Source organism: Sporosarcina sp. HYO08 (assembly GCF_001563475.1).
Taxonomy (GTDB): domain Bacteria; phylum Bacillota; class Bacilli; order Bacillales_A; family Planococcaceae; genus Sporosarcina.
This window is the reverse complement of record NZ_LPUT01000001.1, coordinates 1-57,671: the sequence shown is the minus strand read 5'-3', so window position 1 is coordinate 57,671 and position 57,671 is coordinate 1. Positions and strand designations below refer to the sequence as shown.

Annotated in this window: 56 protein-coding genes (1 of these 56 running past the window's edge); 12 read left to right on the top strand and 44 right to left on the bottom strand. The window is 41.2% G+C overall.

The features are described from left to right. The 6 genes from AU377_RS00260 to argC all read right to left on the bottom strand — a co-directional run. On the bottom strand, window positions 1-696 hold the beginning of the coding sequence (locus tag AU377_RS00260) for an AAA family ATPase (RefSeq protein WP_253724357.1). The gene continues 960 nt to the left of window position 1, outside the view; the window shows 696 of its 1,656 coding nt (coding positions 1-696); it begins with the start codon at window positions 694-696; the stop codon falls past the left edge of the window. A gap of 264 nt (window positions 697-960) precedes the next feature. Continuing rightward, window positions 961-2,502 (bottom strand): NlpC/P60 family protein, encoded by a 1,542-nt coding sequence (locus AU377_RS15170; protein ID WP_172793999.1) that lies wholly within the window; start codon window positions 2,500-2,502, stop codon window positions 961-963. A gap of 479 nt (window positions 2,503-2,981) precedes the next feature. After that, window positions 2,982-4,130: an acetylornithine transaminase gene (locus AU377_RS00250; protein ID WP_067402354.1), complete on the bottom strand. Its 1,149-nt coding sequence runs from the start codon at window positions 4,128-4,130 to the stop codon at window positions 2,982-2,984. Continuing rightward, on the bottom strand, window positions 4,127-4,906 hold the full coding sequence (gene argB / locus AU377_RS00245; protein ID WP_067402350.1) for an acetylglutamate kinase: 780 nt from the start codon (window positions 4,904-4,906) through the stop codon (window positions 4,127-4,129). Before argB ends, AU377_RS00250 begins: the two co-directional genes overlap by 4 nt. Continuing rightward, complete coding sequence (argJ, locus tag AU377_RS00240) at window positions 4,869-6,098, bottom strand: bifunctional ornithine acetyltransferase/N-acetylglutamate synthase (RefSeq protein ID WP_067402347.1); 1,230 nt, start codon at window positions 6,096-6,098, stop codon at window positions 4,869-4,871. The genes argB and argJ overlap by 38 nt, the downstream gene beginning before the upstream one ends. A 13-nt stretch (window positions 6,099-6,111) precedes the next feature. Further along, entirely contained in the window at window positions 6,112-7,146 is a 1,035-nt protein-coding gene (gene argC / locus AU377_RS00235; protein WP_067402345.1) for an N-acetyl-gamma-glutamyl-phosphate reductase, read from the bottom strand. Window positions 7,147-7,361: 215 nt separating this feature from the next. Between argC and AU377_RS00230 the strand changes: the two genes are divergently transcribed. Continuing rightward, window positions 7,362-8,141: an enoyl-ACP reductase gene (locus AU377_RS00230; RefSeq protein WP_067402343.1), complete on the top strand. Its 780-nt coding sequence runs from the start codon at window positions 7,362-7,364 to the stop codon at window positions 8,139-8,141. 45 nt (window positions 8,142-8,186) lie between these two features. Here AU377_RS00230 and argH read toward each other — a convergent pair whose 3' ends face one another. Beyond that, on the bottom strand, window positions 8,187-9,509 hold the full coding sequence (gene argH, locus AU377_RS00225) for an argininosuccinate lyase (protein ID WP_067402335.1): 1,323 nt from the start codon (window positions 9,507-9,509) through the stop codon (window positions 8,187-8,189). Window positions 9,510-9,794: 285 nt separating this feature from the next. Here argH and AU377_RS00220 point away from each other — a divergent pair, with 285 nt between their 5' ends. Next, window positions 9,795-10,694 carry a cation diffusion facilitator family transporter gene (locus tag AU377_RS00220; protein ID WP_067402332.1) on the top strand — a complete coding sequence of 300 codons (900 nt, stop codon included), beginning with the start codon at window positions 9,795-9,797 and terminating at the stop codon, window positions 10,692-10,694. Between the two features lie 83 nt (window positions 10,695-10,777). Here AU377_RS00220 and ytaF read toward each other — a convergent pair whose 3' ends face one another. Beyond that, window positions 10,778-11,401 (bottom strand): sporulation membrane protein YtaF, encoded by a 624-nt coding sequence (ytaF, locus tag AU377_RS00215; RefSeq protein ID WP_216635638.1) that lies wholly within the window; start codon window positions 11,399-11,401, stop codon window positions 10,778-10,780. Between the two features lie 134 nt (window positions 11,402-11,535). On the opposite strand from ytaF, the gene AU377_RS00210 reads away from it, so the two are divergent. Together AU377_RS00210 and AU377_RS00205 are read left to right on the top strand one after the other, a co-directional pair. Continuing rightward, entirely contained in the window at window positions 11,536-11,970 is a 435-nt protein-coding gene (locus AU377_RS00210; RefSeq protein WP_067402328.1) for a hypothetical protein, read from the top strand. 16 nt (window positions 11,971-11,986) lie between these two features. Further along, complete coding sequence (locus AU377_RS00205) at window positions 11,987-12,928, top strand: TRM11 family methyltransferase (RefSeq protein WP_067402324.1); 942 nt, start codon at window positions 11,987-11,989, stop codon at window positions 12,926-12,928. A gap of 71 nt (window positions 12,929-12,999) precedes the next feature. Here the strand turns inward: AU377_RS00205 and AU377_RS00200 are convergent, their stop codons facing one another. From AU377_RS00200 to AU377_RS00180, 5 genes are all read right to left on the bottom strand, one after another. Beyond that, a complete protein-coding gene (locus tag AU377_RS00200; protein ID WP_067402321.1) occupies window positions 13,000-14,376 on the bottom strand; it encodes a M17 family metallopeptidase in 1,377 nt (458 codons plus the stop codon). 110 nt (window positions 14,377-14,486) lie between these two features. Continuing rightward, on the bottom strand, window positions 14,487-15,047 hold the full coding sequence (locus AU377_RS00195; RefSeq protein ID WP_067402318.1) for a GNAT family N-acetyltransferase: 561 nt from the start codon (window positions 15,045-15,047) through the stop codon (window positions 14,487-14,489). 492 nt (window positions 15,048-15,539) lie between these two features. Continuing rightward, window positions 15,540-17,426 (bottom strand): SEC-C metal-binding domain-containing protein, encoded by a 1,887-nt coding sequence (locus tag AU377_RS00190; protein ID WP_067402316.1) that lies wholly within the window; start codon window positions 17,424-17,426, stop codon window positions 15,540-15,542. 62 nt (window positions 17,427-17,488) lie between these two features. Continuing rightward, window positions 17,489-18,247: an iron export ABC transporter permease subunit FetB gene (fetB, locus tag AU377_RS00185; protein ID WP_067402313.1), complete on the bottom strand. Its 759-nt coding sequence runs from the start codon at window positions 18,245-18,247 to the stop codon at window positions 17,489-17,491. Continuing rightward, window positions 18,244-18,975: a phosphate ABC transporter ATP-binding protein gene (locus AU377_RS00180; protein ID WP_067402311.1), complete on the bottom strand. Its 732-nt coding sequence runs from the start codon at window positions 18,973-18,975 to the stop codon at window positions 18,244-18,246. Before AU377_RS00180 ends, fetB begins: the two co-directional genes overlap by 4 nt. Before the next feature lie 163 nt (window positions 18,976-19,138). Here AU377_RS00180 and AU377_RS15405 point away from each other — a divergent pair, with 163 nt between their 5' ends. Both AU377_RS15405 and AU377_RS00175 read left to right on the top strand, forming a co-directional pair. Next, window positions 19,139-19,276, top strand: a complete 138-nt coding sequence (locus tag AU377_RS15405; protein WP_156450340.1) for a hypothetical protein — start codon at window positions 19,139-19,141, stop codon at window positions 19,274-19,276. Between the two features lie 176 nt (window positions 19,277-19,452). Further along, window positions 19,453-20,418, top strand: coding sequence for an alpha/beta hydrolase (locus AU377_RS00175; protein WP_067402306.1), 966 nt, complete (start codon window positions 19,453-19,455; stop codon window positions 20,416-20,418). Between the two features lie 96 nt (window positions 20,419-20,514). Here AU377_RS00175 and AU377_RS00170 read toward each other — a convergent pair whose 3' ends face one another. Further along, the gene (locus AU377_RS00170) at window positions 20,515-21,093 is read right to left on the bottom strand and encodes a histidine phosphatase family protein (RefSeq protein ID WP_067402305.1); all 579 of its coding nucleotides are present in this window, start codon (window positions 21,091-21,093) and stop codon (window positions 20,515-20,517) included. A 173-nt stretch (window positions 21,094-21,266) separates the two neighbouring features. Between AU377_RS00170 and AU377_RS00165 the strand changes: the two genes are divergently transcribed. Continuing rightward, on the top strand, window positions 21,267-21,899 hold the full coding sequence (locus AU377_RS00165) for an FMN-dependent NADH-azoreductase (RefSeq protein ID WP_067402299.1): 633 nt from the start codon (window positions 21,267-21,269) through the stop codon (window positions 21,897-21,899). Window positions 21,900-21,965: 66 nt separating this feature from the next. Here AU377_RS00165 and AU377_RS00160 read toward each other — a convergent pair whose 3' ends face one another. The 3 genes from AU377_RS00160 to AU377_RS00150 form a co-directional block, all read right to left on the bottom strand. Next, on the bottom strand, window positions 21,966-23,306 hold the full coding sequence (locus AU377_RS00160) for a cyclic 2,3-diphosphoglycerate synthase (protein WP_067402296.1): 1,341 nt from the start codon (window positions 23,304-23,306) through the stop codon (window positions 21,966-21,968). A 287-nt stretch (window positions 23,307-23,593) separates the two neighbouring features. Beyond that, complete coding sequence (locus AU377_RS00155) at window positions 23,594-24,913, bottom strand: GMC oxidoreductase (RefSeq protein WP_253724342.1); 1,320 nt, start codon at window positions 24,911-24,913, stop codon at window positions 23,594-23,596. Window positions 24,914-25,211: 298 nt separating this feature from the next. Then, window positions 25,212-25,517, bottom strand: a complete 306-nt coding sequence (locus AU377_RS00150) for a monooxygenase (protein ID WP_067402293.1) — start codon at window positions 25,515-25,517, stop codon at window positions 25,212-25,214. Window positions 25,518-25,671: 154 nt separating this feature from the next. Here AU377_RS00150 and AU377_RS15165 point away from each other — a divergent pair, with 154 nt between their 5' ends. Next, a complete protein-coding gene (locus AU377_RS15165) occupies window positions 25,672-25,803 on the top strand; it encodes a YfhE family protein (protein WP_082731861.1) in 132 nt (43 codons plus the stop codon). 96 nt (window positions 25,804-25,899) lie between these two features. Here the strand turns inward: AU377_RS15165 and AU377_RS00145 are convergent, their stop codons facing one another. Together AU377_RS00145 and AU377_RS00140 are read right to left on the bottom strand one after the other, a co-directional pair. Continuing rightward, the gene (locus tag AU377_RS00145; RefSeq protein ID WP_067402290.1) at window positions 25,900-26,844 is read right to left on the bottom strand and encodes an agmatinase; all 945 of its coding nucleotides are present in this window, start codon (window positions 26,842-26,844) and stop codon (window positions 25,900-25,902) included. 30 nt (window positions 26,845-26,874) lie between these two features. Further along, window positions 26,875-28,110 (bottom strand): sodium/glutamate symporter, encoded by a 1,236-nt coding sequence (locus AU377_RS00140; protein ID WP_216635635.1) that lies wholly within the window; start codon window positions 28,108-28,110, stop codon window positions 26,875-26,877. A gap of 205 nt (window positions 28,111-28,315) precedes the next feature. Between AU377_RS00140 and AU377_RS00135 the strand changes: the two genes are divergently transcribed. Beyond that, a complete protein-coding gene (locus AU377_RS00135; RefSeq protein WP_067402287.1) occupies window positions 28,316-29,212 on the top strand; it encodes a LysR family transcriptional regulator in 897 nt (298 codons plus the stop codon). A gap of 154 nt (window positions 29,213-29,366) precedes the next feature. Here the strand turns inward: AU377_RS00135 and AU377_RS00130 are convergent, their stop codons facing one another. The 23 genes from AU377_RS00130 to AU377_RS00030 form a co-directional block, all read right to left on the bottom strand. Beyond that, window positions 29,367-30,830 (bottom strand): sodium:solute symporter, encoded by a 1,464-nt coding sequence (locus AU377_RS00130; RefSeq protein ID WP_067402284.1) that lies wholly within the window; start codon window positions 30,828-30,830, stop codon window positions 29,367-29,369. A gap of 226 nt (window positions 30,831-31,056) precedes the next feature. After that, complete coding sequence (locus AU377_RS00125) at window positions 31,057-32,310, bottom strand: Zn-dependent hydrolase (RefSeq protein ID WP_067402282.1); 1,254 nt, start codon at window positions 32,308-32,310, stop codon at window positions 31,057-31,059. A gap of 15 nt (window positions 32,311-32,325) precedes the next feature. Further along, window positions 32,326-33,984 carry an amidohydrolase gene (locus AU377_RS00120; protein WP_067402280.1) on the bottom strand — a complete coding sequence of 553 codons (1,659 nt, stop codon included), beginning with the start codon at window positions 33,982-33,984 and terminating at the stop codon, window positions 32,326-32,328. 786 nt (window positions 33,985-34,770) lie between these two features. Further along, window positions 34,771-35,433 (bottom strand): GntR family transcriptional regulator, encoded by a 663-nt coding sequence (locus AU377_RS00115; protein ID WP_067402278.1) that lies wholly within the window; start codon window positions 35,431-35,433, stop codon window positions 34,771-34,773. 12 nt (window positions 35,434-35,445) lie between these two features. After that, window positions 35,446-36,957, bottom strand: coding sequence for a tripartite tricarboxylate transporter permease (locus AU377_RS00110; RefSeq protein ID WP_067402275.1), 1,512 nt, complete (start codon window positions 36,955-36,957; stop codon window positions 35,446-35,448). A gap of 27 nt (window positions 36,958-36,984) precedes the next feature. Continuing rightward, a complete protein-coding gene (locus AU377_RS00105; protein WP_067402273.1) occupies window positions 36,985-37,425 on the bottom strand; it encodes a tripartite tricarboxylate transporter TctB family protein in 441 nt (146 codons plus the stop codon). Window positions 37,426-37,502: 77 nt separating this feature from the next. Further along, window positions 37,503-38,489 carry a tripartite tricarboxylate transporter substrate binding protein gene (locus AU377_RS00100; protein ID WP_067402271.1) on the bottom strand — a complete coding sequence of 329 codons (987 nt, stop codon included), beginning with the start codon at window positions 38,487-38,489 and terminating at the stop codon, window positions 37,503-37,505. Window positions 38,490-38,526: 37 nt separating this feature from the next. Beyond that, window positions 38,527-39,486, bottom strand: coding sequence for an aminopeptidase (locus AU377_RS00095; RefSeq protein WP_253724356.1), 960 nt, complete (start codon window positions 39,484-39,486; stop codon window positions 38,527-38,529). A gap of 647 nt (window positions 39,487-40,133) precedes the next feature. Beyond that, on the bottom strand, window positions 40,134-40,748 hold the full coding sequence (gene pcp, locus AU377_RS00090) for a pyroglutamyl-peptidase I (RefSeq protein ID WP_067402266.1): 615 nt from the start codon (window positions 40,746-40,748) through the stop codon (window positions 40,134-40,136). Window positions 40,749-40,921: 173 nt separating this feature from the next. After that, window positions 40,922-41,821 (bottom strand): TIGR01777 family oxidoreductase, encoded by a 900-nt coding sequence (locus AU377_RS00085; protein WP_067402261.1) that lies wholly within the window; start codon window positions 41,819-41,821, stop codon window positions 40,922-40,924. A gap of 140 nt (window positions 41,822-41,961) precedes the next feature. Next, window positions 41,962-42,198 carry a hypothetical protein gene (locus tag AU377_RS00080; protein ID WP_156450339.1) on the bottom strand — a complete coding sequence of 79 codons (237 nt, stop codon included), beginning with the start codon at window positions 42,196-42,198 and terminating at the stop codon, window positions 41,962-41,964. A gap of 82 nt (window positions 42,199-42,280) precedes the next feature. Further along, window positions 42,281-42,406: a hypothetical protein gene (locus AU377_RS15810; RefSeq protein WP_256381686.1), complete on the bottom strand. Its 126-nt coding sequence runs from the start codon at window positions 42,404-42,406 to the stop codon at window positions 42,281-42,283. After that, complete coding sequence (locus AU377_RS15700; protein WP_067402257.1) at window positions 42,399-42,614, bottom strand: hypothetical protein; 216 nt, start codon at window positions 42,612-42,614, stop codon at window positions 42,399-42,401. The genes AU377_RS15810 and AU377_RS15700 overlap by 8 nt, the downstream gene beginning before the upstream one ends. Continuing rightward, the gene (locus AU377_RS00070; protein WP_067403833.1) at window positions 42,611-42,802 is read right to left on the bottom strand and encodes a hypothetical protein; all 192 of its coding nucleotides are present in this window, start codon (window positions 42,800-42,802) and stop codon (window positions 42,611-42,613) included. The genes AU377_RS15700 and AU377_RS00070 overlap by 4 nt, the downstream gene beginning before the upstream one ends. A gap of 142 nt (window positions 42,803-42,944) precedes the next feature. Further along, entirely contained in the window at window positions 42,945-44,591 is a 1,647-nt protein-coding gene (locus AU377_RS00065; protein ID WP_067402255.1) for an SWIM zinc finger domain-containing protein, read from the bottom strand. Continuing rightward, the gene (locus tag AU377_RS15400; protein WP_156450338.1) at window positions 44,572-44,745 is read right to left on the bottom strand and encodes a hypothetical protein; all 174 of its coding nucleotides are present in this window, start codon (window positions 44,743-44,745) and stop codon (window positions 44,572-44,574) included. Before AU377_RS15400 ends, AU377_RS00065 begins: the two co-directional genes overlap by 20 nt. A 357-nt stretch (window positions 44,746-45,102) precedes the next feature. Continuing rightward, the gene (locus tag AU377_RS00060) at window positions 45,103-46,041 is read right to left on the bottom strand and encodes a carbohydrate kinase family protein (RefSeq protein WP_067402250.1); all 939 of its coding nucleotides are present in this window, start codon (window positions 46,039-46,041) and stop codon (window positions 45,103-45,105) included. A 12-nt stretch (window positions 46,042-46,053) separates the two neighbouring features. Then, the gene (locus AU377_RS00055; protein ID WP_067402247.1) at window positions 46,054-47,118 is read right to left on the bottom strand and encodes an ABC transporter ATP-binding protein; all 1,065 of its coding nucleotides are present in this window, start codon (window positions 47,116-47,118) and stop codon (window positions 46,054-46,056) included. A gap of 12 nt (window positions 47,119-47,130) precedes the next feature. Further along, a complete protein-coding gene (locus AU377_RS00050) occupies window positions 47,131-47,916 on the bottom strand; it encodes an ABC transporter permease (protein ID WP_067402244.1) in 786 nt (261 codons plus the stop codon). Then, window positions 47,913-48,719 carry an ABC transporter permease gene (locus tag AU377_RS00045; protein ID WP_067402238.1) on the bottom strand — a complete coding sequence of 269 codons (807 nt, stop codon included), beginning with the start codon at window positions 48,717-48,719 and terminating at the stop codon, window positions 47,913-47,915. Before AU377_RS00045 ends, AU377_RS00050 begins: the two co-directional genes overlap by 4 nt. An 83-nt stretch (window positions 48,720-48,802) precedes the next feature. Further along, window positions 48,803-49,795, bottom strand: coding sequence for an ADP-ribosylglycohydrolase family protein (locus tag AU377_RS00040; RefSeq protein WP_067402235.1), 993 nt, complete (start codon window positions 49,793-49,795; stop codon window positions 48,803-48,805). A gap of 91 nt (window positions 49,796-49,886) precedes the next feature. Next, window positions 49,887-50,963, bottom strand: a complete 1,077-nt coding sequence (locus tag AU377_RS00035; protein WP_067402231.1) for a PotD/PotF family extracellular solute-binding protein — start codon at window positions 50,961-50,963, stop codon at window positions 49,887-49,889. Window positions 50,964-51,206: 243 nt separating this feature from the next. After that, window positions 51,207-53,438 carry a DEAD/DEAH box helicase gene (locus AU377_RS00030; protein WP_067402228.1) on the bottom strand — a complete coding sequence of 744 codons (2,232 nt, stop codon included), beginning with the start codon at window positions 53,436-53,438 and terminating at the stop codon, window positions 51,207-51,209. 273 nt (window positions 53,439-53,711) lie between these two features. On the opposite strand from AU377_RS00030, the gene AU377_RS00025 reads away from it, so the two are divergent. Together AU377_RS00025 and AU377_RS00020 are read left to right on the top strand one after the other, a co-directional pair. Beyond that, window positions 53,712-54,314: a hypothetical protein gene (locus AU377_RS00025; protein ID WP_067402224.1), complete on the top strand. Its 603-nt coding sequence runs from the start codon at window positions 53,712-53,714 to the stop codon at window positions 54,312-54,314. A gap of 144 nt (window positions 54,315-54,458) precedes the next feature. Continuing rightward, window positions 54,459-54,740, top strand: a complete 282-nt coding sequence (locus AU377_RS00020; RefSeq protein WP_067402218.1) for a YgiT-type zinc finger protein — start codon at window positions 54,459-54,461, stop codon at window positions 54,738-54,740. 273 nt (window positions 54,741-55,013) lie between these two features. Here the strand turns inward: AU377_RS00020 and AU377_RS00015 are convergent, their stop codons facing one another. Beyond that, window positions 55,014-56,405 (bottom strand): L-cystine transporter, encoded by a 1,392-nt coding sequence (locus AU377_RS00015; RefSeq protein ID WP_067402216.1) that lies wholly within the window; start codon window positions 56,403-56,405, stop codon window positions 55,014-55,016. Between the two features lie 160 nt (window positions 56,406-56,565). Between AU377_RS00015 and AU377_RS00010 the strand changes: the two genes are divergently transcribed. Then, window positions 56,566-56,811, top strand: coding sequence for a carboxymuconolactone decarboxylase family protein (locus AU377_RS00010; RefSeq protein ID WP_067402213.1), 246 nt, complete (start codon window positions 56,566-56,568; stop codon window positions 56,809-56,811). Window positions 56,812-56,856: 45 nt separating this feature from the next. On the opposite strand, the gene AU377_RS00005 is transcribed toward AU377_RS00010, so the two are convergent. Then, entirely contained in the window at window positions 56,857-57,192 is a 336-nt protein-coding gene (locus tag AU377_RS00005) for a DUF378 domain-containing protein (RefSeq protein WP_067402209.1), read from the bottom strand. Between the last annotated feature and the right edge of the window lie 479 nt (window positions 57,193-57,671).

Sequence of the window (57,671 nt, the reverse complement as noted above, 5' to 3'; positions counted from 1 at the left end):
ATCGACTTCATCTATAAAAATAACAGCGGGTTTATGCTTTCTTGCATTTTGAAACAATGTTCGAACACGAGAGGCACCAACCCCTACGAATAATTCAGTAAAAGCAGCGCCGCTTGAAGAGAAAAATGTTGCGCCAATTTCTTTTGCAATTGCTTGGGCAAGCATCGTTTTCCCTGTTCCCGGAGGTCCATATAAAAGGATGCCTTTCGGTGGCTCAATGCCAATTTGTGCAGATCGTTTCGGATCTTTCACAATGGATAACGTCTGAAGAATTTCTTCCTTCATTTCTTCTGGAAGCCCGCCAACATCTTGTAAACGGATATTTGGCAGCGGCGTCGATTTAGCGGCACTGTTTTTCATGGATGAAGCACCAATGCCGATTTTCCCTTTACGATGCAGAACAATTAAAACCGCAATCGCAATAATGACGAACCCAGCAAGAATCCATCCGCTGTATGAACTAGAATCACTATATATATATGAAATATTATATTTTCCGACAAGTTGTTCAACAATTTGACTGTGTGGACGAACCTTTGTCACGTACAACTGATCAGCAGTTTGTAAGTACAACGTTCCATCCGATAGTTCTTTCAATTGGACAGATGGCCCATGCTCAGCTTGAATGGTCTTTTCCATTTCAGAAAAAGAAATTGCAATGCCTTGATTTGCGCCAAAAATTGACCATCCGATCATACCCACGATTCCAATGACTAAGAGGACTAGAATGACAATCTTTGAGGCAAAACTAAATTTCAAGCGTTCCCATCTCCTTCGAAATTTATACATTTATTATAATGAATTTCATTTCATTTGAAAAGGTTAATCATTGGAATCACCGGCAAAATCCGACATTTATGAAGGAAATTTGAATACATTTCTGGGGTTTATTGGGTAAATAAAAGATGGGGGTGTCCCAAAACGAAGTGCCAAGCACTTCTGGGACAGCCCCATCTTGGTTTATTGTAAATAACGTCTTGCACCGGCGTAGTTTGTTTTATATACACCTGTATTAAGCGAAATAATTTCTACTTTTTTCAATGAATTCGGTGCATGCAGCATTTGTCCATTTCCAATGTATAGGCCCACATGATACACTTTTCCTTTTCCGCCACTGTAGGCGAAAAATACCAAATCCCCAGCTTGCAGCTGATTTTTCGCAACAGGTTTCCCATTCACCGCTTGCACGAAAGAATCTCGTGGAATGAGAATGCCGTGATTTTTATAAACAGAATGAATGATCCCTGAGCAATCGAAGCCGAAACCGGATGTGCCGGCCCACAAATACGGCAGCCCCATGAACATCTTGGCGTCATTCACAATATCTTTCTGTGTAGGTTTTGGAATGGATGCGTAATTTTGAAATGTTTTTACATCTTGTTTTCGTAAATATTTCACACCATTCGCAGGGGTTTGCACGTGCAGCCAATTGCCTTCTTCCTTTATGATCGGCAGAATGGTCGTATAGCTAATATCCATGAACTTCCTGCTTGTATTCGCATCGTGATAAAGACTAGCGATTGGAACATCTACAACTGCAATTGGACAATTTTTATAGTTTGGATACTGCTCCGTAATATGAGATTTCGGCACCCAACCTGGATAACCAGCTTTTTGATGTGGGACATATTGATCTTTCACGGCAATTTGCACCCAATTGCCGCTTGTTTTTAAAATGGAAACTTCTTGTCCATACAACGCTTGTGTATCCACTTTCCCGACAAGCCACTGCTTTTGCGCCGTCGTCATGCTTTTCGTCCATTTAGCCATATCGACAGGTTTGGAAAGTGAAGGCTGATCGACCTTTCGCGCTTTATTCGGCTCTTTCCATAATGAAGTCACCTGGACATCTACAACATATGTTTTCGCATTATCCGGTTGATAACAAGCAAATGGCTGCTTAAATTCCGGGTTTAATATTCTTGCGAGAAAAATTGCGAAATGTGATTTAGTCAAAAAAGCGCCCGGTTTATACGTGTTATTTTCATAACCCGTCGTCACTTCATTCGCAAATAACGTTTTGATAAACGGTGAACCCCAATAAGTTGTCGGAATGTCCCGAAAATTGTAGTCGGACGTTCCTTTCAAATCAAATGCAATCACAAGAATTTTCGCCATTTCTGCCCGCGTTAAAGACTTTTGCGGCATGAATTGGCCGTTGTTATTTCCTACCATAATGCCTTCATCAACGATCGCGGCGATGATGTCGTAACTTTCATCCTCAGGCAAAACATCAATAAAATTCGGTGCCGGACGATTTTCTGTTTCAAGCCCGAGTGCTTTCACAATCATCGTTGAGGCTTCCAATCTTGTAATCTCATCGTTCACACCGAAGCGCTCGTTTGGATTAGGTGTAATGATTCCTTTTTCGGCCAAAAAGTCCATTTCGGCCTTCACCCAATAATTATCTTTTACGTCCGTAAATAACGGTGCCGCAGAAGCAGAACCGAATCCCGTAAAGACGAAAACGATGGAGATCAATACGACAAACCATTTTTTCATTAGCAACCTACCACCCTTCCCCATAAACTATGTATCTATTAACGTACCGAAAAATAGGTATTCTGTACAGCTTTATTTTTCAAACAAATAAAACACCGAGAGGAACGATGCTTGTTTACTCCCATAAAAAAACATAAGCAGCCCCCCTCTGTGGACTGCCTACGTCAAAGTATAGATAAAGTCGTTTTTCGAATTTGCCAATACTTTTTTAAAAGATAATATGATTATCAGGTATCTCTTCAGCCTGGTTGAAAACGCTTGTCAGCCTAGGCGCGAAGTCGAGCGAAGACGCGAATAGAACTAAAGTTCATGAGCGGACGAGCGAGACGAGCAACGACGGATGCGAGCGTTTCTCAACAGGCTGAAACGTAAGCAGTCCCCCTCTGTGGACTGCTTACGTTTTAAGGTATCTTACAAAAAGGTCTTTTGAATAGTGATTCGCTGAGCACTTTAATTCAAAAATCCTTTCTGCACCTGCCTTATATGATTGCTTTTTCCCCTAACAACACGGTTGAAATGACGGCCACTGCCTGATCGATTTCATCCTTTGATACAGTGAGGGGCGGTAATAATCGAATGACATTCGTCCCCGCTTGAACGAGCAATAATCCTTCCTGCTCTGCTTGTTGAATAAACGGAGCCACTTCTTGTTCACAGTGGATGCCAAGTAGCAAACCTTTTCCGCGAATGGAATAGTGATCGTTCGGCAAAGCTTCTGTAAGCTTTTTGATCAAATAGGCTGACTTGTCGTTGACTTCTTTCAAGAAAGACGGTTGACATACGATATCCACTACAGTTTTGGCTACAGACACCGCGAGTGGATTCCCGCCGAATGTGGTGCCATGCGTACCTGCTCCAAAAGATGGGAAAAGTGCCGCTTTCCCGAGCATCGCACCGATTGGAAACCCACCACCCAGTCCTTTTGCTAACGTCACAATGTCTGGCTGTAAAGGCGTTTGTTCAAAGGCATAACACGTTCCTGTTCGGCCAATGCCGGTTTGTACTTCATCGACGATCAACAAAATATCCTTTGCTTTACAGACATCTGTAATCGCTTGTGCAAATGCCGAGTCAATTGCATTGACACCGCCTTCGCCTTGAATGACTTCCAACATAATCGCCGCAACGTCATCATCAATCGCCGCTTCCAATTGTGCAAGGTCATTGTAAGGAATCGTTCGGAACGTTTCAAGCAACGGTCCAAATCCTTGGCGCACTTTTTCCTGACCTGTTGCAGACATCGCGCCGAACGTACGCCCATGAAACGATTGTTCGAAAGTAATGATTGTATGTTTCCCCGTATGTTTTCGTGCAAGCTTAATCGCCGCTTCATTCGCCTCGGCGCCGCTATTACAGAAAAATGCGTGATCGAATGGCGTTTGATCTACCAATGCTTCTGCAAGTTGCTCCTGCGCAGGAATATCAAACAGGTTCGAAATATGCCAAAGCTTTTCGCTTTGTTCCTGCAATGTTTTAACTAGTTCAGGATGCGCATGACCAAGGCTGACAACAGCAATGCCACTCGTAAAATCTAAATAGTTTTTTCCTTTGTCGTCCGTTACAATCGTCCCTTTTCCACTGACGATCGGCACACGACGCTTGCCGTAGTTTTGAAATAAATGACTCAAGACAAAACCCCCTCCCCTTGAATAACCGTTCCCGAAAGCTGTTGCCCGACGATTTGTACGGAAGGTATGCCCGCATCGATACACGCAAGTGCGCCTTCGACTTTCGGAATCATACCGCCATAAATGTCACCGGATGCAATCCATTTTGTAATATCCGTAGCTAACACATGTTGCTGTGTTGTTTCCTCTATTTGAATGCCAGGCGTATCTGTCACGAATAGTAAACTGTCAGCGCCCGTCGCGAGTGCAATTTGACTCGCAACGGTATCGGCGTTAATGTTTAACGGCGACCCATTCGATGCCGCCCCGATGCATGAAATAACCGGAACGAAATTTGCTTGTAACAATGAATCTAGGATTGTTGTTTGAACGTGCTGTATTTCTCCCACATAACCATACAATGCTTCATCTAATAGTTTGCATGTGAATAGATTTCCATCATAACCGCTTAACCCAATGCTTTGGATGCCATGAGCATTCAATCCATGAACGAGCGCAGGATTCACTTGGCCGATTAATGTTGCTTGCACGATGTCAACCGCTTCCTTAGATGTCACACGGATCCCATTGCGTACGGATGACGTTACTTGATGATCTGCGAGCGCCTTATTGATCGCTGGACCGCCCCCATGAACGATCATCATTTCATGACCTTCCTCGATCATTTTTTTCAAGTTGACGAAAAATGCTTCGTCCATGCCTTCCAGCATGCTTCCCCCAAGCTTAATGACCATTCGTTTACGTACGGTATGTTCCGTTAATTTGGACGTACTCATATGTCAAATCACACCCCCACGCGATCCCTTTCCCAAGTCCTTTGTTAAGATGAACGGTAAACTTCACTTCTGGCTGCTTGAGATAAACGAGCAATTTTTCCTCTGAAAACGGTACAGGTGTACCATTCTTTACGACTGTCGTCGTGCCAATTAAAATTTCAATTGCATTCGGATCGATTTTGGCACCGCTTCGTCCGACAGCGGCAATAATACGCCCCCAGTTGGCATCACTGCCGAAAACAGCCGTTTTCACAAGCGGCGAACCGACAACGGTTTTTGCAATCATTCGCGCCTCTGCATCTGTCTCTGCACCAGTTACTTCAGTTTCAACGAGCTTTGTTGCCCCTTCCCCGTCCTTTGCGATCATTTTTGCAAGATCTTGGGACACTGCATGCAATGCTTCAACAAATGCTTCCCAATCCGGATGCGCCGGCGTGAGTGATTGATTTCCAGCCAATCCATTTGCCATGACGAGCACCATGTCATTTGTCGATGTGTCGCCATCGACCGTGATTGAATTATACGTTAAATCGGTAATCGATTTTAAAGCGCCTTGTAAATGGACAGATTCAATGTTTGCATCTGTTGTGACAAAAGCGAGCATTGTTGCCATATTCGGCTCGATCATACCGGAACCTTTTGCCGTTCCTGCAATGACGACTTCTTTACCGTCGATGACTGTACTGTAGGCAACGTTTTTCGTGACTGTATCTGTTGTTAAAATGGCCTGCGAAAATTGTATCGATCCTTCAATCGTACTGCACGGTTGGATTTTTTGAATGCCTTTATGAATCGGCTCCATGTTCAATAACTCCCCGATCACACCTGTTGACGCAACCCCGACTAGATTTGGCGAGATACCAAGCTTCTCTGCCGCCAACTGTTGCATTTCAAGGGCATCTTTCATCCCTTGAGCCCCTGTACATGCGTTCGCGTTCCCCGAGTTAATAAGGACTGCTTGCATTTTACCTGTTTCTTTCACAACACTTTTTGTCACAAGTAACGGTGCAGCTTGAAAGGCATTTGTTGTAAAAACGCCGGCTACATTTGCCGGAACTTCACTGACAAGCAGCGCTAAATCACTTTTTCTATATTTCAATCCACAATGGATACCGGCTGCTTTAAAGCCCTTTGGCGAGACGATATTTTTACGCGAGATGCGTTTTACGTTTGAAGTCTTCGTGATCATCATCCTCTTCCTCCCTTTATATGAATGCTGGGACATGGGTCAAACCTGTCGTTTCATCTAATTGAAACTGGATGTTCATATTTTGAATGGCTTGCCCTGCTGCACCTTTCACCAAATTATCAATGACCGAAACGATCGTCGCACGGTTCGTCCGTGGATCTACTTTCACATGCAAATCACAGTAGTTGGATCCGTACACTTGATTGGTTCCGAATTTCCCTGACTCCCGCAGCACACGTACAAATGGGTTGGATGCATAGGTTTCTTCTAAACATTCCACAAGATCGGCTTCCGCCACGCCTTGTTGGACGGGTGCATAACTTGTTGCTAAAATGCCTCTCGTCATCGGCACAAGATGCGTTGTAAAGGTTATTGCCGTGGACTGTCCTGCAAATTGGTTGATCGCTTGTTCGATTTCAGGTATATGCTGATGTTCATGTAATTTATAGATGGCTGTATTTTCATTTGTTTCACTATAGTGCGTCATTTGACTTGGCGTATTTCCCGCACCCGACACACCGCTTTTTGCATCGATCACAAGATAATTCGGATCAATGAGCTGATGTTTAAGCAGCGGCAATAATGCAAGCAGCACTGCCGTAGGGTAACAGCCGGGATTTGCAATCAATTGTGCCTTTTCGATGGCCTCTTCGTTCCATTCCGTTAGACCGTAGACACTTTTGTCAACCGCATGTTGCGGCGCAGGTTCTTTTTTATACCAAGCTGCATATTGCGCGGCGTCTTTTAATCGAAAGTCTCCAGATAGGTCAATCAACTTCGTGCCATTTTCAAGTAATGGCGGCAGCAGCTCACTTGCAACACCGGCCGGCGCACTTGAAAAAATGACATCGAGATTTGCGAATTGTTCCTGATCTAGTTTTAGAAGCGGCTGATCATACATAGATAGTAGATGTGAATATCTCGTTGAAAAGACCGTCCCTTCATCCGATGAAGTGAATAAATCGATTTTTTCAACTTCAGGATGATTGTGCAATAGCCGGAGCAATTCAAGCCCTCCGTATCCTGAAGCACCAATAATTCCAATCTTCATGATGATCACCTCTCCTTTGTTTTTTAATTTTTGAATTAAAATAAGTATATGCATGCATAATTATAAAGTCAACTGTATTTTTATTTATTTTCTTGCAATTATTTTTGAATACGTTTTCATTCGCGCAGTAACAACTTTATTAATTCGCGCAAAGAATATGCTATAATTCTTTTAGTAGTTGGTACTAAACTGGCATTGAATTATAGGAGGTTACTATGAGCGATTTATTGAACCTAAAAGGAAAAAATATTGTCGTGATGGGTGTGGCAAATGAGCGAAGCCTAGCTTGGGGTGTTGCCGAATCACTTTTCACTGCAGGCGCAAACGTTATTTTTACGTACCGCAAAGAACGTTCACTTGAAAAACTGCAGCGCACGTTAGAAAAAGGTGGACATGAGGCGAGAATGATCGTCCAATGTGATGTGAACGAAGATGCAAGCCTACACGAAGCATTTGGCAAAATCGGGGAAGAAGTCGGCATCATTCACGGCGTTGTGCATTCACTTGCTTTCGCGCATCAGGAAGATTTGAGAAATAGATTCGTGGAAACGACGCGCAGCGGTTATGCATTTGCACAAGATACGAGTGCTTATTCATTAATCGCGACAGCAAATGAAGCACGTTCCTATATGACTGAAGGCGGTTCGATCGTGACAATGTCTTACCTAGGCGCAGAACGTGTAGTGGACGGATATAATGTGATGGGTGTGGCAAAGGCGGCACTTGAAGCGTCTGTTCGCTACTTAGCAAACGATCTAGGAAAAGAAAACATTCGCGTAAACGCGATTTCTGCGGGTGCAGTTCGTACGCTGGCTGCAAAAGGTGTTCCTTCATTCAATACAATTTTGAATAAAATCGAAGAAACAGCACCATTAAAACGCAACGTCACACAAGAAGAAGTAGCGGATATGACGATTGCGATGTTAAGTAAGTTATCAAGCGGTGTCACAGGCGAAACGATTTACGTCGATGCTGGATACCATATTATGGGATAATAAAAAAACTGCGGACAAAGTTTTTCCTACTTTGTCCGCAGTTCTTTATACTTGCTTCAACAATCCTTTATTTCCTTTTGTAATGATATTCTCGTAATCGATATATTCATAAATATCATCGACAATGAGGTCGCTAAACTGTGCAAGTTCAGCGATTGTTAAATCTTCAATCGCCTTCTTCTGCTCTTCACAATAAATAATAATTCTCCCCACGATTTCATGTGCATCACGGAATGGTGTTCCTTTTGCGACTAAATAATCCGCTACTTCCGTCGCATTTAAAAAGCCGCCTTTAATCGCCGCCTTCATATTGTCGTCATTCACTGTAAGCGTATCGATCATTTTAGACATAATGAGAAGACAATCTCCGACTGTATCAAGCGCATCGAAAAACTGCTCCTTGTCTTCCTGCATATCTTTATTATATGTTAATGGCAAGCCTTTTAGCGTCGTTAACAATGCAAACAGCGAACCATACACACGGCCTGTTTTCCCACGAATGAGTTCTGCGGCATCCGGGTTTTTCTTTTGCGGCATAATGCTGCTGCCTGTTGAATACGCATCCGCCATTGTAATAAATTTAAATTCTTGGCTGCTCCATAAAATGAGTTCTTCGCTCAAACGGCTTAAATGCATCATAATAATCGAGAAATCCGATAGTAATTCTAGTAAGTAATCACGGTCGCTGACGCCATCTAAAAAGTTATCGACAGGCTTATGAAATCCAAGCAATTTTGTCGTCACTTCACGATCGATGTTATGCGTCGTTCCCGCAAGTGCCCCGCAACCAAGCGGATTCTCGTCCAAAATATCAATGGCATTTGCCACACGTCTTTTATCACGCTTAAACATTTGTGCATATGCGCCGAGATGGTGGCTGAATGTAACAACTTGTGCACGTTGCATATGCGTATAACCCGGCATAATCACATTGTTTGCTTTGGCTTTTTCTGTCAATGAATCAATGAGCATTTGCAGCTTGTCCATCACTTCGCCGGCCTGATTTTTTGCATACAATCGCATATCAACCGCGACTTGGTCGTTTCGGCTGCGTCCTGTATGGAGTTTTTTACCCACTTCGCCAACACGTTCCGTTAAATGCATTTCAACGAAAGAATGAATATCTTCATAATTCCCTTCGATTTTCAATGCACCGGATTCAATATCTTCTAAAATTGACGTGAGCCCGTTCATAAGCAGGTCGCCTTCTTCCGGTGTCAATAAATCGCAGAATACGAGCATCGTCACATGTGCGCGGCTGCCTGCGATATCTTCCCGAAACAACCGGTAGTCAACCGGTAAAGATGTATTAAATTGCTCCATAATATGATCTGCTTGATCTGTAAAACGTCCACCCCAAAGCTTCATGTAGGCACAACTCCCAATATGTATTTCTTACAATAATAAGTAACATTTTATTGAATTGCAACAAGTTTGCAGACGCCTTTCACAGTAGACACGTACACTCTACTTGCTTGCTCCAAGGGGCCAGTCATGCTATGCTTGACATACTAATGGAGATAAATGAGTGATTTGAACATGAAAAATTATTTACAAATGACATCTAAACTTAAATCAAAACCACTAACCCCTTGACCAACATTCGTCAAGGGGTTTTCTTTCCCTAAGGCAACTATAAGGAGGATTTCAAAGTTGACAAAAGCGTCTCATTCCAAAGCTTCATTACTCGCCATATGGATTAGTTTAATTAGCAATATTTTATTAACGATTCTGAAGCTTGTTGTCGGTTTTCTATTTAAAAGCCCCGTATTACTGGCGGATGGATTCCATAATGCAGGAGATGTCATGGCAAGTGCAGCTGCACTCACCTCGATGCGTATTTCAAAGCGCCCGGCAGATGAAGATCATCCGTATGGACACGGGAAAGCGGAAGTCATTAGCTCGGCGATCGTTTCGATGATTTTAGGAATCGCTGCTATTTACATCGGCATTGAAGCAATTCTTGCCTTATTTGAAGAACCGGCGAAGGCAAGCGTACTAGCTCTTTTAACCGCATTCGTTTCGCTCATTTGGAAGCAGGCATTATATGTTTATACGATGCGCATCGGCCGGCAGGAAAACAGCAAAGGATTGATCGCCACTGCTTACGACCATCTTGCGGATGTTTACGCATCGGGCGCAGCGGTTATTGGAATTGGTCTTGCACTTCTTGGGGATTTATTCGATATTCGCATTTTATTATTCGGTGATCCGATTGCGGGAATTATCGTCTCTTACTTAGTGTTAAAGCTTGCGTATGATATGGGCAAAGAATCCTTAGATATTTTAATGGAAAGAACAGTGAGCCAACAGCGTTTGGATGAGTTCGCTGCCTTGATTAATAGCTTTGAGGAAGTCAAACGAATCGACCGGCTCCGTGCACGTGAACATGGTCACTATATACTGGTCGACTTACGAATTGGCGTTCATGGCGGTATGACAATTCAAGAAGGACACGATATTTCAAAAAAAATTCGTAATCTTATTATGGCAAAACATCAAGATGTCGATGAAGTGCTGATTCATTTAAATCCCTGGTATGAGCATGATTGATAAATACAGCAGCGCATTTGTCCGATGAGGGGCGAATGCGCTTTGGTCGTTTCACAATCCCTATAGAAGTTACTTCTCTCTCCTTAATGGAGGAAAAACACTTTGAAGGCGATTAAAATAATAATTGAACCACTCAAAACGGTGCCACATTGACCTACCGTAAAAGAACCAATTTGCACATGCGCAACTTTAGTTCCAACTTTCACTCCTGCCCAAAGACAAAGCAAACTGCCGATCGCAGCGGTAATGGAAATCGCGAGCGGAGACAATCCGATTAACCCGGCCCCCAGTCCATTTGTCAATGCATTGGCGGATAAAGCGATGCCGAGAAAAATGGCTTCGACCCACCCAATATGGCCCGACTGATCCACATCCGCCTCTTCAGGATTTCGCAAGATCTCATGATAGTTACCGCCAGAAACTTCAACGACTTTTTTCTCTTTTGGTTTTGCAAGCGTTATGACGCGGATCCCGATGATGAGCAAAAGAACCGCGCCGATCGTAGAGGGCAGCATTCCGGGTATAATGGAAGCCATCCAAACGCCAAACGTAATCCCCCCTAGACTCATAAGAAAGCAAATGAACGCGATGAGAATATTTTTTCCTAACCGTATTTTTATGTTTTGAACGCCATAGGAAATCCCAACGCCCAAATTATCAATGTTTGACGAAATTGCAAATGCTAAAATCATTAGCCAAGACACGATGCAACACCTCTATTTTTCCTCAGTATATTTTTCCTTTCGACAAAAGACAGGCCTTTCCGAAGATCAGATTCGCCAGGAAAGAAAGTTGTAGGCTATACTATGAAGAGATGAACATAAAGGAGTGGACTTTCCGAATGAATTACACCGTTATTGAACGTTGCGATAAAGAAACTGAAGAGACATTGCAGCCTGTTACGGAGCAATTTCTGCAAAAAGAAGTCGGTTATTTAAAGCAAAAGCAAAAGGAATTCTTATACGTTGAATCGCCCGATTTTAACAACATCCGAGTAGATGCTGTCGTTCTTGAGTGCGATGACGTTTTTCAAACAATTACCGCGCTGTTTGGATTTAAAGCGCAGAAAAAACATAGAGATGCTATCACAACATATTTACAGGAAAATCTAAACGGCGCATTCAGTGCTTTATTTTCCGGAGATGAAGGATTGTGGGAAGTGAATATTACATTAGATGGAATGGACAGTTTTAACGAAGAATCGTCTTTAGCAGACGCTCTGCAACTTGTCCATTCATTCGTAGCACAATTGGCGGATGTAGTGGAAGCCGCGTGAATAGGATGGGAACAATTTGAATGAGTTAGGGTTTTTATACACATATGTGCGGCATGTAGATGAACAGGACTTATGCCGTTTAGAAATGCGCGCTTTTTTTGGCGAAGATACGCTGGGTAACGTCATCAAAAGTACGGTGAGAGTGGATGCAGATCGCAGCCCTTTTATGAAAGAAAGATTGGAAATTATCTTTGAGGATGCGGAATTCGAAGGTCTGCTTCGGCAAGTTTCAAATTTTCAAGTGGAAGGCGAAACGTTTCGTGTCATGAGTATGAATACGACGGATTTGGATGGCGAAAAGAAATTTCCCCATGCGGATCGTCGAAAAATCGAACGTGAAATCGGTCTATGCATACAAGGCGAGCCAGATTTAACAGCGCCGGCCGTTTTGCTCGGTGTCGTAAAATGGAACGGTAAATGGTTCTTTGGGAAGTATGAAGAAAGTAAAGCGATCTGGTTTCACCACCAAAAAAAGCCTCATTCTTATTCAACCGCTTTAAGTACACGCGTTGCCAGGGCCGTCGCAAACATCGCCGTCCCTTTCCCCGAAGGCATCCGCGCCATCGATCCATGCTGTGGCATTGGAACTGTTTTAGTTGAAGCACTTTCCATGGGCATCGATATGATGGGACGCGATATTAACCCACTTGTCGTCAAGGGGTCACGCAAAAACATTGCCCATTTTGGCTATGAAGGAACAGTCGTGAAAGGTCCTATCGCGGATGTGCGTGAAACTTACGATGTCGTCGTGATCGACATGCCATACAATTTATTTACCCATATTACCCCTGAAGGACAATTGGGGATTATTCAAGATGCGCGCCGCATCGCTAAGAAGGCCGTCATCGTTACTGTCGACACAATTGACAATATGGTTTCGGAAGCCGGCTTCTCTATTGCCGACCGCTGCGTCGCAAAAAAAGGAACGTTTGAACGGCAAGTACTTGTTTGTGAATAAGTGAAAAATTAAACGGGGCTATCCTAAAGCGAAGTGCCAGGCACCTCTAGGACAGCCCCGTTTTTTTAGATTTATTTTGAAACTTGTGTTGTAAAATCGGCTAACAATCTTGCACCGTAGCCTGTTGCAGCTTTCTGGTAATAACCAGCAGTTTTTTGTTTATCCATCATACCGGCCATATCAACATGAAGCCACTTCGCCTGTTCTGGTACAAAACGGCGCAGGAAAAGAGCTGCCGTAATGGAACCCGCCGTGCTTAGTGAACTAATATTGTTCATGTCGGCATAATCGCTTGCGAGTGATGCATCGTACGCTTCGATTAATGGCATTGGCCAAACGAAATCACCGTTGTCATCGCCAACCTTTTTCATGATACCCGAAAGTTCTTCGTCACCAAAGACGCCGCCGATTTCTGTCCCAAGCGCATTGACAATTGCACCTGTTAACGTCGCGATATCGACAATATATGTTGCATTTAATTCACCCGCACGAATGAGGGCATCAGCTAAAATTAGACGGCCTTCTGCATCCGTATTCCCCACTTGAACGGTTAATCCATTTTTATAACGAATGACTTCCCCTGGAAGAACAGACTTGCTATCTGGAATATTTTCCGCAATTGGAATTAAAGCAACTACATTCGCTTTTGCTTTTGACGCGGCGAGCAATGACATCGCGCCTGCAACAGCCGCAGCCCCGCCCATATCAAAGCGCATATCGCTTAAATCGCGGCCGCTTTTCAGACTGATACCGCCCGTATCGAATGTCACGCCTTTACCGACAAGTGCTACAAGCGGCTTTGATGCATCACCTTCATAATGAAGCTCTACAAAAGCCGGCGGATATTTACTGCCGCGTCCAACTGTCAATAAGCCATTCATCTCTAGCTGACCTAGTTTTTCGAAATCGAAAATTTCAACTGCAACATTTGTTCCTTCAAAATGACTTGAAAGCATTTCCGGGAACGTTTGCGGATTTAATACATTTGGCACTTCATTCATTAAATCGCGAGAAAATGCTGTTGCTGCGGCACGAATTTCCCCTGCCTCCACAGCTGCTTCAACGTCCCCATTTACTTCCAAATTCGTTTTATAGGACTCGGCATTCGATTTGTAAATGACAAATTCATAGGCTCCCAGTTCCCATCCTTCTACAAACGCTGTCACAACTTCATCTTGTGACAAATTAGAAAATGCGCTTCCTAAACGATCGGCCTCAATGGATGCCTTTGCAATTTTCTGCGCCTTTACGTCACGGGCGATATTCCCAGCAACTGTTCGTACTTTTTCAAGGTTTTGTTTTTCTATCTCTTTCACAACAACATATTGCGCATCCTCAATAAGGACGGTGCAATGTTCTGTCTTCTGCTGGGCAATGAATTGCCTGTACGCCTCATTGTCCGCAATGAGCAGATCATTCGCAAAAATGATTTTTACTTCATTCGTCATGTTATTTCCCCCTGGCTCCATATTCGACACTGAAAATAGTTTACCATAAAGACCCAAGGGGAACGAGTTTTCCTACTTCCCGAAAATAGCGTTTCATTCGCATGTTTAAATTAGGCTTCTAATACATGTGAATGATTTTCTTCATATTCATTATTTCTTAGAACATGAAGTGTATATAAATCTTTTGGGATCTCATATAAGTCATAAATCGCTTCATTCACATTTATTTGTTCTAAGAGATTTTTTCTTATTTCATTCGCAAATACAACGTACGGTAATTTTTCAGCTGCTTTTCGCGAACGAATATTGGTTTTTCTTATCTTCATAAAGACTGTTTCCATCCCACATTCGAAGAATAGCTCTTTAAAAAACGCGTCCTTTGCTAATTGGTTGTAGCCTTTACCATGATAGGGTTTCCCTAACCAAGTTCCTAAGAATCCAGCATTATCTTGAATATCAAATAAGCTAATGGTTCCAACAGGAATGCCCCATTCATCAAGTATTGTTCTTGAGATTAATTCTCCCTGCTCTTCTAATTGGATCGTCTGTTTCGTACTTAACAAGAATTCATAATAAGATGCCGCTTTTTCACGTACAAACGGAAAAACTTCTGGATGAATCATTAAATCAAATAAAATTTCAGCATCTTGTAATTCGCGTTTCTTTAGCATAATCCCACTCTCTTCAAATTAGGATGTTTATCTATCATAAGAAAGGGGCCATCCCAAAACGAAGAGCCAGGCACCATCGAACACTACATAGAGTATCATCATTGAAAAATGACACTACATTTTAACAGCGTTTGGCGGTGCCAGCCACTTCTGGGACAACCCCTCTTGCATAAATTCTTTTATATACTATTGTATAAATGATTGATTGATTAATGAATAAACATAAAAATCTCGTCGTCATGCTGGTACTGGTACCATAAATAAAAATGGTAGCTACATAAATTATTATACATACTTTTTTATTTTTTAGAATGAGGCAATTTATATTGTTGTCATTAAATATTTCGATACAATACTCGGGAATTCGATATGTTTTTCTAATCACTCTCTTGTCTTTTTCACACTCATCAGCGCAATCACTTTCTGATCATGCGCCGCGCTACTTTGTCCATTGCGAAAAAGCCACCCATCATAGGTGGCTTTCCATTGCATTTATAACAAGTACCAAATGTAATTTGCTTCCTCAACAGATCCAGATGAAACCGCCTGTTGTTTCGGCATTGAAATCTTCGGCGTATCCCCTTCAATGAGTACATTCACATGAGGGTTCGCTTTGACAGCTTGATCGAATAAGGCAACCGTTCGCTCATTTGCCTCACCACCCGCCATCTCCATTTCTAAATACCACTTGAGATATAAGTAGGCTGCTTCATCGACGGCCTGGTCTTCATATTGCTGTAAAACTTCCGAAGCTTTTTCGTACGCTTCACTTTGAATAAATGAAGCAACCGCCAAATATCGTGCACCTTGATGATCGCTAGGATTTAGTGTCACTAGCTTGTCAAATTGCCCGGCAGCTTCCGATTTGCGGTCATTTTCATACAAGAAGACACCAAACGCAAAAATCGCACGCATATACGGCCTGTTCGTAACAAGTCCCCATGGAATTTCAGGTTCATCGTCGAACAGCTTTTCCCCATTTTGAATCGCCTGTTTGTACAATCGCTCAATTTCCTGTTCATTTTCCGCCATTTCAACTTGCAATAAAAGGGCATCTACATTTTCGGGATCTTCGGCGAATGCTTGCTCGGCGAGATGACGTCGCTCTTCTCCATCTTCCGCATCATAAGCACCGTAGGCAAATGCTTGTGCACGCTGCTCTTTTCCAGCAGGTTCAAATGGCTCATTCATCGTTTGTTGGATAACCGCTTGCAGTTGATCCATCGTTTCGATCGTTAATGAGGATGTCTTGCATAACATTTCCCAATTGAATCTTTCCGTCCTAAGCGGATCCGTTCCAATCGAATAGGCAACGGGTGGCGTATTTTCCTTTTCTTCTACATCTTTCATCATTTCATCGACCAGGTCATGCAGTTTGTCCACATGCTTTTTCATAGATCCCGGGGAAATGCCGAACTTCTCGCCAATCTCCGCCTGTGAATAATCACCTTCAATCAGATCTATGTCATTCGCTACTTTAAATAGGGACGCCGCGATAACTTCAGGCTTACGGAAGATCGGTTGGTTCCTAACAAAATACGAAGCTGTTAACAAGCGGAGGAACGTAAGACCCTCTTCGTGCAACTGAAGCGACGCTATTTTCTCTTCAAGAATTTTTGCGACTTCTTGCTGTTCAGACGTCAAATTTTCTTTGATGATCGCTGCAGCCTCATCTACATCTTCATAATCTGCATCATTCATTGTTGCGATGATTTTATGGATATCTGCCATATGTGCTTTGAAAAATTCATGGCTCGCGGTGTAGCCGCTTTCCTCAGCAAACGACTCAATTTTCCGTTCAAAGGCTCTATTTTTATTGTAAATAAATGTAAGTCCTTCTATGAGATAGATGCCATTTTCCCGCTCTCTTTCATCGGGCAAAACGATTCCGAAAACAATGTGATTCTGTCCAACTTCCATCCCTTTTTTTCTTGGGATGGAATATTTCTGGCGGCCAAGCACTTCCTCTACGACAAAATAGTCCTCGTAAATAGCAATCGGTCTTGCTAATAAAACGATCGGATTTTGCCATTTTTCCAATACTGTGCGTACGACAGGCCTCATTTGCTGATTCAGCGTCCGCAGTAAATACCTTTTCCATAGATCGGTTCTCGCAACGAAAAGAAAGTATTCAGCTAACCGTTCAGAAATGTCCTCATTTGATAGCCACTTCCCAAGCTTGTATCGCCATTCCCTTTCTGTCCGTTCCAGTTCGGCATAGTCCGCTGGAAGACTAACGGCGTTTTCAAAAAACTTGACAAGAATACGCTCAAGCTCTACTTCCACAAGTTGCTCATTCGTCTTCTCGTTTTTCAACGCACAACATTTTTTATACTTTTTCCCGCTTCCACACGGACACGGATCATTTCTTCCAATCATTCGTACACGACCTTTTTCTTTTTACTATATCAAAAACTACGGGGAATGGTAGTGGTGCGACTTCATTTCAAATTTCCTTTCAAAAGCTGCATGCGTTCATTAAACAAACTGGGGTACGATAAAAAGCCCAGCATAATACTTGTGACAGAGGCTGTTGTTAATAATAAGAAGATAATTAATAACTGAAATTGCACAGCTTGCACCGGATCTGCCCCCGCGATAATTTGCCCAGACATCATGCCTGGCAACTGTACAAGACCAATTGTCTTTTGACTTTCAATCGTCGGAATCATACTCGCTTTCATTGCGTCGAGGAGCTGCCTGCGAATCGCTTGTTTCGGTGTCCCGCCCAGCGATAAGATCAGTTCTGTTTCATCACGATGACTCGTCACTTCCGCGGCAAATCGATTCAAAAATAAAATCGCCAGCACCATCGCATTGCCTATCATCATACCGCTAATCGAAATGATATATTGTGCAGTCGGCGGAACGATTTTAAAACCTAGTAAAATACTTTGCGTCAGCACTTCAATGAAAATCAATGTAATGGCAATTTTCCACGTTATTCCTTTGATCGTTTTCCCTTTTTTTCGTGCATTTTGGGTAGCTGCACCAATCATTAAGGCAACCATTAAAAAGATGAACAACAAGCTCTCTGAATCGAAAACAAATTTCAACACGTATCCAACGAGCAGCAATTGAATAATCGAACGGATTGTGGCGACGATTGTGTCTCTCTCCAAGCCAAGTTGAAGCGTTTTCGATAAGAGGAGCGGAATGACGACGAAAATAAGCGTTAATGCCAACGAAAAATAACTCATTCGGCTTCCCCCTGTACAAAACGCTTCACAAAATCAGTTGCGGGTGATTTCAATAGATTGCTTTCACCCGTTTCAATCACTTCACCTTTATGCAGTACCCAAGTGAACTCTCCAATCGTTAATGCTTGTGTTAAATTATGGGTGATCCAAACGATTGTCACACCGTATATGCGGTTTATTTTCACAATAAGCTCTTCGATTTCTCGTAAAGAAGTATGATCCAAAGCGGATGTAATTTCATCTAATAATAAGATTTCGGGACGGTTGATAAGCGTTCGCGCAATGGATACTTTTTGACGCTGCCCGCCCGATAAATCTGCCGCATTTTGGTGCAAAAATTGCGGATCCAGTCCCACATCTTCTAAATAGTGAACCGCATCCGATTCTAGCAACTTTTCTCCTCGCAATTCAAGCGGCAGTGCAAGATTTTCAAAGACACTGCCTTCCACCATCGGCGCACTTTGCAGCGCAATCCCAATCTGTCGCCGCAGCTTAATCGGTTCATAGTCAGTCACCAGTTTATTATGAATAAATATCGTACCAGATTGGGGAGATATCAAGCCGTTACACAACTTTAGCAATGTTGTTTTTCCAGCACCAGAAGGTCCTACAATTGTCGTAATTTTACCTTTCGGAAACGATCCCGTAATGTTTTTAAGGATATGAATTTCGTCAATGAAGTAATTGACCTGCTGAAAATGAATCGCGGATTCTTGATGGAGCAACATGCTTTTCTCTCCTCTTTTATTGAAACGATAGTAATTTAGCATACTTTACTTTGGATAGAAAGGTGCTTCATTTTCAAGGTTCTTATCAAATAAATAATTGATCAAGGATTGGACAGACTAATGGATGGATCCATAAAAATAAAGTATAGGAGCGATGAGCATCATGAGTGAGAAAAAAACATTCGGCGAACAGTATTCAAATAAAAATATTGGGAGCCTGACGCCGACTGATGATGGATTGAGTGAGAAACCATACAGCAAATCAGATCAAGCGAAACGTCCAGGGAAAAATAAGCGTTAGTCCTATGCACTACGAAAACCACTGAGCGATCCGATCGGGATTGTTCAGTGGTTTTTTGGATGTTGGAATGAGTGTGGCAATTTCATGCAATTGTTATGCGCTATTCATTTCCCTCCTTTTTTCTACTATAATAAGGTAAGGGCTTACGAGTCCCAATGATAGAAATCTAAAGGGGAATGAATATTATTCGAATCAATTGGAAGAAGTTCACAGTGCTTTTTGCAATTGTTTTTTTGGCGATTCAAATCTTTGGCAGTTTCTTTTTCTATGGGTTAGCGGTGCAACGCGGACCAAAAGAATTCTTGCAAAATAATGCGGATTTGGAAGTATCCAATGAAGCGATGGATCTTTATTTGAACGGCGAATGGATCGATTGGGTAAAAGCGCAGCATTTTGAACAACTCACCTTAACATCACGTGATGGATTACAATTATCAGGCTATTTTTTACCTGCCGCGAAGCCTAGCGACAAATTGGTCATTTTAACGCATGGCTATTTGGGTAACGCCAAGCAAATGGGGCTTTACGGGCAGTTTTATCATACTGAATGGGATTATAATATTTTCATGCCGGATGCACGGGGACATGGAAAAAGTGAGGGCAATTATTATGGATTCGGCTGGCCCGATCGGCTCGACCTGATCGATTGGACAGATTTGTTAGTGAAGAAGCTTGGACAGGATACAAAGGTCGTCTACCATGGCTTGTCGATGGGTGCCGCCACTGTCCTCATGTCAAGCAGCGATGATGCACTTCCTCTCCAAGTGAAAGCCATAATCGCAGACAGTCCATATCAATCCGTCTACCAATTATTCACTTATCAAATGAATCGAATGTTCCATCTGCCGGCATTTCCATTGTTAGATAGTACGAGCATGCTCACAAAAATCCGGGCAGGTTATTCATTTCGAGAAGCAAATGCACGAAAAGAAGTAGAAAAGACGAAAGTTCCGATTTTATACATCCATGGACAAAGCGATACCTTCGTCCCTACGGAAATGGCGGAGGAATTGTACTCGCATACAGCAAGTGACGCGGAATTATTCCTCGTTCCGGACGCAAACCACGGGGAAGCCTTCGCGTTAGTTGGAGATCAATATAAGCGGAAAGTTGACTTTTTTATTAACCGATATTTAAATTGATGGATCGATCACAATAAAGTTGTACAACGCTTGCCTAATCGAATAAACATCATCAACCACCTTCAAAACAGATTGAAAAGTTTTGAAGGTGGTTTTTTATAGTCGTAAATGTTTTGTACAATTATAGAGGGCACAAAAATTCCGATCCCTTTTCATATGAACAATTGTTAATGACGTATTTTGTAATTCCTCTTCAAAGTTTCCGTCCGGCAATAACGCCTTCACTAATTTACCTATGTAACTGCCGTGACTCACAATTAACACACGTTGCGTCGAATACATTCGATTGATTTCTTCGATAAATTCCATACCTCTTGCAATCATTTTGTCAGACGGTTCACGACCGAGATCCAACTTTCTCCACGCCGCACCCCATTTCGCAATCCGTTCAGCCTCGGTTGTTCCTTCGATGAATCCCCCGCTCGTTTCACACAGACGATCATCCACATGCAAAGGAAGTTCCGGCTTTTTGGCAGCAATGATTTCAGCCGTTTTCTTTGCCCGAATGAGCGGACTTGTAAAAATAACATCCCACCTTTGATCGGCTAGACGCTTCGCAACGCGTTCCGCCATTTCAATTCCTTCATCATCAAGTGGAATGTCGATGCGTCCCTGCTCCCGCCCTTCTTTATTCCACCCGGTCACGCCATGCCTAACAAAACCAACTATTGTCATGAATTCACTTCCTTTTATCATTCAACAAATCCTTTTTATTATAAACGATTTTGTGTCTGAATCTTTATGTTCCTTTTCAACATGGAAATTCTTTTGTTGACTCCGATGTTAGAGTAATATATCATTAATTCTAGATAATTGAATTCAAGATAAAAAAGGAGAATTACAATAAAATGAACATCTTAGTTGTAAAAGCAAATAATCGACCAGCAACTGACGCTATATCTAGTAAAATGTACGAAACTTTCATGAATCACTTAGAAGGTGTAAACGTCACAACGTTTGATGTGTTCGCGGAAGACATGCCTTACCTTGGCCAAGATTTATTCAACGCTTTCGGTAAAGTAGAATCAGGCGAAGAAATGACAGACATCGAACAACGCATTTTAGCTGCCAAACAAAAAGCGATGGATGCCTTTTCAGCTGCAGACATCGTTGTCTTCGCCTTCCCATTATGGAACTTAACGATTCCAGCTGCATTACAAACGTTCATCGACTACGTTTACCAAGCTGGCTACTCATTCAAATATGACGAAAATGGTCAATTGGTTCAATTAATGAAAGATAAAAAAGCTGTCATTCTAAGTGCGCGCGGCGGTGTGTACTCAACACCAGAAACAGCGCCTTTAGAAATGGCTACGACTTATATTAAAAATGTCGTCGGCGGCGTGTTCGGTATGGAAATCATCGATGAAGTCATTATCGAAGGTCACAATGCAATGCCGGCACAAGCTGAAACTATTATTGCAGACGGTTTAGGAAAAGTAGAAGCTGCTGCGAAAAAATTATCAGCTGTAACGGTTTAATCACCTATTCTAATTAAAAAAGGTGCATGTCCCTTATACAAAGAGACATGCACCTTTCAGTTTTCATTACACAAGCTTATGTTCTTCTACAAAACCTTTTAAAATCTCGCTCAAATTCGGAGTGCCGACTTCATCTAAATCATAGTGGACACGCGTGCAAGGTTTATTGATGGAAATCACGCGTGATAAATCAATCGGTGTTCCAATGATCACTGCATCACAATCTGCATTGTTAATCGTTTCTTCAAGGTCTTTTAATTGTTGTTCGCCGTAACCCATTGCAGGAAGGACATTTCCAATATGTTGATATTTGTTGAATGTATCGACTAACGTACCGACAGCAAATGGACGAGCGTCAACAATTTCTTCCACGCCTAAACGTTCAGCCGCAACCGTACCCGCACCCAGTTTCATCTCGCCGTGCGTCAGAGTCGGACCATCTTCTACGATCAACACACGTTTTCCGGCAATAAGCTCTGGATTGTCGACTGTGATTTTTGATTCGGCTTTAATAATCGTGCTGTTTGGCGCTGCGTTTTTAATATTGTTCTCAACGATTTCAACAGCTTCCGCAGGTGCACTGTCAATTTTATTAATAATCGCAACGTCAGTTGTTCGCAGGCATACTTCACCAGGGTAATATTTCAATTCATGGCCTGGACGATGCGGATCTAAAACAGTAATTGCTAGATCTGGCTCAAAGAATGAGAAGTCATTGTTTCCGCCGTCCCATAAAATGACATCGCAGCCATCTGGATCGTTTTCAGCCGCCGCTAAAATATCTGCGTAATCCACACCCGCATAGACGATATTTCCACGTTCTACGTGCGGCTCATATTCTTCCATTTCTTCGATCGTACATTTATGCTCTTTTAAATCTTCCACTGTCGCAAAACGCTGCACGCGCTGTGCATTTAAATCACCGTACGGCATCGGGTGTCTCACCGCAATGACTTTCAAACCTTCCGCCAGTAACGTTTCAATAATTTTTCGGGATGTTTGGCTTTTCCCTGTTCCTGTTCGAACTGCACAAACAGAAATGACAGGTTTATTGCTTTTTAACTGCGTACTTTTCGGTCCAAGCAAATTGAAATTCGCGCCTGCTGCATTGACAATCGCGCCAACGCCCATGACATCTTCATAACCGATATCACTGTAAGCAAATACACATTCATCTACTTGCAGTTCTTGGATGAGTGCTGGCAACTGCTCTTGCGCATAAATCGGAATGCCATCTGGATACAGTTCTCCTGCTAACTCACTTGGATATTTACGTCCATCTATATCAGGAATTTGTGTCGCCGTAAAAGCAACAACATTATATGCTTCATTATTACGATAAAAAGTGTTAAAATTATGGAAATCTCTTCCCGCTGCCCCAATAATGATTATATTCTTTTTATTCATATCATTCTCTCCCAACCATTCAATGTCTTTCAATAACTTGTTTATAATTATAAACCTGTTTGTATATTAATACAACCCTTTTTTGGTGCCAGGCACCCACACAATTCAGAAGCTATTCAGAATTTGGCGCAGAATAGAAAAAGCCTTCTATTCTATTTGCAGTAAGGTGTTTGTTCACCTAACCCGAATAGGATAGAAGGTTTTGTAAAGTTGTTTATGAAGACGCCGTTTTGCTAGAAGTGCCTGGTTCTTCGTTTTAGTACGCCACCATTTAGTAGTGCTAAACCTCAACCAGACTGACGGACAATATGATCTGCCAACCTAATGGCCAAGGCAACGTTAGAAAGAACCGGGCCAGCTGCTGTCAGAGTGGGTAGAACACTATTATCCGCAACATACAAACCTTGAACGCCATGTATTTGACCGTGGCGATTTGTCGCTGAAGTTGCAGGATTATTCCCCATTCTGCATGTGGAAGCTTCATGCATGTCTGCGCCTGGTGGCCGTAGTACTAAAGTCGATTCATCAAGCGTTACGCCCATTGCCGCGGCGGATTGTCTAATTCCTTGCTCAACTTGACGTGCTGTTTGATGGTCTTTTTCACTTAAGGAATATTGAACCTGTTGCAGAGGAACACCGAATTCATCCTTTGCAGATGGTTCAATATATACCCTGTTATCAGCACGGGGTTCTACCCTTCCAAAGGCGGCATAGACAACCATAAGCTCTTCTTTAAATTCCCTATCCTCAAATTGCTGATAAGAAAAATATTGATCTGGACCCAGAATCTGAATTTGATAAGGTGACTCCTCCGTCTCAAATTTCAATACAGCTAGGTTACCCAAGTTTTCCAAGAATTTTCTCCGACTAACGGTTCCAATGGCAATGATGGACACATGGCCTGTCAAATATCGACCGATTGCAGGGCCCTGAATCCCCGAATTTAGCAATATACGCGGCGTCTCTAAAGTACTAGCAGAGATCACCACATTTTTGGCTCGGATTGTGTGAGCCTTCTTGTCTTCAGAAAAAACCTCAACCCCTGCAACTCTTCCATTTCCAGTTAATACTCTTGAGACATAAGCATTTACTGCGAGGTCATAGGGACGGTCAAACCTAGCAGCGGCTAAAGAATTGATCGAACTATACCATGGATTTGAATGAACTTGCCCTTGCCGAGAAGGTGTCCTATCAAAAGCAAGCGGCATATCATTTGCTTCCAAAATACCACCTGCGTGGAGTAGACTCAACATGCTATTTTGCATCGATGAACCTTTGGCATATTCCGTTGTGACATTCAATAACTTCTCCGCCATCCCATAATACACATTCAACTCCCTAGGATGGATCGGCCATTTATCAAGCGCAGATTGAATAGGTCTTGGCGTAGCAGCATTCCAAAACAAGGACCTTCCCCCAAGCGCATAGACCATTGTCGCACCCGAAAATTGAGGTAAACGTTTGCCTAATGGCGTCGAATTATCCGGAAGAAGTTCGTCCCTCGCCGTATTTACATTCTGCGTAGGAATATTTAGAGAATGAGAATGAAATAACTTATCGCCTCTTTCTAATATGCCAATCTTTTTAGCCCCTTGATTTTTCCACATTTCACACAGCCTCTGCAAGGTCGCTCCTCCACCCGGACCGCTCCCCACAATGAGGACATCGTAATTTGTTTTTGACATTTCTTCTACTGTTTTTATTGGAATCCAATTATTCTTGTATTTTATCGGTATTGTAAACACCCCTTTCCTATAAAAAGATATGCCCAACTGTTGTTCCTTATCCCCTTTTTTTGGTGCCAGGCACCCACACAATTCAGAAGCTATTCAGAATAATACGACCCATTTCCAAATGAAAAAGCCTCCAACCTGACAGTTTAGGTTGGAGGCTTTTTCGCTTTTTTTATTTCAACGGTCCTTTGTTAATTTCCGTAAGTGCGGAATTGACCGTAAAGATTTTAGCATTGACAGTTTCTATGCCAAATCCAGCTAATCTTTTCGTGTGCATGTCTAAATACTTTTCTGCGGATTGTTTCGTTTCAAACAGATAGATACCGCCAGCTTCATTTGTTTCGGGATTTTCCGTCCAAATCTTCCATGTCATGCCCTCTTCTTCATTGATGCTTTTTGCCAAATCGGAAAAAGCCTCAGCCATTTCATTGCCAAATGGACCGTTCATTGGAAAATCTACTTGTAGTATGTATGCCATCGTTATCATTCCTTTCTTTATTAATGTACCTTATTTCTTGAAAAAACAACCTTTAATATCACTCATAAATATGTCGATTTTCGCAAATAAAATAATTGAATGAGGACAACCTAATGAATCGAGAGCCAAATTCATAAAAAGGGAGCGTATGTAAATGACTGAAAAGAAACCGCCGTACAAACGACTGACCGAGAAAAATAATGGATTGTCTTCCGCCCAAGAAGTCAATTATCAAGAAGAGTTTCGAAAAGCGGATCATGCCGGGAAAAAGGATCGTAAAGGGTAATTGATTTTGAGGTGTCCACTAGTGTTGCAACGCTAGTGGACACCTAAAAAAACTGCAGACATCCCTTATGCAAGGATGTCTACAGTCATTTTCAAATTAGCGACCTTGTTTCTCTTTCTGTTTCAAAATATGTCCCATAAAGTTTAACATCGTCATAGCTGCAACGCGTGTTGTTGCACCTGTTGGATCATATTGAGGAGCTACTTCGACAAGGTCAAAGCAAATGACATTTCCTTTTTCCGCAATGCCAACTAAAATATCGTTTAAGAAATCGAAAGAGAATCCGCCTGGTGATGGAGAACCTGTACCTGTTGCAAGAGAAATATCGAAGCAGTCGATATCAATCGTTACATAATATTTGTCTGCTTTCGGAATGCGTTCTAAAATCCCTTCAACGCCTAATTTGAACGACTCTCTTGCTGAAATCAGCTGGCTGTTATAAGCTTTCGCAGCATCAAAGTCTTCTTTACGGCTGCTCCCTAGTCCACGAAGACCAATTTGAACCATGTCTTTAATATGTTCCATTTCAGACATTCTTCTCATTGGGCTTCCATTTCCAAGTGTTTGTCCACCTGGCGCATCTGACCAATCTAGGTGAGCATCCAATTGAATAACCGTAACATCGCCTTCATCTGCTAATCCGCGTGCTACTGGAATAGAAATCGAGTGGTCCCCTCCCATAATTGCAGGAATCGCACCTTTTTCCCGGATTTTTCTTACTGCATATTCAATCGCATCAAATGATTGTTCAATATTTCCATGGATGACATCCGCATCGCCTGCGTCGACAACTCTGACAGGTCCTCCTAGTAGTACCTCATCGCGTTCTGGATCATAGAAGCCAGCTTCTCCGCGCGCATAGTGTGTTGAAACTTCACGAATTCTTCTTGGACCGAAACGGCAGCCCGATAAGAAGCCGACGCCCGTATCATAAGGAACCCCTAATACTGCGATATCTGCATCAATTTCTTCCCAATCCGTACAAATCGGATACTTTGCAAATGAACAAATTCCTGTAATTGGCATATTAATTCTTTCCATTTTTAATTCCTCCATTAATCAATCAATATTTTAGTTAGCAAAAAGGTTAGCTAAGAATACGAATAAAGGGACTCCAACAACATCCGTTAAGACTGTGCCTGCAACGGGAATGATGATAAATGCTTTTCTTGAAAGCAAGCCATACTTCGTACAAATGGCGTTCATCACGACTAATCCGTTCGGCGTGGCCCCCATTCCATGTCCGATAAAACCTGCCGACATGACAGCGGCATCATAGTTTTTACCTAATACTCTATACATGATAAACACTGCGACAGCTACAGTTCCCACCGTTTGAAGAACAAGCAAGAACGTTAACGGCAGCGCGAGTTCATATAATTCCCACAATTTCAATTTCATCATCGCCATGACCAAGAACATATTCAATGAAACATTCGAAATCATATCCATCGCTTGATCGTTGACCGGAACGAGCGATGTGCGTTCATTGATGGATCTAAAGATAATTCCTAGGAACAAACTAAAGATGTGTCCGGGAATTGAGAAACCCGTAGCATTTGTGATCCATTGCGCTGTCGGTAAACCAATCGCAAGGATAACAAATATGAGAGAGCCTTCTATTAATATATTTTGCCAAGTAATTTCGGTTTTCTTCTCTTGTAATTCTGACGAAAGTGCACTGAGGTTTCCATCATCAGTTTCGATTTTTAATTTATTTTTAGAAATCAGCCAGTTGCCAACAGGTCCACCAATTAGAGATCCTGCAATTAAACCATATGTAGCCGCAGCCATCCCAATGGTTAAGGCATTATCTCCACCTAATGATTCAATTAATGGAGCGAGCGAAGCCGCCATACCGTGTCCACCTTGCATCGATGCCTGACCTGCCATCATTGCAGAAAGTGGGTTTAGGCCAGTAAGCCAAGCGGCGCCTAAGCTGATTCCGTTTTGTAATGCGGCTAAAAACCAGCAAACGACCATATAAATTAAAAGCAGTTTCCCACCCTTTTTGAGGACCGATAGACCCGTTGTTAAACCGATCGTTACAAAAAATACATACATGAATAGGTCATACAGTGTGTTATCGTATTGAAGTTCAAAAAGACCTAATTCATAAACGCCCCACATTAATAACGAAAAACCAAAACCACCGACCACAGGACCAGGAATTGAATACTTCCAAAAAACTTTGTACTTATTGACAATCCATGTTCCTAAGATTAGTAGCACTGCTCCGATTGCAGCGAAGGTAATCATATCCATTTGAAGGACCAGCATCCCATTCACATCTTTAGTCGTTGTCACTACTTCTCCCTCCTTTGCTTAAGTTGTTTTGTAACTATGCAGACTCCCTTTAGCTCTACATATTTTTACAGGTTTCTCAAATAAACGAGAACTTTCGTTAATTTGAAATCGCTTACCCTACTTGAAATTCTAAATGTTCGAATATATAATGTCTAATATCAAATTGTTATTAATTCATAGCTTTTAGCTATAAAGGGGTGGAAAAATGGATATTCGTTCATTAAAATACTTTTATGCAGTCGCAAAAAGCAGACAATTTACCCAAGCCGCAAAAGAATTACATATTTCCCAACCCTCCTTAAGCAATACGATCAAAGCGTTAGAACAGGAAATTGGCTGTCAATTGTTTGAGCGAAGCACAAAAAGATTAACATTAACCGAGCCCGGACAGATCCTTTATAAACATGCGGATCATATGTTGACGCAGTTCGAGAAGATCTTTAAAGAGATGAACGATGTGAAAAATGTAGGGAACGGAAAAATGAGTATTGGAATGATTGAATCCTACCGCTACTTCATTGCACATATGATAAGCCTTTTTAAAAAAGAATATCCAAACGTCTCGATGAAAGTAAGGGAATTAGGTCCAAAAGATATTGAACAGTATTTAAAAAACTATGATATCCACTTAGGCATTACATCAATTGCCAATCATGAAAACGGATTTGAATATATCCCTATTTTTCAAGAAGAATATGTACTCATTACCCCCCTAAATCATCATTTTAAAAACAACAGCAACATCAACATTATTGATCTATACGAAGAAACATTTATCCATAGTCTCGAAGGTTTCGAAATCAGGGAAACGTTTATTAAAGCCTGTCAAGACGCTGGATTTACGCCAACAATAGAATTTGAAACACAAAGTTTAGAAACAGCGCGCAGTTTGGTTGAAAATGGATTAGGAATTTCTATCATTCCAGAGAGGTTCTTAGCGCTTAATCCGTCTACGAAAGTAAATGTCGTTTATATCAAAAACTTCCTTCCAAAAAGAACTGTCTATATGGTCTACCAACCCGATCGTTACTTGTCGCCTGCGATCCATGATTTCATAAAAATTACTAGCCAATTTTCGAAAGAGGTTATTGAGTATCAGTGATGACTTGGAATGATAAACCATTATAAAAGCGGCAATCCATTGAATCGAATAGATTCTTTTGGATTGCCGCTAGCTCTTTTATTACACCACATAAAAAAGAAGCCAATCCAAAAATTGCGACTGGCTTCTCTCATAAACTTATAGTTATTACGCTCTATGCATCTAGCACCTTGCCTTCTTCCGACAACATTTCCTCCACCGGATCTTTCTCATTTTTGTAAGCAAAATAATAGGCTGCTACTTCTTCGTCTTTCGAATGCTTGGTTAGTAAGCTGACGATGACTAACAATACGAAAGAAACAGCAAGTCCCGGAATAATTTCATGCAAGCCAAACGGCCTGCCGATAAAATTCCACACTAACGCAAAGATGAAAGATCCAATAATACTCGTAATGACCCCAGATTTTGTAGCTCTTTCCCAAAACATCGCGGCCATCACCGGCATCACCAATGTAACTGCTGACAATGATAGCGCATACGTATAAATTGTAATGATGTCTTTAATGAATAAAGCGACCCCTAAACCTAACAATGCCATTCCTGCAACCGAAAGTCTTGAAACTTTTAGAACCGTTCGGTCGGGGGCATTTGGCGCAATCCACTGCTGGTAAATATCTTTTGAAATATTGGCAGCACCGCTGAGTAAAAAGGACGTAGCACCCGTTAAAACTGCTGCAAAAAGGGATACCATAAAGAGTCCGCCAATCGCTGGATGTGCAATCGTTGTCATGAAGTTTGTGTACACTAAATCAGCACTCGTATTCGCCGGCAGTGACAGTCTTGCAATAACACCGATCCCTACTGCAAAAAAGCCGACAACCGCACATAAAATATACCCGACAGATACAGCACGCACAGCAATTTTCTCCGTTTTAGCAGCAGCGAGCCTCTGCCAAGTCGTTTGCCAAACTAAATAAAACGGGCCGAAAATGACTAAATAATTCAACATCTCTGTTTTACTAATCCCAAGGAAACTTTTGATCTCTGCTGGTGTTTCGGCTAATACTACATTCATACCGCCAACATGCTGTAAACCTAAGAAGAACATAACGATAAGTCCTACAACAATTAATACGGCTTGTACCGCATCTGTCCATGCAACACTCGGCAAACCGCCCATTAAGGTGAAAATGACACAAACGGCAAAGCCAAATAACATAGCCCATGTAAGCGGCATGCCAACGATCGATGTCAAAATCGAACCCATCCCAACAATTTGCATCCCAAACGTTGGCGTCATGTATAAAATACTGATCACGATGGCAGGAATGAGACCTGCTGCCTTTCCGAACCTGCGAACAAAAAGATCAGGCACCGTGTAAAGCTTAAGCTTCCGTATAGTAGATCCTAGTAAAACAGCAAGAAATATAGAGAAAAATACGTATGGAAGATTTGCGACAAACCAAGACATACCCATCGTAAAACCTTTTCCCGAAGCCCCAATAATTGCTGAAGCCCCTAATGCCGTTGCGATAATGCTTCCGCAAATCGGGAAAAATCCAAGGCTAAAATTCGCCATGACAAAATCATCCGACGACTTAATCTTCGTGCCGTAATAAAAGCCAAGCGCCAAAATCCCGACGATAAAAAGCACAAGCCACACAATCCACCAGTTCATAGTTCCCTCTCCTTTAACGACTTGATTTTTCAAAAATAGATTTCTGTATTATCAAGTAATGATCGGCATGATGATCAGCAAAAGGTGCGGTATCGTTCTTTTTCTAGATGTGGTCTGTACTCGGTGTATGATTCTGTTGAGGCTCTTTGATGGGTTGATCTAGCGATAATTCGCTTTAAACAAGATGAGGATCGATGTCAAAACATGGAGATGTTCTAAGATGAGGTTATAAACTTTCTGAATCGCCATTCGCTAATTTACAGACGGTGTCATATAGGATGTTCATTCCTTTTTCAATGTCATCCCATGACGTTTCTTCTTCCTTGCAATGGCTTTTTCCAGCAACACTCGGAACAAAAATCATGGCCGTATCTGTAATGGCATTCATATACATGGCGTCATGACCAGCACCGCTAATCATTCGCTTAAACGGCGTTTGTTGCTGCTTACAAATCTGTTCGATTACGGAAATGACTTTTGGAGAGAAGGAAACTGGATGTTTGGTCCAAATTTCCTCGGTCGTCATATCCATTTTCACTTCCCCGGCATGCTGTTCAACGATTTTTTTAATTTCTGCTATCGTTGATTCTAAGCTTTTTCGTTCAGCATGCCGAACATCAATGGAAAAGATCGTTTGACTCGGGATCGCATTAATAATGTTCGGAAATGCTTGAATGCGGCCGGTTGTAATGACGGTTCCGTCTTTTTTATTTTTTGCAAAGTCATGGAGTTCTTTAATGATGGCAGCCGCCGCAACAAGCGGATCTTGCCTTAAATGCATAGGCGTCGTTCCGGAATGATTGGATTGTCCGTTAATAATGACTTCCATCCAAGCAAAGCCCGCTATGCCTTCCACAACGCCAACCGGCAAGTTTTCAGCTTCTAATACAGGCCCTTGCTCAATATGAAATTCTAGAAAGGCCTTACCATTTTTTAACCGATTCGCTTCCGATCCTACAAATCCAATTTTCTTTAGCTGGTCATAAAACGACAATCCCTTCATGTCTTTTCGCTCATACACATATTCCCTTGTAAATTCATTGGCTACGACACCGCTTCCTAACATTTGCGGTGTAAAACGAGCGCCTTCTTCATTCGTAAAGGAAACGATTTCTACTGGATGCTTCAGTTCTTTTTGCTGCTCTTTGATCGACTGAACGACTTCAAGCGCCGCGAGCACCCCCAATGTTCCATCAAATTGCCCGCCATTTGGAACGGTATCGATATGGGAGCCGATCAGGACGGCATCGGCATTCTTCTCCCGCCCTTCCAGTCTTCCGTAAATATTGCCAACATCGTCATATCGTGTTGCTAAACCGATCTTTTGCATCCAATGAACGAGAAGCTCCCTTGCCTCCCGATCTTCCGGCGACAGCGCAAGCCGAGTGACGCCGCCGCTTTCCGTTCTACCAATAGAAGCCATTTGCTGAAATCGGTCTTTCAATCTTTCTATATGAATGTTCTTAAGCTTCGTTTCCATGACTTCTCCTCCCTGTCACGATAGGACTTTTACCTTATTTTCCCAAACAACTTCTCCGTCGATGATCGTTGCCAACACCGTAATATCCTTAATCGTTTCGACAGGGCAAGTTAATGGATCTTTGTCTAAAACAGCAAAATCTGCTTTCTTCCCTTCTTCGATCGTGCCTTTTTCATTTTCCTCAAAATTTAATTTGGCTCCGTAAATTGTCATCGATTTCAATGCCGTCAGAACATTAATTTTTTGAACTTCTCCTAAGACAGCACCATTTCTCGTTTTTCGATTCACTGCTGCCCAAACAGAAAAGAGCGGTGAGATCGGCGTAATTGGGCAATCCGAATGCAATGTAAACAATAAATCTAAGTCAACCGCTTCAGCCAATGGGTTGATGCGTTCTGCACGCTCCGGTCCTAAAAATATTTCGCGGTGGCGATCTCCCCAATAATAAACATGATTAATAAAAAACGAAGCAGCGATGTCAAATTGTTTCATCATCTGCAAGTCTTCTGTACTTGCTGTCTGAACATGTTCGATCCGGTGACGATGATCATATCGAGGATGTCTTTGAATCGCTTCGCTAAGCGCTTCAATATTCGACCCAATCGCACGGTCGCCGTTCCCATGAATCGCAATACGGAAGCCGCGTTTGTGCAAGTCCGCTATTTCTTCGTTGAACGCTTCTTGTTCATTCAGCAACTCGCCGTACTCTGAAGGTCTGCTTGCATAAGGCTCACGAAGCGCTGCAGTATACCCTTGAATCGATCCATCTTGAAAATGCTTTGCACTATCTAATCGGACACGGCCTGCCGATAATTTTTGAAGCTCTACATTCAGCCCGTCTGCTGTATATTTCGCAAAAGGTCCGTCCTTCCGCAATAAATGATTCATAATCATCAAGCGCATTTTTAAAGGATTTTTCCCGCTGTTCACTGCTTCTAAATGAGCGCCAAGTTCTGCAATGCCTTTATCTAGCCCCACCCCAGCATCCGTACAAGTCGTGATGCCTTGCGCCAAATAAGCTTCCGCCCCCCTCGCGATATTCTCGATGCACGCCTCTTGACTCGGTATGGGTAAAGCAGGATTCATGATTTCTAATGCAGGGATTTCATGAACGACCCCATCAAGCCTGCCTTCGGAATCCTTTCCAAAAAATCCTCCGACCGGGACGACTGTATCTTCTGTCACGCCAGCAATCTCCAATGCTTTTGAATTGACCGTAGCAAAGTGACCAGAAATATGGCGAAGATACACAGGATTGTCGGGCGCCACTTGATCCAAATCAAATCTTGTCGGATGTCTTTTTTCCGCCAATAACGTATCATCATACCCCCAGCCCATAATCCATTCACCTGGCTGAGCTTCTGCGGCTTTCTCACGCACTTTCCCTACAACGTCTGCAATCGTTTTATTTTCAGGTGATCGACAATCGATATTATTTAACATTTGCCCATACATAAACAAATGACTATGCGTGTCGATGAACCCTGGCAACAAAGTAGCACCTTCTAAATCAATGACTCTCGCATTACTTACTTCATAATCGTCTAAATTGGGCTCTGCTTCCGAAAAGATTTTCACGATCGTCCCTTTGGAGACAATAAGTGATTTGGCAATAGTATTTTGTTCATCAAGCGTTACGATATTTGCGTTTTTAATCATGACATCAATTTTCATTTTGACTGCCCCTTTCTTTTACAGGATTTTTGAAGTCGTTAAAACTGCATTTTCAACGAGATGCTGCAATTCCTTTTTTGACCAAGGACGGAACCACCCCCCGAAATGATAACGCTTACAAATAAGAGCCCCTACTTGTCCAGACACCAACACCTTTACAATTTAGTCTGATCTGACGTCCGAACCAGTGCAGCTAATAATATTCAGACTTTTCCGGTAATCGTTATGAATCTTATTTAAACAAACCGACTTTTAGAAGTCAAGATCATTTTTATGTAAATCGATCGATAAATGAATGATTAAAAACGACAAAAAGAAGAATAGTTAACTTGATTGTCAACCCGTGTTGAAAAATAGGAACTAAAATTAGGAGAAAAGGTAACAATATTTTTTTCTTTATCGTTTAAAGTCGGATTGAGCGCTTGAGCTGTTTTGCTAATGGATTGATAAAATAATTTTAATTCCAACAAAAAATAACCCCGGGTCAGAAATTTCGTTGTTCCTCACCGCAAATAACCACTATTCGTATCTGGTAATTCCGATTGCTTCAAACTTGTTAATACTGCATATAAAAGAAATAACCGTCTTGAATAAATTCAAGACAATTATCTCCTGACGGCAAATCTATAGGACATTTTTAAACCTGAACTACTGTTTTAAGATTTGAATTTTTGACTAAGAGTAAGATTTAGTTTCCACAAATAGTCACTTTTCACCAATACGAAAAGACTAGCAACACTGAAATGTAGCTAGTCTACTTATTTAGGATTAATGTAGGTTTTTATTTTATTCTTCATTAATATATCTGTTTTTAATATAATTATATCCATTCTCAATATGTGCTTTCATCGCTTGCGCCACTCTTTGCTTATCCCGACTTTCCATGGCGTCGATAATTTCCCGATGCTCATGATAGATTTCTTTTTTTCGATCGTCGCTATACGAAGAGACATTTCGATTGTGCAAGACCACGTCATTAATTTGTTGGATTAAATTTAATAACGTTGAATTTTTAGAGTATTCAAAAATCAAGTCATGCATTTTAGTATTAATTTCGGTATATTTTGTATGGTCTTCTACTACTGCAGATTTTTCCAAAAGTTCTCTAAGTTGCCGAATCCCTTCATTATCAATATGCTCAGTTGCTAATTGAATTGCCAATACCTCTAGTGCTTCTCTGCACTGGTATACTTCCGAAATTTCTTTGAAAGTAAACTCCTGTACAATAGCTCCCCTCCATGGAATGATTTTCACAAGACCTTCCGAGGAAAGCCGACGAAAGGCTTCTCGAACTGGTGTTGAGCTGACATTCATTTGTTCACTTACCGCAGTTTCTGTAAGGCGTGTCCCAGCTTCAATTTCGCCACTAACAATTGCAGATTTTATATTTTCGTAAACGACGACATTTAATGGCTTTCGGTGAACGGTCTTAATTTTAGATATGCTCAAAACTACTCCCCCTTATGCCGTATGGCGTGGTATAAAGAGCTTCTTAACATAAGGATACACTACTATAACCACAATTAGCATTAGAAAAAGTAGGGAAACTGGACGCGTCAAGAAAATCGCCATTCCTTGTTCTGACATAATCAAAGATTGTCTTAGCGTATTTTCCGCAAGTGGACCAAGAACAAGCGCCAACACTAATGCAGCTGGAGAATAGCCATAAAGCTTCATAAAGAAACCGACGATTCCAAAAATAAGTAAGATCCAAATTTCAATCAAGCTGCTATTTAAACTAAATGTCCCGATTAAACATAATGCAATAATGACTGGAATCAAGAATCTGTATGGCAGTTTAACAATCATTAAAAATACAGGAATGGCAACAATGTTAATAACTAACAATATAACATTCCCTAAATACATACTAGAAATAATTCCCCAAGCAAAGTCGGGCTTTTCGATCATAAGTAATGGTCCCGGCTGTAAACCATACATTAAAAATGCACCTAATAAGATTGCTGTAGATGCAGATCCAGGTATTCCAAGTGTCAGTAACGGAACCATAGCACCGGATGTTGCACCATTGTTTGCAGTTTCTGGAGCAATCAGTCCTGGTAAATGTCCTTTCCCAAATTCTTGCGGTTCTTTCGAAATTTTCTTTTCAATTGTATATGAAAAGAATGAAGCTATCGTTGCGCCCGCTCCGGGTAAAACCCCCGTCACAAAACCAATAACGGAACCCCGTAGAAATGTAAATTTCGCGGCTAGCAATTCCTTCATTTTTGGCCAAGTATTTTTATTTGCTAATGACAGATCTAATTTTTCTAACCGATCATCTTTATGGGAACCCGCATAAATACGATAAAATAATTCACCTAGCCCAAACAAGCCAATCGTTACAGGTATAAAACTAATTCCGTTAATTAATTCCGGTGAACCAAATGTATAACGTTGTGTTCCTGAAATAACGTCAACACCTACTGTCGCAATAGCAAGCCCAAGGAATGCTGAGATGAATCCTTTTAGTTTACTGTCATCTGTCATCCATACGAGTGTTAACATACCCATCATCATAAGCATGAAGTATTCAGGAGGACCAAATTTAAGCGCGACTTTTGCGAACATCGGTGCAAACGAGAAGATTAAAATAACCCCAACTGTTCCACCGACAAAAGAAGCAATTGCTTGAGTTATCAATGCTTTTCCCGCTTTTCCTTGCATAGTCATTGGATAGCCGTCAAACGTAGTTGCAACAGCCGCCGAGTCACCCGGTGTATTAATTAGGATGGACGTAGTTCCCCCGCCATATTGGGATCCGTAATAAATTCCTGCTAACATGATAATCGCACCCGTTGGATCAAGTGATAGTGTTAATGGTAAAAGGATTGCGATTGCAGCTGATGCGCCGAAACCAGGAATGATCCCAACAACCATACCGATAAACGCCCCAAGCAATAACAATAAGACGTTCATAGGTGTCAAAGCAACCGAAAATCCCTGCACTATATTTGTTAGTATGTCACCCATTATTCTCACCTCAATTTCAAATGAATGTTAAAAGATGTTTTCAAATATACCTGCTGGAAGACCTGTCTTTAACAAGACCTCAAACAATACAAAGATTATAATCGGTACACTAATACCAATCGTAAGATTTTGTTTCAACTTTCCTTTGTTGAAAATAAATAAAATAGCAACAGTGAATAAAACCGTAGAAAAAATTGCTCCTATAATATTAAACAGCACTACATAAGCAGTACAAAGAACGATAACGAAAATCATTTCTTTTAAATAAGTCGTATCAACCTTTTCTTCCTTACTACTTTTAAAGTTTTTAATTAAATCAAACGCGGTAAGCAGAACGAGGATAACCCCAATGATTTGTGGTAAAAATCCACTGCCTGGAATATTTTTGGAGAACATCGGAAAGCTTAATGCTAATGATAAATAAGTACAGGCAACGATCAATAGAAACAGTGTAAATATATTTTTCATTCTGACCCACCCTCCTTCTATATACTTTTTGAAAAAGAAACTCTGTCTTTTAAGACAGAGTCCCTATCCGTTTCTTATTAATTATCTGTGTCTTCTAATGAATTTTTGAATTTAGTATTCGTTTCTTCTAAGAAAGTAGCAAAATCATCGCCGAATAATAGATATTCAGACATACCGTTGTCTTTCAAATAGGATTTCCATTCTTCCGTTTCAGAGACTTTTTTCATCGCATCAATCCACCAATCTTGTACTTCTTGGTCAACATCGCCCGCAAGGATAATGCCGCGTGGTTGGGATAGATTCACGTCATAGCCTAACTCTGTATAGGTTGGAACATCTTCCATTTCGGGCAATCGTTCCATACCGGAGAATGCTAGTGGTTTCATCAGGCCACCTTTAATTTGTCCAAGTGATCTTGCTGGGTTTCCAACAATCGCGTCCAGGCTATCTGATAATAAAGCTCCTGTTAGTTCACCAGCACCTTGAAAAGGTACATAGTCAAATTCAAATCCTGCTTCTTTGGCTAAAAGGTTAGGAACAATCATTTCATCACTTACTTGTCCAACACCGCCGATCTTCATGCGTTTTCCGCTTTTCGCGGCTTCTATAAATTCTTCGAGTGTATTATATTTTGCATCTTCTTTAACAAGAAGAAACAAATCATCTGCTCCCATTAAAGCAATCGGCGTAAAAGATTCATAAGTAAAGCTTGTGTTTGATACTAGGGGTGTTGTAAAAAAGCTACCACTTGTTGGTGCTACATAGTATGGATCACCTTTTTTCGTAACTAGGAACCCCCAGCCAACAGCACCGCTACCACCTTCACGGTTTTCAATTTTTATATTTTCCGTGTAGATTTTTTCTTTCTGCATAATTTCCATGATTTTACGAAGATACAAATCCGTTCCTCCGCCGGGACCAAATGGAATAACAACGTTTAATGTCTTTTTAGGATATTCGCCGCCGCTAGCCTCTGCCTTTTCGGAAGTGTCGGACGTATTTGAACATGCAGCCAACAATATTGCGATCAAGGTGAATATAAGTAACGAACGTAGCTTTTTCAATTTCATTTCCCCCTTTCGACTTTTTCCTACTATTTAATTACAATAAGACTTCTCCATCTTGAATGATTGTGACACCGTCAGCAACAAGCGTAACCCCTGTCATGATCAAGTCGTAATGACATGCAGCCTTAATTTCCCCTCCAAGAGTAATGCTAGAACCAATTCCGATATGAACTGATCCGAATACTCCCTCATCCTCAAGCATTAAACCGTTAAATTTGCAACGCGGGTTCAGACCAACACCAATTTCCGCAATATTGTACACGTACGGATCGTTTTTAGATGCCAAATCTTCTGCTAAAATTTTGGCTTCGTGACCACCTTCAATTGATGTAATCATTCCGTCTTTAACTGTTGCTACAACATTTTCTTTTAAAATGCCAATTCCAATGTAAGGGATACTCGCATCCGTGACAATGGTTCCGTTTGCTGTCCCCTCAAGAGGTGATACATTCGCTTCAATTGTCGGAACTGGAGCAAATTGTCCACTTTTAACCATCCCTGTCATAGCATTACTTTTTCTTCCTTTAGCTGACATTGTTAAATCAGTCCCATATTTCGTTGTAAGATGAATCGTTTCAGCATTTTCTAGGGCTTTGGCTACTGCCTCACAAGTTGGTGCCGCTTTTGGAAAATCTGCTAGCACTCCACTGTCAATTAACATGTGGTCTTCAAATTGTGTTAGCATGATACCCCTTGAACCGTTTTGAACAGCATTTTTAACTGCGTATGTATGTGTAATAGACGTATACACAGCACTGATAAACACATCACTTTCCTTCATTGCTGCTGCCACGGTTGCTGGTGGCTCGGCGCTGTCCGACTGTCTCGGTGTGATTACAGTTACAGTTGGTTCAGCACCCACTGCAGTAACGGCAGCCGCGATACTCTCTGCGATCGACATAGTTTTTGGTTCTGTTACAATGACAACGCTTTCATTTTCCTTAACTTTTGCACAAACCTCAACTACTTGCTTTGCCCCTTTAGCCATTAACATCTTCTTCAATTCTATCTCCTCCAAGTTTTCTTTTTATTCTACCTCTTGCGACTATTATTACTTACTACTAACAGAATGTCAATGCTATATTCTATAGAATATACAAAAAGGTATTCATTTAATTTAATAAATAATTACTGAAGCTCATAGTGATCGACTTTTAACAGGTTTTGAAACTTTTATTTCCCGTCTTTCCCAGAATAATATAAATGATCGATTGTAATAAACAGTTATAACCAAAGGATAACCGTATGATAAATTGAAAAAGTTTAATTTGATTTATTTAACGGTCCTTAAAAATGGGATCAGAACTTAATCTCGCTAGCCGAATTATATCGAGTGCATGGATTGATTTGGAATTAGTTTATTAACAGGCATGGCATATAGTCGGGATGAATATAATTACCGCAAAAAAAGAAATAACCGTCTACAATCTTGACGGTTATTTCTAATCTAAACTAATCTACTTTTAGTTTCTGACTAGCTTATTTCTAGAATATCTTTATTTTGTATAAGCTAGAAATTTACTTAAAAAAAGCTTTGAAGACAATCATAACTTGGCTTTGTTTTGTATTTATTAAAGTATGTCAAATTAAAACTGAATCGATTGCTCCCTAGTCACCATCGCCTTCGAAATCAACCTTTTCTTATGCTTCATCCGCAGATAACACTTCAATACAAACCGCCACGCCTTTTTTCAAATCTTCATGCGACCAGCTCGGGATTTTGCCATGTTGAATCGCAAGCTCATGGGAAGCAGGAATATGCAGAAATCCAGATTTCATCGACGGCCGTTGTGTCGCCGCGTAATGCAGTCCTTCATACATGACATTATTGCAAAGATACGTACCCGCTGTGTTTGAAATTTCGGCGGGCAATCCAACTTCAAGCAAACGATTGACCATTTCCCTCACAGGCAAAGTCGACAAATACGCCGGCTCTCCCTGTTCCTCAATCGTTTCATCAACCGGCTGATTCCCAAAATTATCTGGTTCGCCATCTTTCACATTAATCGCAATCCGTTCCGGTGTCATTTTATAACGTCCACCCGCCAATCCAAGCGAAATGACCGCGTCCGGCTGGTGTCTTTCGATCTGTTCAAGAAGTTGTTTTCCTGAAGACATAAAATCGACAGACAACACTTCACCATAAATTTTATAATCACCAATTTGTTGACCGTTTAGCTCTTCAACAATTTTCATCGTTGGATTTACTGTATAGTCCAAAAAGGGTTCGAATCCTGTTAGAAGTAATTTTTTCATTTATTTCAACCTGCTTTCAGCTAGTTTTCCTTCCTATTTCCCATTCCATTTTATCATCTTTAGTCCTTGCTGCAGTATCTGCCAACTGTTGAGTAAATTAATTTAATGGTTCTACTTTACATGAGTGTTTGGAATGAGATACTTACTCAACAGTTTAGTCCTACTGTTCCTCATCAACCACTCGGACTTTTCAGTATTTGTTGAAGAGCTTTCTCAATTGTATCAAACATAAACTGAAATCCTTCTTTCTCCAACCTCTCTGGTACAACCCAACGACTTTTCAAAACCAATTCCGTCTCTGTTCGCATAAAAACCGCGCCCATTTCAAGCATCCATTTTGGCGATGAGAAGCCGATCTTTTGGTTCATGATTTTTCGTAATTGCGTCATGAATGCTCGATTCGTGACGGGATCGGGTGCTGAACAATTGAAGATCCCGCTTAATTCTTTATTCTTTTGAAGAAATCGTATCATTCGAAACACATCTTCGATATGAACCCAACTAAACATTTGATTACCTGAACCTTGAACCCCGCCAAGTCCAAATTTTACTAAGTTACGGTAAGGTTCCATTACGCCCCCTTCCTTGCCAAGCACAATTGTCATTCTTAAAGCAACTTGTCTTGTCTGGGGCAGTTGGAAAGAAAAGAATGATTTTTCCCATGCTTTGGCTACATCTACCGAAAAACCCGTCCCAATCTCGCCTTTTTCTTCGGTCATCGGCCGATCTTCCGCATGCCGATAAATCGTTGCCGTACTTGAATTGATCCATAACGGAGGTGGATTTTTACAGTTTAACAGCGCGCGTCCAAGTAGTTCGGTCGTTTCCGTTCGTGATTGTAAAATTTCTTTCCTATTTTTCGCATTGTAACGGCAGTTGACGGATTTCCCCGCAAGATTGATAAGCATTTCTGCCCCCTCCAAAGCTGCAGCGATTCGTGTGTGATCCGTCCACGAAAAGTGTTGGGGTTGTCTTGAAATAATGATGACTTCATAGCCCAATTCTATAAATCTCTCTTCTAAATATCGACCGATAAAGCCCGTTCCACCCGCTATGACTACCTTCTTATTCATGTCTATCACTCGTTTCATTTATAGTCTTATCATTAAGACGATTGCTTGCTAACTTTGGATGCCTACGCGAAGCATATGTAGCCTCCACCGTTTTCACCATGAAAAAAGAACGCCCAGTGGACGTTCCTTTGTTTTGTCAGTTATTTATTTTTTATATAATCGATACCTTGTGCCGTTATGGATAATACCAGACTATCTGATCCTTGGCCGTTGTCTGCGGCATATCCGTTTTCGATAAGATTTTCAATGGCAAGTTTGCTATTTGCGTCGGCATCTAACATTGCTTTAGGCAACGTATAACTTCCTCCGTTATTCGCGAAATGATAATCATAAAGACTTTGTAGCAGCATGTCCGCCATATTTTTATTGTCACTCATCATGGTTCATCCCCCCCTTAACATTAGTCAAAAGAACAAGGCACCTTTCTATCATTTATTTCCTAGGCCTAATCATTAATTGTCATTTAAATCGTTCGACAACAGGAAGTACCCGTGATGGTAGAATCTCTGATTCAAAAGCGATCTTGCCATTATTAATTTCCATAACGATTTCACCATCATCACCTTCTTTTATATACTCATTCACCGATTTTATTACTTCTTTTCCCGCCGTAAATCTCTTGGTTTCGGGATTTTCCGAATAGATTTTCCGAATAGATTTTCCTTGCAATAGCATCTGGATCAATATTAATATCAATACCAATTTTATCTACAATTAAACTTCGTAATGTACTCTTCCCACTACCGTTATTATCCGCAAACACAAAAAACATAGGTCTATGTTTGTGCATCATGATTCACCATCTTTATATAAAGGTACTACATCACCGTTCGGAAATTCTTTTACAAGTTTACCGTTTTTTTCATATACGATATAAGTATTATTTGCTTTTGCATCGATCATTGCCCGTTCACCCGTCATTTTAGCCCATTTGTCAACCCAACCAAATTTTCTCTCGGAAACGTTGCTTTGTTCTTCCAACAAAATATACACCACCTTTAAATAATACTATCCTTATGCGCATGAACTACGTCTATTGTTCAATTATAACAGGAGAATTCTATACAGCAAATAACCTAACAAAGCGGATACACATGCAGACCCATTCTTATACCGATTTACGCTATATCTTACCCAACTCATCCAAAAAAGCAGGACGTCTTTTGTATGCAGTTTCCAATTCTTCCACCAATTGCGATTGCATTTCACTTCCCGCAACTTTCTGGAACCGTCTTAGCGCTTGGCATACTTCCTTATACCGACTTCGATTGGATGCAGCCTCTGCCATTATTTTGATATGTTCTTCAAATAAGTGAATCACTGTTTCTTCATGATCATCTAGTAAGTATTCCATATACTGTTCAATTGTCGATGGATTTTTGTGAACATAGTCCAATAAGGCATCTATATCCTTCTCAGCTTCTATCAATTGCAGATACATCCGATGATGGTTTATAGCTAATTCTTTTTTCAACTGTTCATATAAAGCAGTTTCATCACCTGCGGCAAGTTCCTTCAAATCCCAATAGTACTCAAAATTCCCCTCCTTCAAAAGCTCGCGTCCCATTTTGCTTTGTTCTTTTGAAGATTTCAATTGTTTATACGCTTCATATCGCCATTTTTTCCATCGCGTTAGCAAACCGCGATAGTCACGATCCTGTCGTTCACCTGCGAAGGCGAGCGCGATGACATTTTCATAATTTCCTTCATCCATTCCATGTTGCATTAGTCGTTCCCGAAATGATGAATATTTCACGTTGTCATGTAAAAACTGCAATGCTTCCTCAGTCGAGCCATGCGTTTCCATGATGTCATACATCAAATTCAAAATTCGTTCATTCGCATAATGATCGGTGCGCCGTTCGATAGAAGGCATGAGCCTTGTTTGCAATTCATTCATCAACACGCTCCGTAATTCTTCCGTCACCGCAAGCCTAACACATATATCCAGCAATTCAATTTCAAAGTCTTCAAAGTACTGTTCTTTCGTTAATTGAAGAATTTTGTCCAACAACATCTTTTGCTTCGTTGGGTCTGTCTGGACAGTCACAACATGATTCATCATTTCAATCGTCTGGTCAAGTAACCCGCCGATATCCCCATCAGAATCATCCGTATAATGAAGGGCTTCAATCGCTTCGCCCATTAATAATTCGGAAATTTCAATGGCAACGAGAGGATTTTCCAACGTCTCGATCTTATCCAGCAAAACAGACAATTCTTCCGCAAAATCGCCCGTATATCGATATGTAATATACCCTTCTTTCCCCTTATATCTTCGAACAATCGAATCAATCAGCCGTTTGCACTGGTACACTTCTTGTTCATCTTCAAGCTTTACATAACTAAAAATCAGTTTATCTCGTAATACTGGGTCACCGGCGGCTAACTCCACTAAAATTTCAACTAATTTTTCATGTGGTAAATTTTCGAGAACCACCTTTAACTCCGGCCTATTACTAGTCACTCTCAACCTCGCATCTTCAACTTGACCACTTCCCTCCAGCTGGTCAATTAATTCGTAATAGACTGCTACCTCATGCTTGCACACCGGGCCACCATCATACGGACACCCACAATCTGAGGAGAGGATATTCCCTTTTTCATCGATTTGAATGTAAATTACATACATATCTGTCCCCTCGACTAGTGCACGATATCTACCATCGCTAACATACACAAGATCGGCAATACTTCCCGATTCATAATAATCCAATCCGCGATCGACAATGATAGAATTCACTTCATCTTCAAAATGGTAAAGATTCATCACGCTTTCCCCTTTCTTCATTTTGCGTGTTTTCTTCTTCCACTAATCCCTCAGCATATGCTTCTTCCCACGAAATACCATAAGGCGCACCGCCCTCCGTATATCCTGCTATGAAAAAGAATTGCTCGTCCTGGCCGAATTCATCATCATACATCTCTTTTTTCGATTCCTTCCTTTTTTCTTCTTCATTCGAATCCTCCGTCGGTTATTCATGTTCTAAATGTTACCCGTGCTCGTCTGATCATTCGCGTATCATTAGGAAGATTAAACTTTTGTAATTCTATTATAATAGATATTCTTTCGCTTCACCCGCCCCATATAAAAAAAGAAAAAAGCGCCTTTCCCACAATTTCAATTAGTGGAAAAAGGCGCCGTTTCATCATTATTTTCAGGTACTTGTGCAAAGCAGATTTGTGACGATTCGGAAATTCGGATGAAAATACATTAAGAAAATTACCAAATCTCATTCTAAATAACCTATTATTCTCATTCATGCAATTACAGTTTATGATTAGAATGGCTTATCTCGCAGGCACCGCTCAATATCCCGCCAAGAAAAATTACCATGCGGACCTTTAACCGTTGTCGTAACAGCCCCGCAAGCACTTGCAATTTTCGCACAATCTTCATAGTCATACCCATGAATGAGCCCGGCAATGATACCGCCGGCGAAACTATCTCCGGCACCGGATGTATCCACTACTTCCACATCATAGGCAGGGATTTGGACTTCACCAGACTGCGTACACAATTTCATTCCGGCACGCCCATTTTTGATCATGACGACTTCAATTCCTTCATCAAAACACCATTGACTGAATGGTCTTTCAATCCCCAGTCTAGCCGTAATTTGATCCAGCTCATCTGTGTTCGGCGTGATTATTTTAGAAATCGACATCATCTTCAAAAGAATTTCCACCTCAATATGATCCACTAACGGACCTGGGTCAAAGAGGATTGTACATCCATTATTCTTCAATTCGTTTAATGTTTTTACGATCTGATGACTGTTTGACGGATCGAGCAAATAGTAGCCTGTCACATAAGCATATGCGGCTTCCTTCAATTGCTTATTCACCATAGTTGGCATAAAAACACTTTCAGCTCCCCGTCTGGAAAAGAAAGTTCGTTCTCCCGTTTCATCAAGTACCGTATAACAGTAACCCGTCGTACTAGCAGGCAATTTATGAATGCCAGAGGAGGGTAGATTTTTTTCTTGCAAGTAGCTTATGATCTTGTCCCCATTTTCATCAGCACCGACAGCCGAAATAAGACTCGGTGTGCACTGTAAGTTTTTCAATGTAAAAGCGACGTTTATTGCAGATCCACCGATCCTTTCGAATTCTTCTTTTATAAGAGTATCTTGACCCAGGGATGGATATTTCTCCACAACAATATAACGGTCTATAATAATGCCGCCGAAAATTAATACATGATTTTGGTCAGCCATTTTGATCACCTCTTATTGATTGATCGCCAATGTATCTATCGCATCCCAACGAATCCACACTTCCTCTCCAATCGAATAACTTTTCTCATTGGATCTATTTTGCTGCTGCACCGTAAATTCTTGCCCCGCAACGTCTACTAAGTACTCCGAAAAACTGCCTGTATACGTACAAAATTTAACAATTCCTTGAAGAGAATTTTCTTCTCTCATTGGAAACATATGTATTTTTTCGGGGCGAATGATTAATGTATAACTTTTCCCCACTTCCATTAGCTGCGTCGAAGGCAGTTGAAGAATAGCACCGTTGTTCATCTTCAATAGATACTGATCCACCCTTTTCTCAACGACCTGTCCGGTAAAGGTATTGGATTTACCCAAAAAATTTGCAACGAATTGGTTGACGGGTTTGTTATAAATATTTTTAGGTGTATCTATTTGTTCAATCTTTCCCTTACTCATTAATGCAATTTGATCGGACATCGTCATGGCTTCATCTTGGTCATGCGTAACAAATACAGTGGTGATCCCGCTCTTTTTTTGAATTTGGCGAAGTTCAACTTGCATCTCCATTCGAAGCTTTTTGTCCAATGCGCTTAAACTCTCATCTAACAGCAGTAATTTCGGTTGAATAATCATCGCCCTCGCTAAAGCGACACGTTGCTGTTGTCCACCGGAAAGCTGTTTCGGTGTGCGATGTTCAAATCCTTCAAGTTGAACCATATGAATGGCTTCTTTCACCGCGTTTTGAATATGACTTTTGCTCATTTTTCTTTGCTCTAGACCATAGGCAATATTTTGTTCCACTGTCATATGCGGGAAAAGTGCGTAACTTTGGAAGACAATACCCATATCTCTCTTATTTGGCGGTAAGTGATCGATGACGGTATTATTAATAGAAACGACGCCTTCATCAGCCTTCACTAACCCCGCGATAATACGTAAAATGGTTGTTTTCCCACAACCAGACGGACCTAGTAAAGAAAGAAACATTCCTTTTTCTAATTCAAACGATACATCCCTTAACACGTCGTTTCCGCCATACGTTTTCGTTAAGTTCTTAATAGATAAATAAGACATGAATTAATCCCCCTATTTAAATAGACTCTTCAATGAAGATCGCATAATGCTGACGAGCAGCAAAATAATTAGTATGGTACCCGTGATAATAATTGTAGATAATGCATTAATTTCAGGTGTAAAGCCGTATTTAATGGATGAATAAATTTCAACAGGCAACATCGTACCGCCTACCGGAAGTAAAAAGTAAGAGATAATGAAGTTATCGATCGAAATCATAAATGCAAGAAGCGCCCCAGCCAATAATGCAGGGTAAATCATCGGCAGCGTAATTCTTACAAAAGTCGTCCATCTACTCGCACCAAGCGTATTCGATGCTTCCTGAATCGAAAAGTCCATTTCTTGAAAACGCGCCTTAATGACAAGGACAGCGTAGGGGAAAGAAACGATGACATGTCCCATCACAAGTATAAAATAATTACGGGTTAACCCAAGTGCATTTAATAAAAGTAATAATGCTAAGCCTAAAATAATCCATGGGATTGTTAATGGCAATATAGACAACGAATTTAACATTTTACTCCATTTAGATCTGGATTTCACCATTGCGGAAACGAGCATCGTCGCCAGTATGACAGATACGATGGCGGTAATGCCCGCAACATAAATACTGTTCATCGCTCCGCTTATTAAATTGGTATTATTCGCAAGTTCTTTGTACCATTTCAAGCTAAACGAAAAAGGAAGCGTGCCATACTTCGACTCGTTGAAAGACATAAGAACTAAAATCATAATGGGCAAGTATAAAAAAGAGAATATCACCAGGGTATAGCCGCGAACAAATAGCTTCTTCATCATCCTTCTTCTACCCTTTCTCTATTGAATCTGTTCAATATCACAATCGACAGCACAACAATGAGTAACAAAATAACAGCGATCGCCGCTCCGAAATTCCATCCATGAATTTCAAAGAATTGGTCTTCAATAACTGTTCCAATCACCGAACCATTGACACCGCCTAAAATTCGCGGTTCAACGAATACACCCAAACTTGGAACGAATACTAAGATGCTTCCCGCGATAATCCCCGGTTTACTTAAAGGTAAAATGATCCGTCTAAATGTTTCCAGCGATGTAGCGCCCAAAGAATGAGATGCTTCTAATAGGGAATCATCCAACTTTTCTAAAGACATATAGATGGTGATGACCATAATTGGCAGAAATATATGGACCAATGACAGAATGACAGCGGTCTGCGTATACAATATATTCACAGGCATGCCGCCCAGGAAGAACTGTAAAACACCATCTTCGATTAATAAATTAAACCATGAATACGCTCTTAATAGTTGGCTTGTCCATAAAGGAATAACGAGGAGTACAAGCAGCATGTTTTTCCCTTTTTGAATCAATTTCGCAATGATATAGGCCAAGGGATAACCGATCAGTATACAAATGAGTGTGACAAGTAAACTTAAACGAATCGTTTTCCAAGTGAGTAATAAGTAGAAATCTTTGCTGAAAAACTTCGTGTAATTCTCCAATGTAAAAGCACCCGTATCAGATAATAAACTGAAATACACCATGATGAATAAGGGTGCAATGGCAAACAAAAATAATAACAGTACTGAAGGGCTAATTAACAAAATTTTTCTATTCATGATGTCCCTCCCCGTATAATTAATCAGTCCAAGACAAGTTAATGAAACCACATGAGCATTCGATGTAGTTTCATTAACATTTTTTATTGACGATAAGCAAAAAGCTTCGTTGCAATCGTTGTTAGGTTAACTCCATTGACTTCTTCTAGTATTTGCACATATTCACTAGGGATTCCTTCAATGCCAGAATAAGCCCCGCACAATCCGCCGGTCATCGCTCCAACCGTATCGCAATCTCCACCCAAATTCGCAGCAAGAATAGAAGCTTTCACAGCATCCCCTTTTGCATAATACGCGAGAGCAATTGCGACGGGTACGGATTCCGTTGTGTGAACACCCGAGCCTAAGACATAATACAATTGATCCATCAACTTTTCCTCATCTTTTTCTTCCTCAATCCATTTCAAGGCTAGTTTCAGTCTTTCTTTCGAGGACGGGCCATAAATGATATTGCCCCTTGTAAAACCTTCATCATAGGCAAGATAGGCTTTTTCTAATATACCGTCCCAATCATCTCCATCGATCGCCGCTGAAAGAGCCCCCGCTAACATCGCAGCACCTGCGATTGCGATATTTGTATTATGCGTTGCTAAACTTGCTTGCTCGACGTGATCGACTAATCGTTTGATATCATCTGATTTACTAATCATCCCAATTGGAGCAATTCGCATTGCCGCACCATTTGTATCTCCCGCCCCACCTGCTTCAGTTACAGGTGTTCCATTTTTTATTTTCATAAGCGCTACCTTTGAACTTGGCCCGAGAATACTATTTTTATCAAATAAATGTTGCTCTTCCACCCAGTCCAGTATGGCATACGCAATGGCTTCCGGTTTAACAACCCCGTCATTTTGAATCAATGATTCACATATTTTAAGCGCCTGCCCAGTATCATCTGTAAATGTCCCCGCTTTAAATCCTTTTACAATATGATGTTCGTCCGGTCCAGGTAAAAAACCGTCTATTTTTCCGAAATGCGCTTTCACTCTTTCACGCGGCCATAGCTGAGACGGCATCCCCATGGCGTCTCCTAATGCAACGCCTACGAGACTGCCAATGACTTTATTTTTCACCATTATTGATTCCTCCTTGATCTCTAATAAATAATCAGGGTTGTCCTAAAATGAAGAGCCAGGCACTTCTAGGACAGCCCTGATTGAATGGATCTTATCTTGCTTTTACCTCTTGCCAAAGATCATTCCAAGCCCTTTTTTCTTCGTCTGTATGGAAAGAAATAAAATGAAGTTTCTCCAATGTTTCTTTATCCATATTATTGTCAGTCAAAAATTGCGGATCGAGCTGGTCTAACGTCTCTCTATTCGCAGGCCCTAACCCATAATCTTTCGCCAAAGTTGTCTGCCACTCCGTACTAATCATAAAGTCGATAAATTGTTTAGCGATTTCCTTGTTTTTACTGTCTTTTACAATCGCCCACGTATCTACCCAGCCGATCGCACCTTCTTTTGGAACGATATACTTGAGCGGCTGCCCCTCTTTTGTCATATCAGAAGATTGACCACTCCAAGCGAGGGCAACGCTTATTTGTTCACTTGAAAATAATTGGGCAAATTCTTCACCCGTCTTCCAGTACGTTTTATTTAATTGTTTTTGATCTAATAAGGTTTGTTTGATCGCATCCAAGTCAGACGGATGATTCGGATCTTTTTCACCAAGCGCAATCGCAGCAATCATCACTGCATCATTAAAATCATCCCGTATGGCCAATTTCCCTTTATATTTCTCATCAAAAAGCACTTGGATTGAATCGATCTCTTCGTCAATGAGCTCAGTGTTATAGGCAATAGAAGTCGATCCCCAAACCCATGGAATTGCATAGACTTTCCCATCCAGAGACATTTCCGGTAATGTTGTAAGCTCTTCATTTAGATATTGATAATTTTCAAGCGTCGTCGTATCAATTTCCTCTAGTAAACCTTCTTCCATCGCAGTCACTAAAATGGAGGAGTTGGGCAGTACAACATCCAGCTCCGGCCCAACTGTACGCAATTGGGTCAGCAATTCCTCCTCGGAAGCCATATACTGATGTACGACTTCACAATTACAAATCGCCTCAAATTGTTCAATCGCTTCCTTACTATCCGATCCGTGATCTTTCCAGTTCACTACAACCAACTTCGGTTTGTCGCCATCAGCAGTTTTCTTATTGGCACAACCCGAAAACACAAAAATGACAGCTAAACTTAACAATAAGGTCATTATTTTTACTATTTTTTTGTTTTTCATCGTTTTTACCTTCCCTTATTCATTACTTTTTTCGTAACATCTTCAACGCTATATTCGGTCCATGTACCACTTCACTGCGAATAAAACCACTCCTTTATGAAAACTCATAATACTCCAATATTCCAAATTATACGCACAGGCGAATGCATGTACAAGTTTTTCAAAAATGAACTCCCAGAATAACTGAAAAAGTAAAAGGTGCCTGATCCCACAAATTTCAATTCGCGGGATCAGGCACCTTTTTCAAAACAACCTCATCTGCTCACTCGTCTGCGCACCATCTTCTAGTTGATAGCCCATACTTTTATAGCCGACAATTCGTTTCTCATACATTGTCTGTAGCATCGGAACTTGATGATCCACATAATCATAAACCCGTACTTCTTGCTTACTGTCGTAATACCGATGAAGGCGCCCGACGTATTGTTGTAAAGTTCCTTTCCATGAAATAGGCATTGTCAAAAACAATGTGTCGAGTCTCGCATCGTCAAAACCTTCTCCGATATATTTACCGGTTGCAATAACAAGCCGCTCTTCATCCTCGCCGATCGACACTAACCGTTCGAGTTCTCTTTTCCGATCCTTTTTCCCCATATTCCCTGCCAATACAACGATATTTTTAACAAAGCCTCGAAATTGTTCTTTCAAAATTTCCAAATGCTCCAAACGCTCCGTCAATATAATCGGTGAACGTCCTTCTTCCAAACAACCTAACACATCATTGAATATTTGCTCATTTCTTTTCGAATTAACAGCAAGATCCGCATAAATGTCATGAAAACTCGTTTTATTCGTACGAAAATTCGTTTTTCTTTCAACGAGCCTGTGGCGAAATGGACGAACTTGTGCCTGAGATTTCGCATCCACTGTATAGCGAATCGGCCCGCATTGCATGCGTATAATCGGATCCATGCCATCTTTTCGTTTAGGGGTAGCTGTCAATCCTAACACATATCGAGGTCGAATTTGTCTCAGCACTTTTTCAAACGTAACCGCAGAGATAATATGGCATTCGTCGACAATGACTTGTCCATATTGGGCAATAAATGATTTCAACCGTCCCCCATAATTTAAACTCTGGATCGTTGCGACATCGATTTTTCCAGTAATCTTCTGTTTCCCTCCGCCAATTTGCCCGATTTCCTCTGGTGAAACACCTAAAAACGTTGATAGCTGTTCCACCCATTGCTTCATTAATTGTGTGCGGTGTACGATAATGAGCGTATTGATCTTTCGCTCCGCAATGATTGCCGATGCAACGACCGTCTTTCCAAAACCTGTCGTTGCCGAAAGTGTGCCATGCTCCGTTTCCTTCAACACTTTTACAGCTTCCGCTTGCTGCATGGACAGTGTACCGTGAAAATCAGCAGCTATCTTTTCTCCTTCCCATTGATTGTTTTCTAGCGCTATTTCGATGGATTTCTGTTCAAGAAATGACGTGAACTCTTCTAAACAACCACGCGGCAAAACGAGTACACGCTCGTGATCCTCAGCACAATGAATCTTTCTTGGGATTCCTTGTGTAGAAAATCTTTTCGCTTGGGCCTTGTAAAATCCGGGATTATTAAAAGACACTAGGTCCATTATTTCAGAAAGCAACGAAGAGGGCATTCCTTCTTTTGGAATATGAATCCCATTTTTCAATTGCACGTTAATTGTTTTGGGCAATGCTTGTAGATCGGTTCCTTCATAGATGAATGGATCATTGCCCCTCAAAATAGCTGCCTCAATATCTTGTTCCGTCATTTTCAAAACCGTTGAAAGAAACATCCATTGATCTGGATACGGCCGAAATTGTTTATCCACAAATACGCTATTTCCATTTTGCCTTGGGATCTTTTGCAGCGGCAGCGCAATGAGATTGCCAAATCCCTCATGCAAGATCGCATCTTGATTTGGGAATAGGCGGTCAAACGAAGGTAGTCCAAATAGGTCGTGTTGTTCTTTCGTCTTTTTTAATAGAGCCGCGCCTAACTTTCTAGCTGTTGCAGCTACAATCGCTTTCGTAAAGAAAATCCAAACATGCGCACCGTCGCCGGAACGCGAACGCTCTATGGAACATGGAACTTTCAAACGTTCGCATGTCGCCGCGAAAGCCAGTACATCTTTCTGCCATTTGCCTTTATCAAAATCGACTGCTAAAAATGAGCAAAGATTCCCGTTTATTAAGGGATAGATTCCAATCGTTTTCCTACCGCTTAAATGATCAAATAAAGCCTGATCTTCAAGCGGCAGCAAGTGATTGACATGATCGCGCGCGGGTGCATAACCATGCCGCCCATTCTCCGCCTCCCACCGAATTGCATATCTATCCGTTCGACCTTTAAATAGTTCTTTGTAAAACTGAATTTTGTCTTGAGAAGAGGATCGGTTGGTTACTATATTGCCAGAAGCACATGTATGATCACGAGGCATCATTTCCGCCAACAAACCTTTTAAGTTCTCATTTTCTTTTCTTAATAGCTCAAGCTCCAACGCACTCTTCCCCTTTCCGCAGACTATTAACTAATAATTGCAATAGTTTACACTATTATTATAGCCATAGTCTTTGGATATTTTTCAAGAAAAATTCATGAGTGCCTGTAAGAAGTGCATTTATCCGAATCACCTAGTACACAAGGGGCCGCGATGACGTTGAACTTTCATTTTATATAGTTTAAAGTAGGCAATGAGATACTCAGCCCCTTCATTTCTTAATTTAAATAATAATCAAAATGTAAAAGGTAGTAATAGCCTAGGAGTGAAAATATGCTACAACCAGAAAGTAGAATAGCTTCCTTTTATACAAGAGAAAATAACATTAAATTCTGCATCAATATAGATTGTTCAATCACCTTGAATGATCATAATATAGATGAATTAATTACTGCAGGAGAGCGCCGTCCCTCCGATTACGCAATCATAAATACCTCAACGGGCGGCTTAAATATTAGATATAGTTTAGAGGATGATCAAAAGCAAAGTATCCTAGAGAAAATTGCTGCTATTACACAGAACGACGTGGATTATTGTATCGATCACGACGTCATCTCTCTTTCTGGACATATTTTAGTTGATTACTGTCAGAATAATCCTCAAGTTTTAATTGACCGCGGTTGGTCATCGGATGAGGTAAACTTGCTTGAAGAAGTAACATCTCTGCTTTGCAACATCCAAAAAGTTGAAAAAGCAGTTGTTAAATTTTTTAACGATGGTCAAAGTTCCAAAAAAATGAGTTATACAGTCACTGGCGAACATAATGGATACGAAGGTTCGATGGCAATCAGTTTCCAGTCGGAATTCAATCGGAATTCTGATACTAAAGAAACTATTCTAACCGTTACAATATTGGAAAGAAAAGTGAAAAACTAGGTATATTACGGCCTCTATTTGTGTACGTTGATAGTAAAAAGAATCCCTCCTTGCTATAAGACTTGATGTTGTTTAAAATATACATAAACGGTAATATAGATCATAAGGATAAAATTTCTTATTATTTACGGAGGAGGGCTTAGAATGGGAGTAACACTAGTGACAAACTCAAATATTGAATCATTGTTAAAAAAGTATGATTCTGTAAGAGAATGCTCATCTTGTTCCCACGGGTTTATGGTTCCTTCCCAAACAGTTTACAAAAAAGCATATGGTAATGTGACGTTGGAGATAGAAGGAGTGCCCATTTTTCAATGTCTAGATTGTAAAGAAATAACGTATGCTACCGGTTCATTAGTAAAAGCCATTAAAGAAGCGAAATTAAATTATGATACACTCGGAGAAGTTGTATACAAATACGAGTAAAGTGAAAGTAACTTCAGTGCGCCACCCACAAATAAATAGCACCCCAATTGTTAGACATGTTCTATCTAATTGGAGGTGCTTTTATTTGCCCAAAAATCCCCTAAAACAAACACAAACATGCCATGTGCCTAGATATTGCGATATCGTTTGCCAAATCTCTTTCAAACTTGTTCGGATATTTTCTCGCATAGGCACTTTTTCCGAATAAAATATTCATCAAAAACACCGTCAAGAGCTTCCACACTCCCGACGGTGTTTTGTTCGACCACCCTATTATGCTTCAACTGTCTGTTTTTCTAATCGTTCATTATACATTTCCGTATCCAATTCTCCAGTCACCCGCGCCGTTGTCACACCCGCCGTCATGGCACCGCTGACGTTTACAGCCGTACGTCCCATGTCAATGAGCGGCTCTACGGAGATGAGTAAACCAGCTAACACAACCGGTAAATCAAGTGCCGACAAGACAAGGATCGCCGCGAATGTCGCACCTCCGCCGACACCCGCAACGCCGAACGAGCTGATCGCCACGATGGCAATCAAGGTAATCAAAAATGTCGGCTCCAGCGGATTCTGACCAACAGTCGGTGCAATCATCACCGCGAGCATCGCTGGGTAAATACCAGCACAGCCGTTTTGCCCGATCGATAAACCAAATGATCCCGCAAAGTTTGCAATCCCTTCCGGTACACCGAGTCGATTCGTCTGGGCATCAATATTCAATGGCAGCGTTCCTGCACTTGACCGTGACGAGAACGCAAACAACAATGCTTCCCCAGCTTTTTTCACATATGTAACCGGATTTAAGCCAGATATCGTAATAATGATCAAATGAATGACAAACATGACGGCCAATGCAATATACGAAGCAACGACAAACTTCCCAAGACTATAAATCGCTCCGAAATCTGACGTCGCGACCGTGCGTGCGATAATCGCCAAAATCCCATAAGGCGTCAAACGAAGAACGATCCGAACAACACCCATAATGAGCGAATAAATCGCGTCAATTCCTTTTTTCACAGCAGCCGCATTTTCCTGATCTTTTCTCACGAGCGTAAGATACGCAAATCCGAGGAATGCCGCAAAGATCACGACTGCAATTGTTGATGTTGAACGTGCGCCTGTAAAGTCCAAAAACGGATTCGCAGGCAATAGATCGATCAACTGATCCGGCAACGCCTTCTCCGCAACCTCAGCAGAACGCTCTTCAATGGAAGCTCCGCGTGCCAATTCCGCTTCTCCTTGCACAATTTCTGACGCATCCAAACCGAAAAGAAGCGTCGCTGAAATCCCAACGACCGCAGCAATCGCCGTCGTTCCAACAAGAAGTCCTAAAATCAGTCCAGCCATTTTCCCGAAGTTCTTCCCAATCGTCACTTTCGTAAACGCCGCCAAGATCGAAATGAACACAAGCGGCATAACGATCATTTGGAGTAACTTCACATACCCGACCCCGATTAAATTAAACCAAGGCATCGACGCTGCCAATACCGCCGAGTCCGTCCCGTACGCAACGTTTAAGAGAAGTCCATACGCAATCCCAAACCCTAACCCCGTAAAAACCCGCTTTGAAAACGAAACTTTTTTCCGGTGCATGCCATAAAGGATTCCGACAAGCAGCAGTAAACCTGCGATATTTAACAGCAACAACAATGTATCCACTTTCTCATTCTCCTTTTGTTTTATCAGTTAAATACACCTTAATTCAATAATACCTATAAGTCAAGTAGGCTTTAGTAGAATAGAAATAGAATCGGCGGAATTGTGTGAGGCATCCATTTTTTTGAAGCAGCTCTTTTAAAAACAATGCATTCACTGAACCGTGTTTCGAAGACAGCAAATTGGATCAAAAAACAAACAACTCATCGCACTCGCTATTGGCGTACATGTCCATCACGAATATTGGATTGTCTATCATACAAAAGGATACCTGGATGCGGGTGCTACTGAGGAAGAAATGATGGAGGCAACTGGAGTGACTGCGGCTTTAGGCGGCGATTCTACTATGGGCCAAGGCATAACCATTTGGCAAGATGCACTCGAAGACTTTACGGGAACTGTTCAATAACAAAAGAACAGCCACTTGAATGAGGCGGCTGTTCTCTTGTTGTAATCATTTTACATTTTTCTTATCACGGTTCGCTTTTTTCGATTTAGCGTCCCGCTCTTTCCTGAAGTCCGGCTCCTCGCCGAATTCTGTGCCTAAATTAGGATTGGAGTAACGTGAATGCCGGTCGTTAACCGTGTCAATCTCTTCACTAGGTTTAAACAACAGACGAAGACATAGCAAGGCACTGATCCCAACAAGACCGTAGACCACCCTAGACAAAAATGCATCTTGACCACCAAATAAGGCCGCAACTAAATCAAACCGAAAAAATCCAATCAAACCCCAGTTAAGTCCCCCAATAATAACTAGCGCTAGCGCGATCCGTGAAAGCCCACTCATACATGAACGCCTCCTTCAATGAGAGTTTAATCGAATCCATAATTACCGTAAGCAGATTGGCGCATCGTCTTCACATCGGTCTTTCCAATGACTGAATAGGGATCGACACCTATCAAAATGACCTAACGATAATTGCGTTGATTCGCACTTATCTTTTACCAAAAATGCACTTTAATACATTTTTACTAACTTTGGGCGGAAGTCTTCTTCCTTGACGATTGCTTGCGCAACACCAATTTTGACGTTTCAATAAGCGGTAGAAATATACACGGTAGAAACCGCAGAATTTCGTAACAATCGTTTTTTCATTCTGGTTTATGCAATTGTATTGTATTGCCTGAACAATGTCTTACACAGCGTTTAATGTGAAATAAGTCAAACGCGAAGTTAAACGATTTTTGGCCGCACGAAACCAAAGCCTCATAATGGTATTTTTTGGAAACTCAACAATCACAGAACACTCTATATAGGTGTCTTTC

Excerpts from the sequence above, each read along its gene's own strand:
- AU377_RS00055 (WP_067402247.1), bottom strand. The coding sequence starts at position 47,118 with ATGTCTTATTTATCTATTAAGAACTTAACGAAAACGTATGGCGGAAAC.
- AU377_RS00175 (WP_067402306.1), top strand. The coding sequence starts at position 19,453 with ATGAATATTATTCGAATCAATTGGAAGAAGTTCACAGTGCTTTTTGCA.
- pcp (WP_067402266.1), bottom strand. The coding sequence starts at position 40,748 with ATGAAAAAATTACTTCTAACAGGATTCGAACCCTTTTTGGACTATACA.
- AU377_RS00025 (WP_067402224.1), top strand. The coding sequence starts at position 53,712 with ATGCTACAACCAGAAAGTAGAATAGCTTCCTTTTATACAAGAGAAAAT.
- AU377_RS00045 (WP_067402238.1), bottom strand. The coding sequence starts at position 48,719 with ATGAATAGAAAAATTTTGTTAATTAGCCCTTCAGTACTGTTATTATTT.
- AU377_RS00065 (WP_067402255.1), bottom strand. The coding sequence starts at position 44,591 with ATGAATCTTTACCATTTTGAAGATGAAGTGAATTCTATCATTGTCGAT.
- AU377_RS15165 (WP_082731861.1), top strand. The coding sequence starts at position 25,672 with ATGACTGAAAAGAAACCGCCGTACAAACGACTGACCGAGAAAAATAAT.
- AU377_RS00210 (WP_067402328.1), top strand. The coding sequence starts at position 11,536 with ATGAATTACACCGTTATTGAACGTTGCGATAAAGAAACTGAAGAGACA.
- AU377_RS00130 (WP_067402284.1), bottom strand. The coding sequence starts at position 30,830 with ATGAACTGGTGGATTGTGTGGCTTGTGCTTTTTATCGTCGGGATTTTG.
- AU377_RS00180 (WP_067402311.1), bottom strand. The coding sequence starts at position 18,975 with ATGTTGCTCCATCAAGAATCCGCGATTCATTTTCAGCAGGTCAATTAC.
- AU377_RS00125 (WP_067402282.1), bottom strand. The coding sequence starts at position 32,310 with ATGGAAACGAAGCTTAAGAACATTCATATAGAAAGATTGAAAGACCGA.
- argC (WP_067402345.1), bottom strand. The coding sequence starts at position 7,146 with ATGAAGATTGGAATTATTGGTGCTTCAGGATACGGAGGGCTTGAATTG.
- AU377_RS00120 (WP_067402280.1), bottom strand. The coding sequence starts at position 33,984 with ATGAAAATTGATGTCATGATTAAAAACGCAAATATCGTAACGCTTGAT.
- AU377_RS00230 (WP_067402343.1), top strand. The coding sequence starts at position 7,362 with ATGAGCGATTTATTGAACCTAAAAGGAAAAAATATTGTCGTGATGGGT.
- AU377_RS15700 (WP_067402257.1), bottom strand. The coding sequence starts at position 42,614 with ATGATGCACAAACATAGACCTATGTTTTTTGTGTTTGCGGATAATAAC.
- AU377_RS00005 (WP_067402209.1), bottom strand. The coding sequence starts at position 57,192 with ATGAGTGGGCTTTCACGGATCGCGCTAGCGCTAGTTATTATTGGGGGA.
- AU377_RS15405 (WP_156450340.1), top strand. The coding sequence starts at position 19,139 with ATGAGTGAGAAAAAAACATTCGGCGAACAGTATTCAAATAAAAATATT.
- AU377_RS00190 (WP_067402316.1), bottom strand. The coding sequence starts at position 17,426 with ATGATTGGAAGAAATGATCCGTGTCCGTGTGGAAGCGGGAAAAAGTAT.
- argH (WP_067402335.1), bottom strand. The coding sequence starts at position 9,509 with ATGAAGCTTTGGGGTGGACGTTTTACAGATCAAGCAGATCATATTATG.
- AU377_RS00050 (WP_067402244.1), bottom strand. The coding sequence starts at position 47,916 with ATGATGAAGAAGCTATTTGTTCGCGGCTATACCCTGGTGATATTCTCT.
- fetB (WP_067402313.1), bottom strand. The coding sequence starts at position 18,247 with ATGAGTTATTTTTCGTTGGCATTAACGCTTATTTTCGTCGTCATTCCG.
- AU377_RS15170 (WP_172793999.1), bottom strand. The coding sequence starts at position 2,502 with ATGAAAAAATGGTTTGTCGTATTGATCTCCATCGTTTTCGTCTTTACG.
- argJ (WP_067402347.1), bottom strand. The coding sequence starts at position 6,098 with ATGATGATCACGAAGACTTCAAACGTAAAACGCATCTCGCGTAAAAAT.
- AU377_RS00200 (WP_067402321.1), bottom strand. The coding sequence starts at position 14,376 with ATGACGAATGAAGTAAAAATCATTTTTGCGAATGATCTGCTCATTGCG.
- AU377_RS00095 (WP_253724356.1), bottom strand. The coding sequence starts at position 39,486 with ATGTTAATGGCTAAAGGGGCAAAGCAAGTAGTTGAGGTTTGTGCAAAA.
- AU377_RS00080 (WP_156450339.1), bottom strand. The coding sequence starts at position 42,198 with ATGAGTGACAATAAAAATATGGCGGACATGCTGCTACAAAGTCTTTAT.
- AU377_RS00060 (WP_067402250.1), bottom strand. The coding sequence starts at position 46,041 with ATGGCTGACCAAAATCATGTATTAATTTTCGGCGGCATTATTATAGAC.
- AU377_RS00110 (WP_067402275.1), bottom strand. The coding sequence starts at position 36,957 with ATGGGTGACATACTAACAAATATAGTGCAGGGATTTTCGGTTGCTTTG.
- AU377_RS00170 (WP_067402305.1), bottom strand. The coding sequence starts at position 21,093 with ATGACAATAGTTGGTTTTGTTAGGCATGGCGTGACCGGGTGGAATAAA.
- AU377_RS00145 (WP_067402290.1), bottom strand. The coding sequence starts at position 26,844 with ATGGAAAGAATTAATATGCCAATTACAGGAATTTGTTCATTTGCAAAG.
- AU377_RS00020 (WP_067402218.1), top strand. The coding sequence starts at position 54,459 with ATGGGAGTAACACTAGTGACAAACTCAAATATTGAATCATTGTTAAAA.
- AU377_RS00085 (WP_067402261.1), bottom strand. The coding sequence starts at position 41,821 with ATGAATAAGAAGGTAGTCATAGCGGGTGGAACGGGCTTTATCGGTCGA.
- argB (WP_067402350.1), bottom strand. The coding sequence starts at position 4,906 with ATGAGTACGTCCAAATTAACGGAACATACCGTACGTAAACGAATGGTC.
- AU377_RS00040 (WP_067402235.1), bottom strand. The coding sequence starts at position 49,795 with ATGGTGAAAAATAAAGTCATTGGCAGTCTCGTAGGCGTTGCATTAGGA.
- AU377_RS15400 (WP_156450338.1), bottom strand. The coding sequence starts at position 44,745 with ATGTATGATGATGAATTCGGCCAGGACGAGCAATTCTTTTTCATAGCA.
- AU377_RS00135 (WP_067402287.1), top strand. The coding sequence starts at position 28,316 with ATGGATATTCGTTCATTAAAATACTTTTATGCAGTCGCAAAAAGCAGA.
- AU377_RS00155 (WP_253724342.1), bottom strand. The coding sequence starts at position 24,913 with ATGTGGAAAAATCAAGGGGCTAAAAAGATTGGCATATTAGAAAGAGGC.
- AU377_RS00105 (WP_067402273.1), bottom strand. The coding sequence starts at position 37,425 with ATGAAAAATATATTTACACTGTTTCTATTGATCGTTGCCTGTACTTAT.
- AU377_RS00035 (WP_067402231.1), bottom strand. The coding sequence starts at position 50,963 with ATGAAAAACAAAAAAATAGTAAAAATAATGACCTTATTGTTAAGTTTA.
- AU377_RS00195 (WP_067402318.1), bottom strand. The coding sequence starts at position 15,047 with ATGCTAAAGAAACGCGAATTACAAGATGCTGAAATTTTATTTGATTTA.
- AU377_RS00160 (WP_067402296.1), bottom strand. The coding sequence starts at position 23,306 with ATGAATAAAAAGAATATAATCATTATTGGGGCAGCGGGAAGAGATTTC.
- AU377_RS00150 (WP_067402293.1), bottom strand. The coding sequence starts at position 25,517 with ATGGCATACATACTACAAGTAGATTTTCCAATGAACGGTCCATTTGGC.
- AU377_RS00165 (WP_067402299.1), top strand. The coding sequence starts at position 21,267 with ATGAACATCTTAGTTGTAAAAGCAAATAATCGACCAGCAACTGACGCT.